We start from the raw sequence: 57,671 nt of genomic DNA on the forward strand, positions 1-57,671 counted from the left end.
TGAACTATATTTTTCACGCAACTGCTGACGAACAAACTCAGCAATCGTGTTAAAGACAAAAGTAAAAATAAACAACACAAAAGCAGCTAAGAACAAGATACGATAGTGAGTGCTTCCTACTTCCGATTCTGGCATTTCCACCGCAATATTCGCAGCAAGGGTTCGCATTCCTTGGAAAATACTCCAATCCATAATCGGTGTATTACCCGTCGCCATCAGTACTATCATGGTCTCTCCGACCGCACGACCTAAGCCCATCATCACCGCAGAGAAAATACCTGGGCTCGCCGTCAATAACACAACACGAACCAAAGTTTGCCATTGGGTCGCCCCTAAGGCTAACGAGCCATTCGATAAATGTTTAGGGACACTGAATACCGCATCTTCTGCTATCGAGAAAATAGTCGGAATAACCGCAAATCCCATTGCAATACCAACAACAAGTGCATTACGTTGGTCAAACGTCAAGCCCAGCTCATTGGTTAAAAATTTTCGTACATTGCCGCCAAAGAACCACAGCTCAATGGTTGGGCTCACTGAAAAAGACATAAAACCAACCAGCAAAACGATTGGAATTAATAACACCGCATGTGAACCCTCAGGGACAAAATGGCGTACTTTTTCTGGGAGTTTTGTCCATAAAAACGCGGTTAATAACATGCTTACAGGCAAAGCAATCAGCAGCACGATAATGGCCGGCAAATGCTCTTCAAAAATAGGTGCTAACCAGAGCCCCGCCAAGAAACCCAAAATAACCGTCGGTAACGCTTCCATAATTTCAACGGTTGGTTTAACAACCTTACGAAGATCTGGTGACATAAAGTAGGCAGTATAAATGGCTGCAGAAAGTGCGATAGGAACCGCAAACAACATCGCGTACATTGCCGCTTTTAAGGTACCAAACGAAATAGGCACTAAAGAAAACTTCGATTCAAAGTCATCGCTTGCAGACGTTGATTGCCAAATGTAAGCTGGCTCTGGATAACCTTCATACCAAACTTCTTGCCACAATGACGACCACGTTACTTCTGGGTGCTCATTGGTGATATCAATCACGCTAACCGTTTTCTCTGAGACTAATATTGCAGCATTAGAGCGTGGCGCCATCGAGTACTGATTAATCTTGCCTGACGCAATATTACCTTGCCATAAAGTGGCTTGACTTGTGGTGTAGTACACCCCTAAATCACCACTTTTATTGACCGTAAAAAAGCTACGACGAAAGTACTCAGGATAAACACCAACAATGTGCTTGTCTTGTGTTGCAAAAGTACGGATTTTTTTAAATTCACGCCCTTGTTCAGCGTTCACTTCAAACCACTGTGACACTTCACCGTTGTCATTAGCTAACATCAGTGAGTTTGCACCTGCTAGTAAAGAGGATGTCACTAAGTTTGCATTTTCAGCATTAGCTGCAAGCACCTGAATTAACTCTACATCTTCAGGATCTCGCGTATTGAAGATATAGATTTGATTGGCGGAACGCACAAACGCACGAGTATTATCAGGCGATAGCAATAACTCATCCACACGCCCTTCGATATCGAGTTCATTATAGGTAGGCACCCATTCAATTTCATCGGTCATAAAGTTTTCTTCAGCAGTAAAGCTAGTGAAAACAACACGGCGATCATCCGTTAAAGCCAATGCAGCGACACTTTCTTCTGTGCGACTAAATGCAAATAACTTAATACCTTGAGACTGCTCATCAACCAAAAATTGTGTATCACCTAATGGATAGCGAATTTCAGGAGTGATAACACGTTTATTACCCGGAAACGTAACATTAAATGCTGGCTTGAGGATGGCAATATGCCCATCGGAATAACCATAAGCATATAAACCTAAGTGTGGCGCCGCTTTCGCAAAGCTAATCGGTGTCGTATTTGCATCAACGGGTAGGCTGCTTAACTTTTTGCCTAACGACTCGCCTTTAGCCTGATAAAACGAGACTTCGCCCGACTCCATCAACACATAAGCGATTTCAGTTTGCTCTTCCATTCCCAAAGCAGCCACTTTACCTTGCTCTGTTAGGGTAAACTCACCACGCTTATGTATTTCTGCCGATTCAAAAATGGGCTGGACGACATACAATAAGTAAAAAAAGATCATCAATAAAGCAACCAGCACCATTACACCACCGGCTGAAATACTCAGTTGCGCGAGCTTGTCCTTTATCAGACGGCTTCGATCCGTATGAAAGCTGGATTTTGTCGGATTTGAAGTCATCAAAATATCCTTCAGCATTAAAATTGCTGTGCATTATATTTCGTCAAGATGACAGTAATGTTACACCGAATACAAAACATTGCGATTTAATGACAAATATATGACAAGAGATTTACCTGTTTAAAGTCCCTAAGGGTTGGACAAAGCACATGTTCGTGTTAATACTGTATTGGGTAAATAACAACAATCTTTCCAACTTTCTTACAGAGTATATTTTATGAAGCAGTTAGTATTAACCTTGATTGGCGAGGATAAACCTGGCTTAGTCGAACAACTCTCAGCCATTGTTTTGCAACACAACGGTAATTGGTTAGCCAGCAACTTGAGCCATTTATGCGGTCATTTTGCGGGCATTCTACAAATAGAAGTGCCTGAAACTCATTTAGAAGGACTGCAAAATGCGCTTGAGTCTTTCGCTTGTCTTGATATTAAAATTGAAGTCGGTGAGCACACTGAACTTAATGTGCCCCATCACCTGAACTTTGTGATTACGGCCAATGATCGCCCAGGTATTGTTCAGGAGTTATCGAGCATTATTCGCCATAAAGGGGCAAGTATTGTGCATTTCACATCCAAACAACAAAGCGCACCTAACTGGGGCGTGCCATTATTTAATGCGGTTGCTACGGTCGAATTACCCAAAGGCTTAGATAAAAATGAAGTCATTTTAGCGCTAGAGTCTTTGACTTCTGATGTAATGGTCGATGTCGAAAATGAAGCCTAAAACAAACGCACATCTCAAAACAAAAAAAGAGCCTCGGCTCTTTTTTTTGTTGCTGCTTAAGTTAAATATTTCTGCAGATACTTCTTAAATATGGGATCACTTTGCGCGAGCTCTTTTTGCTCAGCCAATATATTTTGTAAAATCGTTTCCGATGTCAAAGGGTTGGCCAACACCACTCTAAAAACCACTGTGGGTAATTGTTGATACTGCATAGGTGTCAAACGCGTACGAGACACAAACGAGCGACCAGCTTCGCGCTGGCGTTTTTGCATACTGGCCGTAAAGCGGTTCAAAGCAATATAAATTTCCATACGGGTTTCTTCGTCTGCAGAACGAAGGATCTGCTGAATTTTAGCAGGCACATACCGATAGGTGAGTAGGCAGAGCTCTGGCTCTGAAATCAACTCAAAATCTGGATCTTCATTAATCAGTTGCGCAAAGTACTGCGCTTTTTTAATGCCCTTATCTATGAGCATTTCATAGCCTTTACGACCAATTATACTCAAACACGCATGCACGAGCATCGCCATTCCTGGGCGACTCCCTTCAAGCGTGTGACTCCCTAAATCTTTTGAGCCTTTACGTAAAATATATTCAGCATGATGCTCGATAACATTAGATGCTTCTGGGTCCTTAAATAAAACGATCCCAGCCCCCATCGGCACATACATTTGCTTGTGGGCATCAATGGTAATCGAATCTGCACGTTCAACACCCGCTAACAAATGACGGTGATTGTTAGATAACAATGTTGCTCCGCCCCACGCTGCATCCACATGAAAATGACAACCTAATTGCTCACTCAAATCAGCCATTTCATTGAGTGGATCAATATTTCCGGTTTCAGTCGTTCCAGCAACTCCTACAATCGCCATCACTTTAATCCCTTGAGCTTCTAACTCTTGGGCTTTTGCTCGCATTGCCGCCATATCCACTTTATTATTGCTATCTGTCGCAATACCAATAAAGTTTTTACGGCCAATTCCTAAAACATCGGCCGCTTTACCAAGCGAGTAATGACCGCGTTCTGACACCAATACGGCCAAACCTTTATAACCATAATGCATCATTGCAGCCATCAAGCCATCGCTTGCAATTCCTTTGAAATCGCCATCTGGACGAAGTAAGCGATTACGCGCAATCCACAAAGCCGAAATATTTGCAACCGTACCGCCAGAACAAAACGCCCCTAATGCATTTTTAGCACTGTGCATCCACTTTTGATAAAACCCATCATTTTGCCCATACACTAAGTGATGCATCATGCCTAGCACTTGACGTTCAAGGGGAGTGAAGGCTTTTGAGGTTTCAATTTTCACTAAATTTTGGTTCAATCCCACCATCAACTTTGACAGAGGTAACACAAAATGTGGTAATGCTGATGTCATATGCCCAATAAAGCTTGGGGCAGCCGTATGCACAGAATGAGCGACTAATTGATCCATGATCTGCTGAGCATGATCAGAGACAAATGTTGGCTCTTCAGGGATATTAGCTAACTGAAAATCTTTCTCGATTTCATGTAATGGTTTTTCTATTGCCGCAATATTTTCATTCAGAAAGCCGGCTAAATTACTCGAAATCTCTTGCTCGATTCTCGCTAAGGTAGAACCTGGTGCTTCCGGTACGGTAAAAATGCGCATTAAACTTTCTTCTGAAGCGACGGCACAACGCTTTGCTTCCATCTTACTACCTAGTGTTCCAAATTATTAACATTTGGATAGCTAAACAAATTGCCGCTAACTGTAATAGATATGACACGAAATGTCTCCTTTTATAGCAAAATGGTGCAATCAAACATCACGTTTAAGTACTGGTTATTGATTTTTGACGGCTCTCTACACCTCACATTTCTTTAATAAACACTCACAGTCAACTCAATTAACCATAGTCGAACAGCGTTGCAAAAAAAGCAATTGGCTTTATTTGTTTTGCCAGTTATTCTAACTTTGTCCCTATCTACTGATAATCTTGGATTCAACCCAACAAGGAAAGTAATGACATCACGACATGCGCATTTAAGTTGGTTGGCGGCTGGCTTTCTTACTTTTATACTTAGTTTAAGTGGCTACGTTTATTACAGCTATCAATTAACTTATAAAGAGATAATGGCCTCTGTCGATGATAAGTTGCTCGATGCCGCTCTGAGCGTTCAGCATATTTTAGGTCCTAATTATCACGATAACATTAACGACCTCAATCACATCAGCCGAGAAGAATACTTATTAAAAAGTAAGCAACTCTCTGACTTTACAAAAAAACTCGACCTTGAATATGTTTATGCCATGATCCTTATTGATGGCAATGTCCATTTTAGCGCTTCTAGCTATACGGCCGACGATATTAAAAAGAATAAAATCACCTATTTTTTCGATCTCTACTCAGAAGCAACCGAACTAAATAAAGCAGCCTTTTATTCTACCGAGCCCCTTTTTGAATACTCTTCAGATCAATGGGGCCATTTTAAAACCATATTTGTACCGTTCACATCTGCAGATGGTCGGGTTTATCTCACCGGTGCAGACATAACAATTAAAGATTTACAAGCTCGACTCAATACCAGCGTCAGCCAAGCCATTATCACTAGTTGCTTCTTCTTTTTTATTGCTGTGCTCGTAGCTGTGGTCTATGTCCAACTCCTTAAACGTAGCTATGGAACGGACAGTGCGACAGGATTTGCTAATCATATCGCCCTAGAAAACACCTTACGAAAAAGTAAACAACTTCATTTATTGATGGCGGTCATATGGGTCAATGATTTAGAAGACATAAACAGTTTTTATGGCACTAAAATTGGCGACACTGTTATAAAGCGTTTGATGACAAGGCTCAAAGAACTTTCTGACGACCACTACAGCCTCTATCGTTTATCAACCAATAAAATTGTGGTTTTGACCCAAGATCTCACTAAAACCGATGCCCTTGAACACCTGATTAATCAATTTAATCACAATACGCCCATCATCAAAGAGCCCTTTATTTATGTGACATTGTGTAGCGGCATTGCCCAAGGCAATAAAGACTTATTACTTGAAAACGCTCATATTGCAGCAGCTCAAGCCAAGCAAAGTCGTCATAGCTTGGTACGCTACTCAGATTCACTGCACAAAATCAAAAGCCAATATCTTTATAATGTGAAAATGGCCAAAAACGTACGCGAAGCGTTTAATGAACAGTTACTAGTGCCCTTTTTTCAACCTATCGTCTGTTTAACCAATAATGAGATTGTTCAATATGAATGTCTGGCACGCATCAAAGTTGACGAAGATACTTACCTCAAACCCGAAGAGTTTCTTACTGTAATTAATCGCAGCCGTATGGACGGTCAATTAACCAGAACTATGTTTAGCCAATGTGCAGAACAATTTCGCCGCACATCGACACAGTGGAGCATAAACCTAACAGCCCAAGATATGCTCGATCCCAGTTTGGCACTCTTTTTAGAAGATGAACTCAAACGCTATCCCAACCCAAGCAATATCACCATTGAATTACTCGAAACAGAAGCCATCGCTAATTTTGCAGAAGTAAAAGCCTTTATCGATCAAGTCAGAGCTAAGGGAGTAAAAGTAATGATCGACGACTTTGGCACTGGTTACTCGAACATTTCTAATATATTAAAACTGAATGTTGATGGGATAAAACTCGATGGCACGTTAGTCAAGCAAATCGCCAACGATCCCGATGTGTATCTGTTTATTGAGCACATTGCGAGTTTTGCCAACCAAGTCAACCTGCAACTCATTGCTGAATCGGTAGAAAATAAGCTCATCCTCGACACCCTTTTAAAAGCTGGGGTGACGTTAATGCAAGGGTTCTATTTTTCTGAACCACAAGCCAACATAGAAAAAACAACCGAGTTCAAAAAGTGGCCAACAAAGCAGATCAGCTAAATAAAAAAGCCAGACTAGATCTCTGACTTTTTTCGGCGCTGCTCTATTGCTATGTTGGTAATTGAATATTTCGCACTTTATCAATTGTTAAGTGCAGCTCAACTTCAATTAATTTCTATCTGGTTATTCACCTAAAAGTTTTATTGCATATTCCAACGCTGAGTCTTTGCCCTCCTCATGCACAACAACAGCTTTGCCAACATGGTTCGAAGAAATCATTTCCTCTGCATACTGTCGGAGTAATTTTAATTGAACAAAAGTTAGCGGTTCTAACTTAGCTTGAAAGTTGGCAAACTGGGCATTATCCATGAGGCGATCTTAATCTCGAATCAACACAAAAATGGATCAACGCCCTTTTTTCATACTACACGTGGGGCAAATCAATAACCAAGCGATAGCTTTGCTGGCCACTGGCCCAATACTTACGCTCGAAAGGGGTAATTGATTGCTCAGCTTGATACACTTCAACATCTGTTGAATGGCCTGTCAACGCCAATGCCGCAGCAAACTCTTCAACATAAATTTTCCAATTACTGCGTAACTCTAATTTTCCACCAATAGCAACAATCGTTGGAAAAATAGCTCCACCGTGCCAGCGGCGCTGCAGGTGTTTACTTTTCGGCCAAGGATTTGGATACAACAAATAATGATGGGTCGGCTGCCATTTTGCTTGGAGCACCAACCGCCAGAAATCATTTAAATCAGCTTGCACCAACATGTATTGGCCGCTCTGAGTTTGCTTGTATTCTACCTCGTGCTTATCTAGGCGATGTGCCGATTTATCAATGCCAATAACCAAAGCTTCAGGGTGTAACTTCGCAATATTGGCCGTACTTTCTCCCACACCACAGCACGAATCTAAAATAATCGGCCCCGAAAAAGCCTGCACTTTTGCATTTACTTGATCAAATGCCGTTTGGGTATGTGCAGCGATTGGCTTTTGAAACTCAGCCTTTAAATGACGCAACACCACCTCTTCGAGCTTCTCATGCACTCCAGCTTGATTAGTGGTAATGCTTCGAGAGTTAGCCTTTTCTATCAATGTCTTAGCCCCACACCTTTTTTAATCAATGTTAACGCGGTAAAAAATAACACCACTATAAATCCGATCAACACACCCAATGCCACCGTTAAGTCGACATCACTCACGCCTAAAAAGCCATAGCGGAACGCATTAACCATATAAATGATTGGATTAATCTGCGAAACACCTTGCCAAAAATCAGGCAACAAGGTAATCGAATAAAACACCCCCCCCAAATAGGTTAACGGCGTTAAAATAAAAGTCGGGATAATACTAATGTCATCAAAACTATTGGCATACACCGCATTTATTAAGCCTCCCAGCGAGAACACTGCAGAGGTTAGTAACACAGTTAGTACGATGATGAATAGGTTATGAATTTGAATATCAACAAAAAACAGTGATACCACAGTCACAATCAAGCCCACCAGCATGCCTCGCGCCATCCCACCACCAATATAACCCAGCACAATAATGTAATTTGGTACAGGCGCTACAAGTAGCTCCTCAATGCTTTTTTGAAATTTAGTCGAATAGAAGCTCGACGCGACATTTGAATACGAGTTCGTGATCACCGACATCATTATCAAACCCGGTACGATGAACTCCATGTAACTAAAGCCGCCCATTTCACCAATTCGCGAGCCGATTAAGTTACCAAAAATAACAAAATACAAGGTCATCGTAATCGCTGGTGGCACTAACGTTTGCACCCAAATCCGCAAAAATCGGATACACTCTTTCATCCAAATCGCTTTAAGTGCGACAAAATAGTTAGGCATGATGCTTCCCTCCTGCAGTTTGCGCTAATAACCCAACAAATAACTCCTCTAAACGATTAGCTTTATTGCGCATACTCAGCACTTGATGCCCTTGTGCACTAAGTTGGCTAAACACATCATTCAGTCCTTGAGATTTAGCAACCTCGACCTCAATACTGTGTTCATCAAGTTGTTTCACTGTATAATTTTCTAGGGTAATTTCACTGATGTTTTCGGCTAAATCAAACACAAAGGTTTCTTTATCTAACTTACTCAGTAAATGTTTCATCGTGGTATTTTCAACTATGGTACCTTGGTCAATAATCGCGATGTTCTTACATAACATTTCGGCTTCTTCAAGGTAATGAGTGGTCAAAATAATGGTCACCCCTTGCTGATTGATCTCTTTTAAAAAAGCCCACATCGAACGACGTAGTTCGATATCGACCCCAGCAGTTGGTTCATCTAATATCAACAATTTTGGCTCATGCATTAATGCACGAGCAATCATTAAACGGCGCTTCATTCCGCCTGATAACGAGCGTGCTTGTAAGTCTTTTTTATCTAAAAGCCCTAGTTTGCCTAAGTATTTTTCTGCACGAATGTAGGCTTCTTTACGCGGTACGCCATAATAGCCCGCTTGATTAACTAAAATTTGTTGCAATGTTTCAAATTGACCAAAATTAAACTCTTGCGGTACCAAACCTAAACACGACTTCGCTTTTTCTAATTCAGTATCGATGCTGTAACCAAATACCGAGACATCACCAGCGGTTTTGTTTACCAAAGATGAAATCACACCAATTGTGGTCGATTTCCCGGCGCCATTGGGGCCGAGTAAGGCAAAAAAATCACCTTGCTCTACAGTTAAATCAATCCCTTTAACCGCTACTACTCCATTTTTGTAGGTTTTTTGCAATCCACTGATCGCTAATGCATGTGTCATTTTTATTCCCCATATCCCCAGCGTTGCATCAGCTGATGCTCAATACCGAGGTGATCTAATATTCGTGCTACCATAAAATCCACTAAATCTTCTATCGACTCGGGTTTATGATAAAAACCCGGCGCAGCTGGCATGATAGTCACGCCTATTTTCGCCAATTTCAGCATGTTTTCTAAGTGGATTTCACTAAATGGTGTTTCACGCGGCACTAATATCAACTGACCTTTTTCTTTAATGACGACATCTGCGGCGCGTTCAAGTAAGTTATCCGACGCACCCATCGCGATTGCTGACACTGTGCCAGCACTACACGGACACACCACCATTTTTTTGGGGGCTGCAGAGCCTGACGCCACCGGCGAAAACCAATTATCTTTACCAAAGACTTTCAGTTGCCCTACCTGAGCATTAAAGCGTTCACTTAATTGTGCGGTGGCTTTTTCTTCGCTACCTGAAAGTTTGATATTTGACTCAACATCAAGCACCACACGTGCTGCACTGCTGATAAGTACATACACACTGTGACCTTGCTTAATCAGCACTTCAAGTAACTTTAAGCCATAAGGGGCACCAGATGCACCACTAAAAGCTAAAGTAACAGGCGGTTTAAATTCACTCATGATTTCACTTATTTAAATTGATTCAAGACAGGTCAAATTTCTTTTCTAAAGCTGTAATAATTTTGTCATGGATGCCACCAAAACCACCATTACTCATCACTAATACTTGATCGCCTGAGGCGACACGTTCAAGCAATGCCGCCACAATCTCGTCCACGTTATCAAAACACAGCGCAGCCGCTAAATCGGCAGCTTGATGTAACGACCAGTCTAACTGTTTTGGTTCAAATAGATACGTTACGTCTGCAGCTGCTAAAGAGTTCAATAAAGTGTCTTTATGCACGCCCATTTTCATGGTGTTTGAGCGCGGCTCTAAAATCGCATGGATTTTTTTCGTCCCCACTTTAGCGCGTAAACCCGCTAAAGTGGTTTTAATAGCGGTTGGATGATGGGCAAAATCGTCATACACGTTAATGTTAGCGACACTTGCTTTGAGCTCCATGCGGCGTTTCGGGGAGATAAATTCAGCTAACGCATCAATGGATGATTCAACCGGGATCCCAACATGACGCGCGGCGGCGATCGCCATCATGGCATTTTTGACATTATGCTCACCCATCGCCTGCCACTTCACTTCCCCTAAGATTTCGCCAGCCAATTTAACATTAAAGGCACTGCAATCAGCTTGAGTTAATTCATAACTCCAGTCAGCACCTAGTTGCTCGCTCTCACTCCAGCAACCTTGAGAGATGACACGGTTTAGGGCGTCATCGTCTGAGGGATAAACAACCTTGCCATTTTGCGGCACTATGCGCATTAAATGATGAAATTGTCGCTCGATTGCCGCCAAATCAGCAAAGATATCCGCATGGTCAAACTCTAAATTGTTAAGGATCACCGTACGTGGCAAGTAGTGAACAAACTTACTGCGTTTATCAAAAAAAGCCGTATCGTATTCATCTGCTTCAATGACAAAAAATGGCGTGTCACCTAAACGAGCCGACACACCAAAGTTTTGCACAATCCCACCAATCAAAAATCCTGGTTTTAGTCCCGCATACTCTAAAATCCATGCCAACATGCTTGCTGTGGTCGTTTTACCGTGCGTACCGGCAACAGCCAACACCCAACTATCTTGTAATAGATGCTGTTTTAACCACTCTGGGCCCGAGGTATAAGGCAAGCCTTTTTCTAACACATATTCAACACACGGATTGCCACGGCTCATGGCATTACCTATCACGACAATATCAGGGCGAGGCTCTAACTGGCTTGGATCGTACCCTTGCGTTAAGGTAATGCCCAACTCTTCTAGCTGTGAACTCATCGGCGGATACACATTTAAATCAGATCCTGTCACGGTATGGCCTAATGATTTAGCTAATGCTGCAATGCCACCCATAAAGGTGCCACAAATCCCGAGAATATGAATATGCATGAATGTCTCTTTAAAAAGGTCAAAAAAATACCTGAACAAAGTCAGGTATTCTATGATGCCAAAATTAACTTAACTTAGCACGGTTAAATTGGCGAGCCCGGCGGCATAACTAATGGACTAAACCGTGCTGACCACGCGCCAGTCGACAAAAACAATTTTATCTCATCAGATAAATATTGCTCAAAAACGCCATGGCTACGCTGATATTTTTTAGCTATATATTTTAACTGAGAATAAAGCTCAGCCTGCACTTCAGGGGCGACGGCTGGGTTGATACTTTGCTCAGCCATAAGAACCGCAGTCAACATTTGCACTCGCTGTTGCACTTTCTCTGCCATCGCTTGCTCTTTATCTGCAAAAAAGATCTGCTCTGCGAGCGCAAAAATTAAATCTCGCACACCAAACTGACTGGCATCTCGCATTTTTTGCTGCTGTAAACGATTTAATCGATCACTGTGCAATAACAAAGCAAGGCTATGTTGGGCAGCCACTTCTGGCAACGCCATCGCATCGAGCGTTAACCCTGTGCGTCCTTTAATGCTTTCGCGTGTTTTACTTTCGCCATACGCTTTAGGGGTAATCAAAGCTAACACTGACTCAGGGATCACTAAATTTGAAGCCGTTACTGTGGAAAGTAATGCCTCAAAAGCGGCTTTTTGTTCCGCTGCAGAGACTATTTGATTTCCCATTACCGCATGCTCACTGCGCACTTCATACTGATAATCAACTCCCGCAATTAACTTAACCGCTGCTTCTACTTGATAACGGTGAAGTAAGTACAGCGGAACCAGTACTTCTTCTAATTGTGACAACGCGGTACCATTTTTAATATTTTTGATCCCAAACTGAGCCAAGGCTTTTTGACGTACAGCTAAAATACGCTTAAGTTCTGTCACCGGCTCTGCACCGTTATCCCATAAATGAGCAGTCGGATGAGCACCTCCTTTGGCACGTGCATCGCTATCAGAAATAAATTCTAAACCATGCTGCTTATTCTCTTTTAATACTTGAGCTAAAAACGCAGCTTCTTGATCAGGTGCGATATCAGCATAACCATACTTGATCACTTGTGTATCCCACAGTCCCATCCCTTTGGCGTAGGCTTGTTCGGTATTAAAACGGCCATCCTCATTAAAACTCACCAATGGATGCGGATAGTCCATGACAGATGCACGATCTTTAACCGACGCCGAAAAGTTATGTGCAATGCCTAAGGTATGGCCAACTTCATGAGCACTAAGTTGACGAATACGGTCTAATGCCATGTTTTGCAAAGTCAGATTAACTTCATCGCCACGAACAAACGGTGCAGCTAACGCCTCAGCAATCAAAATATCTTGGCGTACACGCAACGAGCCCAGTGTTACATGCCCTTTAATGATTTCACCAGTACGAGGGTCTATGACCGACGAACCATAAGACCAACCCCGTGTAGCACGATGAACCCATTGGATCACGTTATATCGAATGTCCATCGGATCGGCATGTTCAGGTAAGACTTTAACTTGAAAGGCATTTTTATAACCAGCTTGTGCAAATGCATCATTCCACCATAACGCGCCTTCTAATAAAGCGGTTTTTACTGGGTCAGGCACACCCGGATCTAAATAATACACAATCGGCTCAACTGGCTCACTAATCGCTGCTTGCGGGTCTTTTTTGCTTAATCGATGGCGTGGGATATAACGTACATACATCGACTCACTCAAAGGAGCCGCATAATCTTTATGCTCGATGCTCCAATAGCCCGATTGAGGATGAAATACACGCGGTTTGAAATTATCATCGGGTAATTCAATCAGAGAGTGATGCATATTTAATGAAATACTGTAAGGATCAGCACTAACTTGACGAACAAACTCGCCGGGCTTACTGCCGCTAAAGGTCAGCACGGCTTCTAACTCTGTGTTTTTGGCAAACGACTTAGAGCGAGGCATATAAATCGCACTTCGTGACAAATCGAGTGAGAAACTCCCCTGATTACGCGCCGCAAGCGTACGAGAGACTCCATGCACATCCGATAACAAATAAGGAGTATAATCAACTAAAAATCGCTTAGCTGTTTTCGCTTTGACTTCAAAACCAAACAAAATACTCGATGCAAACGCTTCTTTAACACTTTGTAATTCAGCTTTATTGTCGGTATTCGCTCGATAATAAGTATTGATTTGACGGAGCATCAGTTTATTACCCATTTTTTCAAATTTCACTAAACGGGTGTCACCTAGCTGGCCGCGATCTAAGCCAATATCATTCGAACCAAGTCCCATCGGTAAGCTTTGTTGCAGTAAAAATGCTTGATCGAGTTTTTCAACTTCAAGATACAGTTTGCCACTGCTGTCATCGACATAAAATGAAAAAAAACCCGGATATTGATTCATATCGCGAGTAAATTCATTAATTGACTTAAGTGAAGCGTGTGCTTGAGTTACAATACTCAATAACAGACTCAGAGTAAGAAAAAGAAAACCTCGGCTTTTCAACATAATTTTACCTTTGTTTGTCGTACTTGGTGGTCAGTATGTTGTGTGATGATACACAATATACAACTATAAGGTACATGTTTTTCGACTGTTAGGGTTTGATTGATATACCGTGAATTAACACACGCTTAGCGGTTTAATTCGCTGAACTTAGCTGTAATCAACTATGCTCATGATATTAATCAAATCGATTTGATACACTTACAACTTAGCGCTCAACCCAGTAATACACGCTCTCTCACTCTTGCTGTATTACATAGCTTAGGAATTAGGAAACTAAAATGCGTAGACTCCCGCCAGTGTTACTCGAAGATGGTTGCTCAAGAGAGCTGTTATCACTGATCCGTACCATTCTTGCTGCTTGTAAAGAAATTTCATTTCGTGTTGGACAAGGCGCTCTGTCTGGTGTGCTCGGCTCCACTTTAGATGAAAATATTCAAGGTGAAACACAAAAAAAACTCGATGTATTATCAAATCAATTATTGAAAGATATTTTACTCGAGACTGGCTACGTGAAAGCGATTGCTTCTGAAGAAGAAGACTACACGGTGGCGGGCAACCCAGATGCGAAGTTTATTGTGGCGTTTGACCCATTGGATGGCTCATCAAATATCGATATCAATTCATTAGTCGGCACGATTTTCTCTATCATGGAAGCACCTGAAGGTTCAGATGCCAGCGATCCGAGTATTTTTATGCAGCCTGGCGACAAACAAGTAGCCGCTGGTTACGTCTTATATGGTCCATCAACCATGCTGGCACTGACAGTGGGTAAAGGCACGCGTATTTTCACCCTTGATAAAACTCACGGTAGTTTCTTATTAACCCATGATTTCGCCGACATTCCAGCAGATACCAAAGAATTTGCGCTCAATATGTCTAACCAACGACATTGGCAACCAGCAATGAAAAATTATGTTGCCGACCTCCTTGCCGGAGAGGATGGACCTCGCCAAGAAAACTTTAACATGCGCTGGATAGCAGCCATGGTAGGCGATGTCCATCGTGTTCTCACTCGAGGCGGGTTATTTTCTTATCCGACAGATAGCAAAGATCCAAACAAACCTTATAAACTGCGTTTATTGTATGAAGCAAACCCAATGGCCATGTTAGTCGAACAAGCTGGCGGCCTTGCGTCAACTGGCACAGAACGCATAATGTCGATTCAACCAGATGCCATCCACCAGCGTGTTGCGGTCATTTTAGGTTCAAAGAATGAAGTTGAAACGTGTTTGTCTTACCACAAATAAGCCCGTAAAAAACAATTAAGCTGTAACAAAAAAATGGAGAACGTCGTTCTCCATTTTGTTTTAGCAAGTAACACGAGTCGTCATCTCGTCTTGGTTTTTTTAATCAGCTGCCTGAGTATCAGCCGAGCTTGGAGCTGGGTTATTCGATTTAGATAACCAAAGTGCCATTGATTTGGCTTGCTTTTCCCCATCTTGTTTTTCAAAGCGAATTAAAATATCGGCTCTACCATCATGATTAAAATCTTGAGTCTCGATTAAGTTACCATTGATTGGCAAAACAGAAGTGAACTTAGATTTTTTCTTTGCAAACAAACGCTTTAATTCACCTTTATGAATACGAAACTCATCATCATCACTTTGAATAAACAAATCTTTTAAACCATCGCCATCAAAGTCAGCCAATTCAAAGGCTGTGCGTCCCCCCCGACCAGTATCTGTATTAACTAGCACTTCAATCTCAGTCTCATAGTCTGGCTTTTCACTAAACTGGCGCTTTGCGTGCATACGGTGGACAAACATATCCGCATCAAGCGATCCGGAAACCAATGACATCATCGACCCCACACCCAGCTCCATTGAAAACATCGCGTAATCAAGTAGGCCATCATTGTTTAAGTCATTAAACTCAAGCTGGCTTTGCCCTTTTGGCTTAAGGGTAAGATCTGGCTGCTTAGCGAAACTCAATTGCTGTTTATTAAGTTGGCCAAAACGAATTTGGTACTGAGAATCACCGCCAAACATGCCGCCTTTCTCGGATATTTTGGTGACTAGATCAACCAGATTATCACCATCCAGATCAATTAAGTGCTCAAGACTGCTAAGAGCTGTTTGCTCATCATCATCTCGTCTGATCCGCTGATATTCTTGCTGACTTAACACACCTGCATTAAAAGGAACGGTTACAGATTCAGAAGAAAACCCCCCTTGGGCTAGTTGCGTATACGCGATAAGCTGATCCCCTTTGACAAAAGCTAAATCTAATCGCGCATCGCCATTCACATCAATACTAAAACTTTCTGGTTCGCTGACCGTAATACTGCGCTGTTTGATGTGTTGCTCAGGAGTAAATGCTATTTTTTGTTGTTTAAATTGCCCATCAGCCTGTTGTAAATAAATATTCACTTGCTCAAAATTTGCGGTGAGAATATCCACTAAGCCATCCCCATTTAAGTCTTTTGCAAACTCGCTAAAGCTGGCTGTGCTGTGTGAGTGTGGTGCATAAAATGAATCAATTTGAGTCAACACTTCTGTTTGACCGCTCGTAATATCAACACTCAAAAGCTGATCTGCCGTCATCACCAATAAACTTTCGGTTTGCCTATTAGCTAATAATCCAGCATTAAAAAACAAACTGTTCTCGGGCAGCTTAATACTGTTTGCCACATTACTGTGGTTTGAATCTAGAACCGAAAAAACATTAATAATGGCTTGTTGATCTTTAACGCTACTGATCAGTAAATGTTGGGGCTGTTTGTTGTGGTGTAAATAGAGCAACTTACCCGATAAATCATATTCACTGGTAAATTTCAATTGCTCAAATTCAAGCTCCCCTTGGTTTTTTGCACTGAGATGACCACAATATAGGGCACTGATTACACAGCTAGCAGCTAGTGCTAATTGACTCAATTTTTTCATTGGTAATTCCATTTTTATTATCGCCATTAGCCACAAGTAGCTTTGTACTCATCTTAATGACATTCTATTGGCTAAGTTTTCTCTGCTACAGCTTAAGTTATCAATGAAGATTGGCTGATAAAAAAAGTGCAACAAGGTATGAATGGAGTCAAAAAAGAGAAATTAGTTCAACCTTATTTGTGAAGCCTCTATGCGAATTCTCGGTGAAAAATGTTACGATCCTTCCAGAAAGAAACTGACCTATAACGTATCCTATGCCCAATGAATGCTCACAATGCCAAGCAACATTAACTTGCAGCGCTAATCAACACTGCTGGTGTATGAGCTTGCCTAACATCCTGCCACTGCAAAGTAATGGCAACTGTTTGTGCCAAGCATGTTTACTTACAAAAATTAACATGTTTCTTGCAGATCAATATCAAAGCCAACCTGTTAAAACATTACTCAAATTGGCTGAGCCTTATCGCTCAACGCCAGCAAACATCGCAGGCCTCGACTACACCATTGAACACGGCTCGTATATATTTAGTCGCTGGGCTCACTTAAAACGGGGCTATTGTTGTGGTAATGGTTGTAAACATTGCCCTTGGCAGTCAATGCAAACCTTGTAAAATGCCTGAACTGAGTAAATAGGCTAAGTACGTTTGACAATCTCTTTACAAAATTCACTGATATGCGAAATGGCGTTTTCTGAAAAACCTAACTCTTTATATAGCAGCGAATTAATCAACTTGAGCTGAGCCTTACAACTCTGTTTGAGTTGAGCAAGTTGATACGCCTGCTGCGCTAACAGGCTCAGTCGATCTTTGAGTGACAAAGACAATGTAGGTAATGGCAGCCTAGCCACGTACCCTGAGGTGATCATGTTCGAGCGGATCAGCACACCTCTAACACAGTATTTAACGACATCAGAATTCATATAAGCCAGTAACCACCACTGTTCTTGCTCATCACAGATGATATTTGGGTTCACGCCAAATAAGCCACCCGCAGGGAGTATACAGGCCGAAAACTCCACCCCCATTGATGAGCAAGTCAGTCCACTTTGAAACAAGTAGTTTTGATTTCGAACATTAAAATTGGCATCAACTTGGCTTTGCGCCAAAAAGTCATCCGTTAAAAACCCGTTAGGTGCACAATAAAACTTATTCGAACTTGGATTTTTATAAAACGGTATCGAAAAACCAGGCTCAGCGAGTTTACGAATAAAAAGGCGATCATTGCCTGTCGAAACACCGCTAATACAAGCAAATGATTGCGCTAACCGAGGGCCATCAAACAATTTTTTAATATCGCCTGGAACTCCGATCAAAAATTCACTGTTATCTGCATTACCCGATAAAATAATGTCGTCTAGCTGCGTCATATCAAACTGTGTTGTAGCCAACACATCCCGAAACGCCTCCTCGTTAAGCGGCCGATTTAATATTCGAATCGTGGGCTGCGAAGTCAAATGTCCTTTTTTCAACACTAAAATACAGGTGCGAACATTGGCCCCTTGCGCTAAAAATAAATCAGTTGGACATAACACTAAATCATGAATGCGACAGGTGGCGAGAATTTTTTCACGCAATTTTTTATGTACTTTAGCAGTTAAAAATGAGCTATCACAAATACAACAAATAACAGCGCCGTCGTGCGCTTTATCAATCATTGCCGCTAAAAACATCGAGTACATATTATGTACTCCCACATCGTTAAAGCGTTTTTTTAACAACTCTTTATGTTGTTTAATGTAATCCACTTCATGGCAATTATACGGAGGATTCGCCACGATAAAATCTGCATTAACTGTGCTAGCCTGATCAGCGAGTAAAAAATCACCCTGCACAAATTGAGCGGCATAGCGATGTTGATGGGCGATGACATCCACCCCATGTAATTCAAACGAGTGCTGCGTGCTCTTCGCTAAAAAAGGCGCGAATAATTCTTCTTGTCCTACACAAGGGTCAAGTACCTTGCTCCCATGAGGGTTAATGCTTAGACAACGCGAATAAAAATACTCAGCAACAAAGTCTGGAGTGGCATAGTAGCCCGTAGCACGACGATCGACGCCCATATTGGTCAGTACGTTTTTAGGTTTTCTAGCCACAATAGTTCCTAATCGGTATTCAAATGCGGCTAAGAAATAGTCGCTTACCGGCCATTACGCATGACCCTTTAACGTGCTCTCGCATATTGCTACTGCGCCAATTCAATCGGCCTGTGAAGATCAGCGCCCCATTCACTCCACGAACCATCATAAACAGCTAAATTTGTATAACCGATTTGTGCCGCAGCTAAAGCCAAAATGCATGCGGTGACACCTGAGCCACAGCTAAATTGTAAAGCATGAACTTCCTTCGGTACTCGTTGCGCAAATATTTCGTGAAGCTGCGCTTCTGATTTTAAATAACCTTGATGGACCAATGCATTAAACGGTAGGTTTTTTGAGTTAGGAATATGGCCTGCCCTCATGCCTGCGCGAGGCTCCCCTTGCTCGCCACTAAAACGCGAAGGTGCTCGAGCATCAAGCAACAGTGTCTTTGTATCATCAATTGATTGATAAACCGTATCCGCGTCAATCAAACGCTCTGGTTGGTAATAGGCAACAAAGTCACCTCGAGTTTCAGGGACTGAATAGTCGTGTTGCACCTCTCCCCCATCAAGCTGCCAAGCGGGTAGTCCGCCATCCAATACAAATACACGTTCAAAACCCATGACTTTGAACATCCACCACGCCCGTGCTGCGCTATAAAGGCCGATGTCATCATAAACCACCACGGTACTCGATTGATTGACCCCCATTTCTTGCATTAGCTCTGTAAAGTGCTCAGCAGTGGGCATCGTATTTGGCAAAGGGTTAGTTTTATCGACTATATGATGTGAAAAGTCAAAGCGCTGCGCCCCCTTAATCTTCACTGCCACTTGGTACGGTTCGCAGCTACCAATTGGCGCCATGCCTGCATCAAAAAGAACTAAATTCGAGTCTTTTAGGTGAGTCAATAACCACTGACGACTCACCAAGTTTTTATTCTGTGGCATACACTTTCCTTATCGGATCGGGCGAAGCGAGACAAAGTCTTGTGCGAATGGCCCATGTGCAAACTCATCTTGCCCAGTTAAGCGCTTTTCTATTGCCAAACAATGTGCATCGTCACATTCTTTGCCATTGCCAGCAATACAATAAACCGTCTGAAGATAATTAAAAAAAGCATTGCGCAAAGCTTGATCCGTTTGCCAATCAAAAACAGCAGCTAAGCGTGCGTGCAACTGATTTTTATTCTGTGCATGTAATACAAGCCCTTCAACATTAAAACATGCCTGCCCTAAAGTTATGACTTTTTTATTCAGTAATAACGCCTCTAAACCGACAGTAGAATTAATGGTAATGACCGCTTGTGCATCAAGCATAATCTCTCTGGTCACATTGTCGTTGGCGAACATCGCAATTGGATCTTGATGATATAAATGCGGGTAATGCTTATGCCACGTAGGGTGCTCTTTAAACACCACTTTGAGATCTGGATCACCTAATTGCTTCACTGCCTCGACCACCGTGTGGTAAAAAGTTTCCATATCTGGGATCCACGGTGAATAACAGGCAATCTGAGTATCATGTGGTACTTGAAAAGGCACAAAAATAAATCGCTCTGGCAAAGTTAATTCGCCATGTTGGCTGCGTTTGCGGTGAGCGGCTCGCTGCTCGATAGCTGGTGCTTTAAAGTCATCAGCATTTAAACTTGCTTGCGATAGATAAAAGGCAGGATCTTTCGGAATAGAAGCCGCCTGATTCACACCTTGCGGATCAAGAGTCGTTGTTCCTGGCAACAAGCCATTTTCAAAATAATAAATCGGAATAGACAACAACTTAGCGGCTAAGGCCACTGTCTGGTTTGGTAGCTTTTTACCATTCCAAATCACTAATAACTCTGGTTTTTCTTGCTCCATCAAGCACAAGTACTTAGCTAATCGACAGGTTTCTTGTAATCTTAACCACGCTCGGTAGCTATTGGCTAACCAGGTCAATTGCGCCAGTTTAGGCTGTTTTGCTTGTTTTCGGACAAGCTGCGTCTCGATCATATCATCTAAGCTGACACGAAAAGCCCGTGCCAAATAACGCCATGCGCCGATTTTTGGCCACCCCATGATATGGAGGGTTGAAACCAAGTTGATCCGTTTGAGGAGCTGCTGATAATAACGCGCATGTACATTGCGTCGAGTGACAAATAAAATAGCCATAAGAGACCTGTATTTCTCTTTAAATTAATGTGGAAAATCACAAGGATGTAGATGGCATGCAGGGTATCAGCTCGGGCAAAATCAAGCAATTGACTTTGTATTCCCTCATTTATGTGTTTCAATAAAGTAGTGATTTTTCAGAGACTAAAACCATGATAAAAAAACTCGCCCTAGGTAGCTTATTACTCGCATTTAGCCAGTTTACGCAAGCTGGTACTCTTATTTCTGGTCAATTTGGTAAAACCTTTAGCCAAGCTTTAACGACTGAAGAAGGACTCAAGCTCGACCTGCATGATAACAATCATTTTGGTATCAGTGTTGAGCGAACCATCACTGGGGCTCGATACGGATTATATTACGCCTCTTTAGATACGCATTTACAAAATCAAGCTGATAAACAACTTGATATGAGCCTCTATCTGTTCCAAAGCGCAGTAGAATTTCCAATCAGAGAAGATATTTCGGGCTATTTTGGTGCTCACATTGGCATAAACAACATTAAACCCAATTGGTCTGAGTCTGATAGCTTCTTTGCATTAGGCTTATATGGCGGAGTCGAATATCAATTTACATCGGCAGCACGTGTATCGTTTGAAACCCGTTGGGTTAATACTATTGTAGATAACAATAGCAGTGTTTCGTGTGATAGCACCACAGACGATGATCAATGCCTGTGGCATTTTGATGGCGATGTTCTGACACAATTTCAAACTAGCCTTGGCTTTAGCTATCGCTTTTGATAAGTGCTTTTTATGCCCCATATTGTCATTGAATTATCTGATAACTTAGCGCCTCACGCACAGTTTATTGTTGAACGTATTCAGCAATCCGCTGTTTCGTGTGGGCTGTTTGATTCATCGAGTGTCAAAACCAGAGCACACATTTATCAACACTATGCGCTCGGCAATCACAGCGATAGTTTTATTCATGTACAAGCAAAAATTCTATCGGGTCGAACAGAGCGACAAAAACAAGACTTGAGCGACTGCTTAATCGATTGCTTACAACACCACTGGCCTAATACAGGCTGCCTAAGTGTTGAAGTCATTGATATGGACAAAACTAGCTATCGTAAACATCAGCAGTAAAAAGTAGCCAAGCGTTACTGATTACTGCTATTTTTTTGTGATTCGTTTGATATCGACTTGAGGTGTTTCATAACCTGTAAAAAGCAGCCAGCTGCGCTCAGGCACATACGTCATGCCACGCGTACGACTAAACGTGCGTTCTGGTACTCGCAAGACATCGCGGTGCTGCTCGGTTGCAAAATCAAAAAAGCTCAATCGGTAGTCGGGGCCTTTAACATTAAAGTAATACACGCCATGCTCTGTGACTTGCCAGCCAGTGCTACTTGGGATCTTAACGTTGCTAAACAGTGATCGTAAATGACCGTTTACTGAGCGAACTTTTAAGCCCTGACGAGAAGAGGTGATATAAATAAAGCGACCATCAGCAGTCATCACACCATAACGCCCCCCATCTTCACTTAACTGGGTGACAGTTTGCGTCGCGATTTCAATTTGAAAAAGGTTGTTATCATTGGCGACAAATAGGGTTTGGTCATCCAACGACCAGCTAGGTTTATTATGATAAACAAACCCAGTGTTAATCTCTGTGACTTGCCTCGTGGCAACATCAATGATCATCAATGAGTTTTCGGTCAAGGATTTTACGACAAACGCAATGAACCGCCCATCATGTGACCATGTTGGCTCCCTGACGACTTTATTAAGTTGAGTTAACTGAGTGCGGTTTGTACCATCCAAACTCGATAACCATAACTCATCATTTCCTGACTCATTTGATACCACCACCAATTTATTGGCCTTAGTTGAGTAATCAGGATAACGAAAATTAAATTCTGATTGCAATAATGGGAACGGTGCTGAGCTAACCGTTGCCGCCAGCTCTACACGCATAATTGAGGTTCCCATTTGCCAATGGTGATAATAAATATCCCCCTTTGAACTCACACTTGGATAACTAAAACCTGTCACATTGAGGCGTTGAAACTGTTTATTGTTCAGGTCTAATTCGTAGCCAAAGCGCTGCCCATTTTCATGAGAGGCAAAAATTAATTGTTCCTTGTTAGGGTGCCACGCAATCCCTCTAATAGTATGCATCCACGTGAGCAATACTTGCTCCTCGCCAGTTGTTATTTCATGCAAAATTATTTGGTCTTGGCCTGACGCTAAATTACGCACAATAACGAGTTGCTCACCCGCAGGACTATACGCAAGGTATTCATCACGGTAGTCACAATCTGTTAAACATGTCACTTGTTGCGTTTCACCAGTGGCTAAATTAAAACGAAACACTGCTGCGCGATTTTGCTGTTGTGTTAAACCTATGTATGCCAACTGTGATTGATCAGCTGATAAACTCAATGAACCCGTACTCGAACTTGGACAGGCTGCCAAAGAGGTCTTTTGATCATCAGCGAGTCGATGCTGAATCACCTCACATCCTTTTCCATCGCCTTTACGGTAATAAAAAAGCAGCTGGTCATCTTTAGACCAAATCGCTCGCGACTCTAAAGAATCTGATTGGGTAATATTTTTTGGGCTTTTTGAAGGCTCAGTTAAATCATGGAGAAACAAATCGGTTTGTGAATCCATGTTACGCCAAGAAAACACGAGATAGCGTTCATCATGAGACAAGGCAGGGAACAGTTCGCGCCCCGGATACTGAGTGATTAATTCTGGTGCGGCAAAGCCAGAATCAGACTGTGATTCAAAATGATACCATGCAAACAACACGGCTACGCAAACCAACATCGCAGCAGAGAACCATTTAAAATGTTGCAGCCCGCTTTTTACAGCCACTCCATTTTCTATCACTAAGGTATAATTTGGCTCAAATAATAACCGATAACCCGTTTTGCGAATCGTTTCGATATATTCTTGTTGTTCGGCAGACTTTAATGACTTGCGTAAATGCCAAATGGCATTGGTGAGTGCCTTCTCCCCAACGTAGCTATTCCCATCCCACACTGCCTCAATAATTTCTTCTCGCGTTACCACGCTTGGGTATTTCGCAGCTAAAAAAACCAACACTTCAATAAATTTTGGCTGCAAAGTAATAATGTCATCGCCCGACATTAGCGTATTATCCAGTGGATTAACCTGATAAGAATTTAATTTAAACGGCGATTTATCTGACATTCAGCACTCGAAATACAACGAAAAAATACAATATTTAATGCTGTTAGCATACCGAATAATGACTACAAATAGCAAAGGTTCTGCGTTTAACCGAACAAATATAACGTAACAAAAAATAACTTAACAATCTGATAATATTAAAAAATATAAAAATAGAGATTAAATAGATATATAAACGGTTAACAATAGAGACACCTTAAGTTGTGCTTTATTCAACATTCCCATAAAAGTGAACGTGAATGAAACAAAAACAACAATCAGGAAACTTAGGGAACTCTCGTGATCAAAACAACATTACAAAAAAGCACCTTAGCTTGTGCAATCGCTAGCGTCTTTATCGGTCAAGCTTACGCAAATCAACAAGAACAACTTATTGAGCGCACCGCTGTAAAAACCACTCAATCAGCCAGTGAAGCTCAACCTGCACCAGAAAAAATTGTCGTGACTGGTTCACGCCTAAAACGCGATAGCTTTTCAGTCGCGACCCCGCTGGTCACCATGGACAAAGCAGAAATTCAAGATTCTGGTTTAGGATCGCTCGCGGAAATTTTAGTTGAAGGTTTTCCATCTATCAGTGAAGGCAGCAGTAATACAAACTCACAATCAAGTGTGCAAAATACTGGCCTTTCAACTATAGATTTACGTGACTTAGGCACAAACCGAACGTTAACCTTGGTTGATGGCCGCCGTGTTGTTTCAAATAGCTACAGCGGTAATTATGTCAGTTTAAGCACCATCCCAACGGGCATGGTTGATCGCGTTGAAATTATCTCTGGTGGTGCGTCTGCAACCTACGGCTCTGATGCCGTAGCCGGTGTCGTAAATATTATCACTCAATCAGATAAAGAAGGCACTGAAGTCAAAGCACGCGCAGGGGCGACCACTGAAGGCGGTGGTGAAGAGTTTACCATCGACTTTAATCACGGCCGGACATTCGCAGATTCGAAAGGTTACATGTACTTTAGTGCCACTTACGACCGTCAACTGGGCTTAAGCTTCTTCGACCGCGATCGAGCTGCTATCGAGACCGACTATCGCTACAACACCAGCGAAATGTGTAACCAAATGAACACGGAAAACGGCTACCAGTGCATCCGTGATATTTCGCAATCAGATTGGCGTAACCGCAGCGATGGTACACTAGGCGGTGTATTTTTAGAGCACAGCAGCAACGAGACGCAATTTTGGTATGATGAATCAGGTCTTCGTAATGATTGGGCTGGCAACGAAGAAAAGTATGGCGTGAATTACAAGCAATGGGATGCATTAAAAATTCCAGAAGATCGCTTTGCATCTGCACTTAAATTTGATTACGAATTTAGTAATGATACTCAAGGTTATTTCCAAGTACAGTTTGCACAAAATAACTCTGAAAATGTTAAATCTCCAGAAGATGAATATGAAAGCGCTTATGCGTTAGTCCTTGACCCTGAAACAGGTGCTCCAAGTCGAGTTCGCCCGGGTTATATTCCGATTGATAATCCGTATGTCCCGCAAGAAATTCTTGATGCGAGTCCGTATAAAAATCGGATTTATTGGGACCGTCGCTTTGGGGAAGTAGGTGAAATCATTAATGATAATAAGCGTACTACCATTCGAACTTGGGCTGGCCTACAAGGCACCACTTTTAACGATCAATGGGATTGGGACATATCTGTTGGCTACGGTAAGTTCCAACAAAAACAAAAAAGATACAACGAACTCAATACTTTTAATGTGGCCAATGCACTTAATGCGGAATACGCAGCCGATGGCAGTATTCAATGCGCTGATGCACAAGCTCGTGCTGAAGGCTGTGCGCCTCTAAACTTATTTGGTATTGGTTCGATCAGCCCAGAAGCGGCAGATTATATTCGCGCTAACCCAACCATCACCACTGATATCGAACAAATCAATCTACTTGGTTATGTCGCTGGCGATTTATATGAATTACCTGCAGGGATGATTACAGCCGCTTTTGGTGGTGAGTATCGCCGAGATTCGCAAAAAGTAGCCACCAGTAAAGAGCAACAATACGGCGGGATCACCTTTAATGTTGTACCATCATTTGAAGGAGCGGTAGAAGTTTATGAAGCCTTTGGTGAAGCAGCTATTCCATTAATCAAAGACGCACCTGGTGCTAAAAGCTTAACCGCTGAAGTTTCTGCACGCTTTGCTGATTATTCTTGGTCAAATACCGGTATTGTTGGCAGTTATAAATTAGGCTTCATCTATGAGCCGATTGAAGGATATGCGGTACGCGCCAACTACGCGCGCGCGCAACGAGCCCCCACAATCACTGAGTTAGTATCACCACCTCGTGGCGACTATGACAGCTTTGATGACCTATGTGATGGCGTGACAGCAACCTCCACCAATCCTGGCCACAACAATTGCCGTAAAGAACCGACCATTGCCGCAGTTATCGCTGCCGAAGGTGAGTTTCAAGATGGCAATAACAGCTATTCACCCAATGCGGGTAATGAAGATCTAAAAGAAGAAACGGCCGATACCTACACGCTTGGCGTCACAATGGCACCGTCGTTTATCGAGGGTCTGCAACTTGCTGTTGATTATTACGATATTCAAATTACCGATGCAATTGCGCAAATCGATAACGAAGACATCATTCGTCAATGTTATGACTCCTCAGCAGCGTGGGGACCAGACAACCGTTTTTGTAACGACATCACCCGTGATGCAGAGGGCAATATCATTGAAATCATGCAACGTTCATTCAACCTTGATGAGCTACGCACGCGAGGTTACGATATCGCTGCGGCCTATACCTTTGATTTAAATAAATATGGCAATCTGAAATTCAAAGCCGATATGACCCACGTAATCGAACACTCAAAAACCTTTGCTACAAACGATGGTATGCAAACAAATGAGTATTCAGGCCAGCTTGACTACGGCATTTTCACCAACCGCGCTTCAATGTCATTAGCATGGTCAAATGAAGGGATGCGTGTTCGTTGGAGTACAAAATTCCGTGGTTCAATGATTGACAGCCAAAGCCGAGCCGATGATTACCAAGCTGCAATTTTAGCCAATAACGAGCGCTGTAGCGCAGGTGAAGCAAGCTGCATTGCAAACCCTGAAGCCTTGGTATATCAAGATATACCATCGTATACCACCCATAATTTATCCGCTTCTTATACGTTTGATTTAAGTCAAAACAGCGACATGCGTGTTTACGGCGGGATCAATAACGTCTTTGATAACTTAGGACCGTTTGTATTGGGTGGACGAGGCAATTTTGCAAGCGTTTATGGCGGCGGTGTCGGCCGTTTCGTTTACATGGGTGCTGAAGTCCGATTCTAATTGTGTATTTAGAACATCCCGAGTCAAAGCCAGCCTAGCGCTGGCTTTTTTATTGCTTATTGAATTGTCCATGTCTGCATTTCGACTAATCGAGAGGCGGTACGCGCAAATTCAAAACGCAATTTGTCACCTTGATATAAGGCCAACATATCCACCGCAGCCGACATAACGACAAGCACACGCCGATCATAACACTCATCTATCAGCGCAATAAATCGCCTTGCTTGATCATCATCACATGCCATAACTTCTGGGGGTTTCTCCCTCGAGTAACCTTCTTCAATTCCCTGTGTAACACCTAACAACCTTTTTCCAACGCCAAGTACTGGGACATTGACAACATAAATCACCGCAAAACGCTGCGCTAATGTCATATAGTCACTGACACTGCGCGGCCCTGCGCATAATGCAAAAAAATCAAACAGTATATGCCGCGCGCTTTTAAGCTTATAAGCTATTTTTCGGTGATGAATTAGCAAGTGTCCATCTGAGGAAATCACCTCTGCAGCCATTTTTTGTTTAAACTGAGTGGTTAACCAATCAGGCTGACAACCGACATAATAATGGCAATACTGCATGCCTTTATCAAAGCGATGATCACGCTCCCCCATCAGAGAAATCAGCTGACAATGATGCTTCAGTAATGCAATCGTCGGTAAAAAACGCTGCCGTTGCAGACCGTTTTTATACAATTCATCTGGGGCACAATTTGACGTAGTCACCAAAACAAGCCCTTGAGAAAACAGCGCTTCAAATAACCTCGCTAATATCATCGCATCGCCAATATCACTGACAAAAAACTCATCAAAACACAATACCTGAGTTCGCTTACGCCACTGTTTGGCTATGTGTAGCAGTGGATTCGGCACTCCTTGGTAGCGGATCAAGTCACGATGCACATGTGCCATAAAGTGATGAAAATGCATTCTTGTTTTACGTGTCGCCATCAAATGCTGATAAAACAAATCCATCAACATCGATTTGCCTCGCCCAACCGGTCCATATAAATAAATCCCTTGCAGGGCTGGTGGGTTAAACTGCCACCAAGGCTTAGGCTGATTCAGTGTTACTAAAAGAGTCTCTAGAGCATTTATAGCTTCATCCTGAGCGGCATCATGTTTGAGTTTTCCTTGTGCAATTAAACTAAAATAGACGTGTTGCATTTAACTCACTTAGGCTATCGGCTATACTCGCCGCCATTGTAACTTAGCCGCTAGAGCAACCCTATGAAATTCCCGTGCCGTTTAGATAAATTTATTAGCCACTTAACCGAATTACCACGAACAAAAACCAAAGCCGGGATCAAACGTAAATATGCGCAAGTCAATGGTCAAATCGTTACTAGTTTTGATTTTCAGGTGAGTCCGACTGACGTTGTGCTTTGGCAAGGTGAGCAATTACAAGAACTTGGCGATCGCTACTTTATGCTCAATAAACCACAAGGTTATGTCTGCGCCACTACTGACGAGTTACATCAAACAGCTCTAGATTTACTTGATGAACCTGTCATGTCGCAACTACACATCGCTGGCCGTTTAGATATTGATACGACGGGTTTAGTCCTCATTACGAATGATGGAAACTGGTCACACAGAATTACTTCACCTAAACATAAAAAGTTTAAAACTTACTTAGTTGAAACCTTAACACCTATCAGCGATGAAGCGATTGAACAACTGGCGCAAGGGGTGCAACTTCATGGTGAAAAAGGCCCCACATTACCCGCTCAGGTAGAAAAGTTAGCTGACTATTCAGTACGGATTTCAATATGTGAAGGCAAGTATCATCAAGTGAAGCGTATGTTTGCCGCGGTTGATAACAAAGTGGTCGCACTACACCGAGAGCAGATTGCCGACATCGTGCTTGATCCTGCACTAGCTGAAGGCGAATACCGCCCTTTAACGACACAAGAAATTAACTCACTGTAATTATTATTCGGGACATTATTAATAAATATCAAGTTAAAATAGATGTTTATCTGGTTTTGTCCCTAGCTCTACTCTCATTAAACGCTATTATCTAATATCACAAGAAATAATATTAGGATGGCCAGATTTTGAATTCCTTTAGTTTAAAGTCAAAAATTAGCTTTTTTGTTGGAATGTTATTTATAGCTTTAGTGAGTATTGCACTGCTCGGGTTGCAAGCAATGCGTCATGCCAGTGAAACTGATAACATTGCGCGCATCAACCAGTTGATGAAAAGCACCACCAATATTGTCGCTCAATTTGAGCTCCTTGCCCAATCAGGCAAACTCACCGAAGAGCAAGCCAAATCCTATGCCACGCAGCTACTACGAGAAAATAAATATCACGACTCCGAGTATGTTTATGTTGTTGATAGCCATTTAGACTTTGTCGCCACTCCCCATGATCCACAATTACACGGGACTAGCTTTAATGATTTTAAAGATGCCAGTGGCGCAAGTATTGGCCGTATGGTTGAACGCCTTGTAGGGAACAAAACGAATCAAATTATTACCTATCATTGGAATTCAGAGCGCAATGGTGAAGTCGTTGATTTAACTTCGGTCGTACAAAAAACCAAAACATGGGGTTGGTATATCGGCACTGGCATTAGCGCCAAAGAAGTCGATGATAGATATTGGTCCACTGCAAAGTGGTTACTCACTTATGCACTGGTTATTTCAGTCATCATGTCAGGTGTGCTTGCTAAATTTGGTTTTGGTTTAATCAAAAACTTAGGTGCTGAAATCAATGATGTACTAGAAGTGGTCAAAAATGTCTCACGTGGCAACCTTAAAACTAACAATAAACATCATGATGCACCGATTGATAGCATAATTGGCGCCATGAATTATATGCAGCAAGGTTTACAAGGCGTTGTGCATGGTATTAAAGAAGTCTCGCTATCGTTAAATGATCAAAGTAAAGCGTCAGACAAACGCTCAACAGAGTTAGATCAACTCACTCAAGATATGAGCCATGAAACCCAAATTGTTGCCGCAACCATTACCCAGTTGTCAGCCTCAGCTGGCACCGTATCAAGTCATGCTGAACAAGCGGCTGAGTCAGTTAAAGAAGCCGAACGTCAAGGTCAAAATGCCTTTGCATTAACTGAAGAGTCAGCCAAAACAATTGCTTTGCTTGAACAACAAATAGAAAGTGCTGGCAATAACATTCAAATTTTGGATGATGAAGTCACCAATATTGAGAGCGTATTATCTGTTATTCAAGGTATAGCAGAGCAAACCAATCTACTGGCACTCAATGCCGCTATTGAAGCTGCAAGAGCTGGCGACCAAGGTCGTGGTTTTGCCGTCGTTGCCGATGAAGTCCGCCAACTGGCTCAGCGCACGCAAGCAAGCACAGAAGAAATCCAACAAATGATTTCTAAGCTCCAAAATGCCACCAAAGATGCCAAACATTCTGTTACACAGAGTATCGCCACCAGCGAAGAAACAGTAACAAAATCACAAAAAGTGTCGCAAGAACTCGAAAAGATCGCCCATTCACTTTCGGCGATTTCATCAATGAGTCATCAAATATCGGTTGCAGCAAAAGAGCAACTAGAAGCTGGCGAGGATTCTGCAAAACGCGTGGTGAATATTTCTGATACAGCAGCCAATACTGCTGAAGTTTCTCACCAAGCTCATAGCTCGAGTGATCAAATAAAGCGACTAATCACCCAATTGGAAAAAGAAATTAATAAATTTCAGCTATAAACTAAAAAAGGATGCCTGCGCATCCTTTTTTGTTACTACAAACACTTTATTTCACTTGAACTAAGTCAAATTCAAGTAACTGCGGAACAATTTGCTGCAACTGTGTTTCCGTTTCGTCTAAGATCTTTAAGTACCCGCAGTATTCGGTTGCTTTCATTTCTAACTGTTCAGCTTTTAACTGCAAAGAACGATCAATTTCTTTAGCGATGATATCCATTCGATCGCCCATACCTGAAATCCGTTCCTCTATGTTGCCTTCATTCGATTCGAATGCATCCCCTAGAGCCACTAAAATCGCACCTAACGACCCATGAACGGCAGAGTGAATTTTTCCACTGATCTCTTTTTCAAAAAAATCATCAAGCTTAGATAATGATTGTGGAGCGATATAAAAGAAATCATCGCCTTTCTTAAAGCGCTCCATCAGTGCTTGTTCAACATACTTTAACTGATCTTTAAGTACAGCAGGCTCTTTATCACTAAAACCAGTGACGACCTGCTCAATTGCCGTCAATCCTAAATTAACCCCATCGGTAGCAAGCGACACTATTTCAGGCACTGTGTCACGCAAACCTAAACTGTATTGGCGTAAAATTTGGCTATTGTGTTCATCGAGGACTTTCCAGCGCCCTTTAATAAATAACTGATTATCATTATTAATTTGCACTCGCGTTTGACCACGATCAACGATACGAATCACATCTTCGGTAATTATCAGCCCATGACCCAGCTGTACATCACATTGCTCTTGTGCTGTTAGTTCGAAACTATGAAAAAATAGCAATAATGCCGTTAATGAAATTAATGTTGATTTAACTAGCTGTGTTGTCATCTATCCCCCTAGAGCATCAAGAGTAACAAACTGCCTCGCGCTTTCAAAATAAATAAATGTGTGATGATTATTTAGCAAAACGAACCAATCTCACAAATACATCCGCTTCTTTTCGCTTCAAATTATTTTTGCCACTATAAAAAGCATACGCCCAAGCATGATCAGGCATGTCTTTTCCAGTGGTATTGCTCCAATAATTTTCAGAAACAGTCGCAGGAAACAACTCCAGATTAATCGATGGATCAACACAACTACGCTCGACTAATGTCGCCAACTCTTTTGAGCTCGGTAAGTGCCAATCTTGATAATCAGCAAAGCCTTCACTTTTTGCCATTAACAAGGCTTGCTGCCAAGTCATTTGCAGTGGCTCTCCCGAACAAGACGCCCCCTCACTTTGCCAAGTTTGCCCCAAACTACAGCGCATCCACATTAAGCCGGTGCGTAAATCTTCAGCTGTGCCATCAACATTGACTTTAAATGATTCTGTATCAGTCGTCGGAATTAAATCCGAGCTATAACACGTTTGTGCCATGACTGGCAGGCTCATCATCATAAATAATATACTTAGATATTTCATTTCTGGCTCCTAAGGCTGCCTAACTAAACGGATATACGCCGTTTTGTCTTTTGGATAAGCCAAATCGTTTCCGCTTTGAAAATCTAAAATCCAAGCGACGCTCAGGCTTTGCCCATCAACGCTGGTTTCGCGTGTCCAATACCGTAAATGGCCGAGCAAAGTGTACGAAGGGACATTAGGAAAGTACTGACTATCAAGTAACGGTCCACTACCACGTTGCGCCAAATCCATAATCCCCATTAATTCATTATATGTAGGAATACGCCAGTTATTTGCACCACAGAAATTAGTGGCGTTGACCTGATTGACATAGGTTTCAATTCCACAGTCAACCCCACTTGGGCAAGTCGAGTTCGCCGCGCCTGCCACGCCCTCAACACCTCCATTTCCGTCACCAGTAAAAAACCAAGTATAGTGATTTTGCCCTTCCCGTAATTGCGTGTTCGGTACGACTCCGACATTGGCCTGCTTGACCTCCCAGATTAGCCCTGTAACATTATCTCGCACACAGCTAAAATTTGTCGCTGCATCGGGTAACTCGTCGGCAAATTCATCAAGTTTAGTGAAATCAAAAGCAAGATTTCCTGCTCCGACTTTGTCAAGAAAATCCGAGACCACATCACGACCAATTTCAGCATCTTGGCCTGGGAAGTCCACATTACCGCAGCTCACCGCTTGTGTATTATTAAAACACTCTGCGATTCCAGAATCATTACTCAACCCCAATGGAATTGGTTGAATATTCACCTGAGTCTCACCACTGTCACTGCGCCCTTTATTATCAGTGACTACAACTGAGAACTTCAACTGCTCAGCGACATCAATATCAGGCACAATAAAGCGCGCTTGACATAAATTCTCATCGATTAGGCTCATCGCTAAACCTTGCGTTTGTTGCCAGAAACATGAAAAAGACTCCGTTAATACTTGAGATTGACTAGCATCTAAAGTCACCGTTGCAAATTCAAGCGCCGTTTGCGCTGCCCCCGCTTGTACAGCAATAACTTGCGTCGTTTTTCTTAATAACAGATCATAAAAATTAGTCTGACTGCCCCCTTCATCATCGGTAATAGTCAAACTAAATTGCACTTGGTTATCTTGCTCTAACAACGGATGCGTAAAAGTTAAAGTCGGAGAGTTAAAATCACTAATCGTTAATGATTGCCCAGCGGTTTGTTGCCAACGAAAAACTTCTAAAGAGCCATCTTCATCTGGGTCAACTGAGTTTTCACTACTAAGCACAATTGAATCATTAAATTTAGAAGGTAACTGGGCAGGCTCTGTTTGTGTGATTGATACGATAGGAAGCTGATTCACGGCAGTCACAGAGACCGTCATGGTATCAGTTAGCACCTGTTTATCGCTGGTTGTATATTGCAACTCGAAGACCAACTGGGTATTGAGCTTTATTGAAGGTGCCACTACAGTTTGTGTTGCACCCGTTGCAGGAAAGCCAGTTAAAATCGGGCCGCTAAGCTGTTTCCAAACAAACTCCCCGCCTTCAGGTGTCGCCAAACCACTTAGGCTTATGGAGGATTTTTCATTAACTGTTTGGTCTGCCCCTGCATTAATGCTAGCAACAGGAGAGGTCGGTTCTTCACTGCTTGAATCTGAGCCACCACATGCCACAAGACCCAAGAGAAAAAAAGGAAATATAATGTATCTTAGCTGCATAACTCACCCTGCCCTGTTGAATATACTGAGCTATGCAAAAAGCCTACCAATTAAAAGTTATAGGTAACTATCTTGATGGATTCGTACAAATAGCTTAGTACCAACTTTACTGTAGTCCACTTTATATTCTTTACCATCAAGAGCTTGAACAAAAATTAATGAGCGTTCTTCGCTAAATATTTCAGGGCTTGAAATATACATCACTTCTAAATAACGTTCTTTCGCATCGCGACGATTTTTTGGTAACTCTTCTTTAAAAGGCACTAAACCATTTTGGGTGACTTTAATTCTCGGGTGTTTTTCACCATTAACTAACACTAAATCAAATTTTTTCTCTTTATGAATAATGGTGTTTCGGCCACTTAAAATATAAGCTCTATCGCTACTCATGCTCGGTTCCTGCATACTTTTGTTGACATTTTAGCTCGGTGTTTCTGTACTCAGAATACTTTTTGGATCGCGCTGCCAACGGTTTAATAAGTAAACAAACTCTTCAGGAGCTCGATCCAACATATTGAGAGGTATGAGTAAATCATAGCCAATTAATTGTCGTAAGTTAATCATTCTATTGGCAAACATTGCAATTAATCCAGAATATTTTTCCCCACGGGTCGCGATAAATAACGGGTCTTCAATTAAAAATGATTCTAAATCATCAACCTCTTGGGCGTGGACCATCAATGCCTCGCGGACAAAATGACGCTGTTCAAGTAACAACTTGCCAGCTAAACGTGGTGCAAGTACGTTTAAAAAGTTACTGTTTTCGGACAACCTAATTGCCACGCAACTAAGCCTTTTACTCTCAAAACCTTGAGTCAGTGACGGTATGCCGCTGCTAACTATATCGTCTCGACTAACTTGCCATGACCCATACTTATGAATAAAGATGAGCGTTTCAGAGTAAAAAATCAAACTAAATCGCGGTTCAGCCAATTTAAAATACCCTATCAATATTCCGACTAAACACGCACTCACTAAAAAAATTTCGGCAAGTAAAATCCCCCCCGGCTTTAACTGAATCGTCAGCATCAGAATAAATAAACTGATCGCGCTGACCAATAGCGTTTCAAAACCATGTTTATTAGTCGTCGCACGAATACAAAGTAAAGGGCTGTTTTTATTCATTATTAATTATTAATTATTAATTATTAATTATTAATTAAATATAAAAGCTAAAATACATTAATGCCATCAGTGCTCCCCAAATCAAGATGGCACGAATTCGACGACAATAGGGACAAGATGTACGATTTTTCACACAGACCTCTTTTATCGATGAAACATAGCGAACTGAGTTTTTATTCTCTACATTGAGCATTGTACCGAGAGTTGTTCACTTTTTACGTTAAAACGCCCATTTTATGAGACATATGCTAGATCACTTTAAGATGAGATTACGTAAACTACTTACTCCCTGATAATAATGACACCATACTATGCGCAACCAACAATTAGGCAAAATTCTTTTTCCATTTTTAATCATCCTGTTAGCAGCTACTTGTGTGTATTTATATATACCTAACACCGCAACAGCAACCCAAACACGCACCGCGAAGCCGGTAACCGTCAAAGCAATGACAACTCAATTACATACTCAGAGTATAGATATTGAAGCATTAGGCACCAGTCGAGCCAACCAAGAGATAATCATTCGCAGTGCACAAAGTGATTATGTGGCACAAATATTTTTTGACGATGGCGACCAAGTAGAAAAGAATCAGGTATTAGTTGAGCTCAATCACGCAGAAGAAGCAGCTCGTGTCGAAGAGCTCATCATCAATCTCAAAGAAGAAAAACGCCAACTCGAGCGCTTGAATAAACTTGCCAAAACGCAATCAACTGCCAAATCGTTATTGGAAGAGCAACGCTCTCGTTACGAAGCAACGCAAGTTCAGTTAGCTGCAGCAAAAATTAGATTATCTGAAATGACTATAACCGCGCCTTTTTCAGGCCGATTAGGCCAACGAATGATTTCTGCAGGAGCTTATATCAATAGCAATACAGACATCGCAACTTTAGATGATATCAGTGTGATTAAAGTGGACTTCAACGTCCCAGAAAAATATTTAGCGCAACTCAGTGAGGGGATGAAAGTAAGCGCAACAAGCCCCGCTTACCCAGATATTCCATTCGTGGGTCAGCTAACAAATATCAGCTCACGAATAAACGCCACAACACGCAGCATTCCTGTCACCGCAAGTTTTAACAATGAAAACAAAAAATTACGTGCTGGCATGTTGTTGTATACCGCGTTACAACTATCTGAATTTGATGCCCTTATCATTCCTGAAAAAGCGATCATTCCCATAGAAGACCAACATTTTGTCTACGTTATTGAAGAAGGGAAGGCAGTCAAAACCGCCGTCATTATCGAACAACGTATCCATGGTAATGTGGCGATAAAAAGCGGTTTAACAGCAGGGCAACAAGTAATCACAGAAGGCATTATCAAAATTCGTCCTGGTAGCGAAGTAATTGTAAAAGGTGAAGCACAGTGAAAATCACCGATACTTCAGTGAAACGCCCTGTTTTTGCGATCGTCATCAACTTATTATTGCTGACTTTTGGGTTAGTGGCTTTTTCAATGCTGCCACTACGTGAATATCCCGACATTGATACACCCGTTGTGTCAATCAGTACCTCGTATCCAGGCGCATCGTCAGAAATAATCGAAACAAAAATCACTCAAATTATTGAAAATCAAATATCTGGGATTGAAGGGATTAAAAATATCACTTCTTCTAGCCGGAACGGCCGCTCAAATATCACCATTGAATTTAACATCAGCCGGGATATTGATGCAGCTGCAAACGATGTGCGCGAGCGCGTATCTCGAGCATTAAATAACTTACCAGACCAAGTTCGCCCTCCTGAAGTGACTAAATCAGACAGCGACGATAGTCCGATTGCTTGGTTTGTATTGAACAGCCAAACAATGAACTCTCTTGAGTTATCCGATTATGCCCAGCGCTACATCGTCGATCGCATCGCTGTAGTCGATGGCGTGGCAAATGTCCGGGTGGGCGGTGAGCGCCGTTATGCGATGAAAGTCTGGCTTAACCGCGACGAAATGGCCGCCCGTGGCGTGACCGCTTCAGATATCGAATCGGTTCTTCGCACTGAAAACGTTGAGTTACCAGCAGGCGAAATTGAGTCCCTAGACCGTGATTTTACCGTACGAACAGCTCGCAGCTATAAAACCCAGCAAGATTTCGAAAACTTGGTTATTAAACGAGGAAATGACGGTTATTTGGTTCGCTTAAGCGAAGTCGCCAACGTTAAGCTCGAAGCTCAAGACGAAGAAAACCTTTTTAGAGGAAATGGTAAAAATATGATTGGTTTGGGTATTGTCAAACAAGCCCAAGCTAACACCCTAACCGTGGTTGAAAATGCGCGCGCAGAACTCAATAAAATCAAGCAAAGCTTGCCTGAAGGCACCACCATTGAAGATAGCTACGATTCCTCAATTTTTATCAGCGAGTCAATTAATGAGGTTTACCGTACACTCATTATTGCGATGCTGTTGGTGGTATTCGTAATTTATATATTCCTTGGTAATATTCGTGCAACCTTAATCCCCGCTTTAACGGTCCCTGTGGCCCTAATTGGAAGTTTTATCTTTTTATATGCGATGGGCTATTCCATCAATTTACTGACCCTGCTCGCCTTAGTTTTAGCTATCGGCCTAGTCGTCGATGATGCGATTGTCATGCTCGAAAACATTCACCGTCGCATTGAATTAGGTGAGCCTCGTTTGCTCGCAGCGTACCGCGGTGCACGTGAAGTCGGGTTTGCCATTATTGCCACAACTGCGGTATTGATAGCGGTATTTGTACCCTTAGTCTTTATGGAAGGTCGTATTGGTAGCTTGTTTACCGAATTTGCAATGGCCGTCAGCGCTGCGGTGATTTTTTCTAGCATTACCGCCCTGACCTTATCTCCAGCGTTATGCTCAAAATTACTCAAGCCTTCAAATAAAGAATCTAAGTTTAACCAACTGGTTGAACGTGGCTTAAATGCGATGGAACAAAAATACCAAGAGGTCTTACGCGCTAACCTGAAAAAACGAAAAAGCATGGGGGCGGTATTAATACTCTCAGCGATTGCCAGTATTTTGTTAGTACAGCTGCTCCCATCTGAACTCACGCCAAAAGAAGATCGAGGGACTTTTTTCATCATGATGAATGGCCCAGAAGGCGCCAGTTATGAAAATAATGCCGCGAATATGGCGCTGATCGAGCAACAACTGCTGCCATATTCTGAATCGGGTGAATTGTCGCGCGTTTTAGTCCGTGTACCTGGTTGGGGCGGGCAAGGCGGGGTCGCCATTGTCGGCATGGACGATTGGGAAAGCCGCACTCGCTCAACGTGGCAAGTGATGGATGAAATCAGCGGCAAACTGCAAAGTGTGACGGACGTGCGGGCCTTTGCCATCATGCGTTCAGGCATTGGTGGTCGTGGTAACAGTCGCCCAATTGAGTTTGTGCTACAAGGCAATGATTATGAAGAGCTTGCTCACTGGCGCGATAAAATCATCGCCCGCGCACAAGACAATCCAGGTTTAGTGCGTATCGATAATGATTACAAAGAGACCTTCCCGCAATTTTTAGTCAATATTGATAAAAACAAAGCCGCTGATTTAGGTATTTCAGTTGCTGAAATTGGTCGCACATTAGAATCAATGCTAGGTCAACGCCGTGTCACCACCTTTATTGATCGAGGTGAAGAGTACGACGTTATCATTAAAGGTACTAAAGAGAATTTTAACGACCCTAAAGCCATTTCTGATATTTACCTTGCTTCGCGATCGGGTGAGTTTGTGCCACTAGACAGCTTAATCACCTTAACCGAAAGCGCCACGGCTGCGCGGTTAAATCGCTTCGATCGCATGCGAGCCATTACGATTAGTGCAAACTTAGCCGATGGTTATCCTCTCTCTGATGCCTTGGACTTTTTAAATAAAATCGCCCTTGAAGAAAATGAGAACGAAGGCGCAATTGCTTATAAAGGTGAATCGCAGCTTTTTTACGAAGGTGCATCAGCCATGACAGCTGTCTTTATCTTAGCAATGACAGTGACATTTTTAGTCCTCGCAGCACAGTTTGAAAGCTTTGTGCATCCATTTGTGATTATGCTCACAGTCCCGTTAGGGCTAGTAGGTGCATTACTCGGACTGCACTTTAGCGGGTCAAGTCTCAATATTTACAGCCAAATAGGGATTGTAATGCTCATTGGGCTCAGTGCTAAAAACGGCATTTTAATTGTTGAATTCACTAATCAATTACGCGATAAAGGTATTGAATTTCACCAAGCGATTATTCAAGCTTCGACTCAGCGACTGCGTCCAATAGTTATGACTTCTTTGACTACAGTTATGAGCTCAGTTCCCTTGGTGCTCGCATCGGGCCCTGGTGCAGAAAGCCGGATGGTCATTGGGATCGTAGTGTTTACAGGCGTGATCGCCGCAACAATTTTAACTTTATTTATTGTACCTTGCGCTTATTATGCGTTTGCTAAAAACACGCAATCGCCTGAGTTTTTATTACACAAATTAGGACAACAGGCGCAGCAACACCCTGTTGTATCATCAGAGGATGTGAAAAATGGATAACAAACAATTAGCTATCGCTACCTTTGGCGGGGGATGTTTTTGGTGTATTGACGCCGCTTTTCGACGAGTAAAAGGTGTCCAAAAGGTTGAGTCAGGGTATGCTGGAGGTGAAGTCGAACACCCTACCTATCAACAAATTTGCACTGGACTAACGGGCCACGCTGAAGTCGTACAAATAACGTTTGATGAAAACCTAGTCTCGTTTGAGACCTTGCTTGATATGTTTTTCACATTACATGATGGTACTCAACTCAACCGCCAAGGGAATGATATTGGCACTCAATATCGTAGTGTCGTATTTTATCACTCCATTGCTCAACAACAGGCTACAGAGCAAAAAGTTGCGGATTTAAATCGTCAACTCAATATTAATTTAGTGACTGAAATCAGTGCTGCGCCAACGTTTTATGGCGCAGAACAATACCATCAAGACTATTACACGACCAACCCCAACCAAGGCTACTGTAGTGTGATGATTGCCCCTAAACTCGCTAAATTTTCAGTACGGTTTTCAGCCTTACTCTCGGAATAAAACGTGCGTTTCTACTCTGCAAGTTGCGCTTCAATTTAACAATCAATCAATGCATCGGCGAGCGTTTGGTAGCGATATTTAAAACCAAGCGCTTCAATGGCCGAACCATCTATAACCCGCTCTACTAGCTCATCAGACTGAAAACTCGGCGGATTCGCGCCAAGTTGCTTACATGCCCCTGTATAAAATGTGTGTTTAGTTGGGTGATCGGGAGCCACTACATTATACATTGATTGCGCACTGTCCCAGTTTTCAAGTAAGTACATAATCGCAGCTGATGCATCAAACTGATGAACCATATTGACTCGCTCATTGGCACTTGAAGCAAGCTCTTTACCCGCAACAAACCGACCCGGATGGCGCTTTGGCCCTATTAACCCGGCTAACCTCACCACTTTAGCTTTCGCATTAGTCAATACCTTCGATTCGGCTTCGAGCAACCACTGTTGCTTTTGTGATTCAGTCGCTAAAGGCATATTTTCAGTCATCGTTTGCGAAGCACTTGGATACACCCCCGTTGATGAACACAATAAAAAACCTCGCATATTAAGCCTAGTGGCTAATTCAAGCGCGACCTCTAATACAGAAAAATAGTGTCGTTCTGAGTTTCTAAAACCAGGAGGAATACAACAAACCCACCACGCATTTTGCAGAGTCAAATTATGCTTAAGCAATCCCTCTGGGGTTAAATTAAAATAGTTCCCTCCTTTCTCAGTCGCTTTTTTAGGGTCGCGCACAGATGCTTCAACTTGGTACTTTTTACTGAGTAAATCAGCACGTAAATGGGTTCCCAACCACCCTAGACCCAAGATAACGACCGATTTCTCATCTTTTTTCATTAACATTCCATCTACACTCTAGCACTCATTTTTTAGATGTGATTATATTAGCCCTTCAACAGCTGTAGAGAATAAAAATGTTAAAAAATATATCACTGCGTAATAAAACCTTATTGCTTATTGGTGGCACTATTTCTATCTTGCTCATCATCGCATCTGTCTTTCTCATCAACCACATTGCGCACCTTTCTCGTACAGCAATCGAAAAAGAAGCCAGTAGTTACATCTCATCAGAAAAGCTTTCGATAGAATCTTTTTTCGCCCAATATGGCCGAGTCGTAGATACCTTTGTTAAAAATCCACACTTAGTCAATTGGTTTAGTAATTGGCAAACTCGTGAAGGGGATTTATCACAATCACCAGGCTATGATGAAATGAATGCGGATATTGTCCGCATCAGTCAAAATGACGACTACATTTTATCCGCATTTTTTGCATCCGCGCAGACGGGTGAGTATTTCAAGGAAAATGAGCGTACCACGGTTTACAATGGCCAACCATATTACGCGTACAAGCGCGGTTGGTGGCAAGAGGCCACCGATATTGACCAGCTTTATGTCGGCCCACTGTCTGTTGATTTAACCACTGGTAATGTCTCTGCAGTGGTTCAGCAAACCGTTTATAACCCAGATCGAAAGTTAATCGGTGTGGCAGGTGTGGATCTACAGCTCAATAAAATCAGCCAAATGATTGAGGACATTAACTTCCAAAACCAAGGATTTGGTTTCTTGCTCGATAACCAACAAAAGGTTGTGCACTTATCTAAAAAAACCGCACATAAACTTTGCATCACCGATGAATGCAGCCGAGGTAAAGAAGGCTTAGACGCATTAGAAGCACAGTTTTCCGATACTCAAGGGTTCAGTGAGCTCAATCAGTTAATGCACCAAACTCAATCGGGTGCCAGCACTGTCCAGTTTAAAGGGCAGCACTACCATGTTGCCTATCAACGTTTGCAACTCGACCAACCTGTACTTGATTGGTATGTCGGGGTGCTCATTCCGATGAGCTTAATTGAAGCGCCAGTCAACGACGCCGTATGGACCACCAGCCTGACGGTGGCAGGCATTTTAATCATCATCATGTCTATGATCGTCATTGCTAGCCAAATGATTACGAAACCCATGCTAGAATTAACCCACATAATGCAAGACATCGCCTCCGGTGAAGGGGATCTCACAAAACAAATTAATATTGATAGTAAAGATGAAGTCGGCCAGCTGGCTACACACATGAATACTTTTATTAACAAGCTTCGTAAACTACTACTCACGACTGCTGAGCAGGCTATTCAAGTTGGCGAAGCCGCCGCGCATTTAAGCAGAGTGTCAAACGCCACAAACAGTGAAATTCAGCAAGAAAAGCAGCAAGTTGATAGTGTCAGTGCTGCAGTCACCGAAATGGCCGCGACCGTGATGGAAATCTCACAAAATGCCCAACAAACGAATAAAGCTGCTGAGTCGGTGCAAAAGCTCACCTCCAAAGGAACTGATATCTCTAATTCAGCTCAGCTTACCATGACGTCGCTGTCGGCGCATATTTCCGAAGCCTCTGCAGTGGTCGCTGGTTTAGAGCAAGAATCAGGAAACATAGGTGCTGTCATTGATGTCATCAACTCTATCGCAGAGCAAACCAATTTACTCGCACTTAATGCCGCAATTGAGGCTGCAAGAGCGGGCGAGCAAGGACGTGGATTTGCTGTCGTAGCTGATGAAGTGAGAACGCTGGCAAGCCGTACCCAAGAGTCAACTGAAAATATCCGCAACATGATTACCCGTTTACAGCAAATAGCCCAACAAGCATCGACTATGATGCAACAAGGGAAAGAGCAAGCCGAAGGCTCAGTAACACAAACACAAAATGTTCTTGATGCCCTTAAAGAAATTGCCGATTCAGTCCTATTAGTTGAAGATCAAAGTCATCAAATAGCGACCGCCACTGAACAACAGACCATGGTGGCTGAAGATATCAATACAAGCCTCCATTCAATTAATCAACTTGTAAACAACACGGCGGCCCATGCCTCAGAGCTCGCGGATGAAGCCAGAGACTTAAATACGCTATCAGGCAATTTAACCAATAGCGTCAGTCAATTTAGGCTTTAAGCCAATAAAACAGGAGCCGACAAGCTCCTTTTTTATCATCAACGGATCAGCACGTTTGTTAATTGAATTACGGAGCTTATTAGACTTCCTATACATTGACACTCGCTAGAGGGTGCACGGACTGAGCTTAATCTTACAGATAATAAAAAGGCCAATCATTAGATTGGCCTTTTTATTATCTGTAAACTGAAAAGTCGTTATTTCCAGCTTCTCATCTTATGCCCTTTTAGCGCATAGAAAATGATAAATAAGTAACTTGGGATCATCAAGCTGTATGCCCCTTGCGCACCTAAACCGGCCATATTACCTAATCCTATTAATAATGGACCCAATGCACCACCTGCGATCCCCATAATGAGTAAACCCGAAGCAGTCCCCGTTAATCGACCTAATCCTTGTAGCGCTAATGGCCAAATTGCAGGCCACACCATCGCATTTGCAAAACCCAATAACGCAATACATACGAGTGGATCGGGTAATTGAGGACCACCAAATGGGACCAGTAGTATATTTGAAATTACAAATGATTCATTACTTCCCATCACAACTGCCAATACCGTTACAATGCCAGCAACCCCTGACATCGTCAGTGCATTTTGCTGCGACATATAACGAGGAATTAACGCAATACCGATCGCGTAACCGATCAACATGCAGGCCATAGTATACGAAGTCATCATAGAATAATCCGCAACACCAATCGCCAACGCATAAGAACCAATTGTATCGGCCGCAATAACTTCAACTGCGACATATAAAGCAATACCAATTACACCTAACACTAAATGAGGGTGGCTCAAGGTTTCTTTAATTTCACCTTTACCATTGCTTGCATCGTCTTCAAAGACTAAATCAGGTAACGGTGAAAACTTCGCAAATAAAGCAAACACAAAAATTAAGCTCGCTATGCCAATGTATGGCAAAATTAAGCTATCTGCCATAGCATCTTTTTGCTGCTGAGATAAGACTTCACCATCTGCTACAACACCACTAACAACAACTGCAGCGAACATGATAGGCACTATTACACCCGCAAATTTATTGAGTAACCCCATGATACACACGCGTACCGCGGCTGATTTTTCTGAGCCCATTTTCACTACATAAGGATTGACCGCAGTTTGCAAAATCGTTTGCCCCACCCCTATCATCAACTGTGCAAATAAGAAAATTTCAATCATTTGCATTTTAGCTGCGGGTATATACATCAAAGCTGACGCCGCCATAACCGTACAACCTATAGCCATGCCGTTTTTATAACCGACACGTTTAATCAGCATTGCCGAAGGAATGCCCGCAATCGTCACCGCAATATAAAATGAGGAAATGATAAAAGAGGCTTGTAAAGGAGACAGCTCAAGCATCTGTTGCAAAAACGGTGTAATCGCACCATTGAGCCAGGTAATACAGCCCAAAATAAAGAACATTGAACCGGCCAAAATCATTGGCAATAAAATGCTCTGTTGTTTGTTTTCTTCTAGTTCCACGGTTGCTTCCATCGGCTTTATCTTCTTATTGTTGTTAAGTTTAATCGAGTTTTTTATCTCAATACAGGCCATACGTTCTATGCAAATATTCTTCTATCTCATCCGTAATGGCAACGTTAAAATAACAAAATTAACTATACACCAACAAAAATGACAGCGCTATCATAAAATAAGAGTGCTCGCTTTGTGCAATAACGGTCAGCAAGAAAATACGGTTAAGACAGGAAGGAATTAGATATAAAAATGCCAGTCTAAAGACTGGCATCACACGGGATCATCTCAATGCATTGAGAATTTTTTTATTTCCAACTCTTCATTTTATGACCTTTAAGGGCATAGAATAAAATAAACAAGTAACACGGTAGCATCACAATATAACCACCTTGCTGTGCCAATGCGGCTGCGCCAGCTTGACCCACTTGATCAGCTGGAACTGAACTTGCTAAACCAACAAATAGCGGACCAAATGCACCACCCGCGATACCCATCACTAACAATGCTGAGCCCGTGGCGGTTAATTTACCTAAACCTGATAACGCTAATGGCCAAATTGCAGGCCAAACAATTGCATTCGCCAAACCTAACACCGCAATAAGTAAAAGGGGATCAGGTAACTGCGCACCACCAAATGGCACTAAAAAGGTATTGGCAATGGTATACGACTGATTATCACCGAACACGATAGCGAGTGTTAAAATCACGCCTAGTACAGCAGATGACGACAGTGCCGTTTGCTGTGAAATAACCCGAGGAATGAGGAAAATCCCCAAGATATAACCCAATACCATACACGCCATGGTGTAAGAGGTCATCACGGCATAATTTTGCACACCCAGCGACAACGCAAAGGCACCAATTGTATCTCCAGCGATAACTTCAACAGCCACATAGAAGAATAATGCAATCACACCGAGTGTTAAGCTTGGTACACGAAGCGCGGCTTTGATTAAGCCCGTTTCGTTTACATCGCCACTGTCTTCTTCCGATTGAAGCTCTGGAAGAGGCGATTTAGTCACAGCAAATGCAAGCACACCAATGAAAATACCCAAGCCAATGTAAGGTGAAATCAGGCTGTTAGCCATGTCGTCGATTTGTGATTGGGATAACTCAGTGCCAACCAGGCCTGAGAAACCACTTAAAATAAGCGCGCTGAATACGATAGGCGCAACCACCCCAGCACCTTTATTTAAGATGCCACAAATACTGACACGTACAGCGGCTGACTCTTCTGGCCCGCACTTAACAATGTAAGGATTAACAGCGGTTTGCAGTAACGTTTGACCTGCTCCCATCACTAGTTGTGCCACTAAGAATAGAGCAAACATTTGAGTTTTAGCGGCAGGAATAAATAGGAAACACGCGAACATCATGGTCGCTAAGCCTAAGGCCATCCCTTTTTTATACCCTACTTTGCGAATAATCGCAGATGAAGGAAGAGCAGTAAACGTCACTGCAATATAAAATGAAAAAAGGATCAACGAGGCTTGAAATGGGCTTAATTGCAGCACTTGTTTAAGGTATGGCATTAACGAGCCATTCATCCAAGTAACAAAACCAAGTATAAAAAATAATCCAGCAACAATTACCATTGGCAACGCGTTACTTTTTGAGCTTGTTTGAGTATCCACTGTAGCTTCCATAACTTCTTCTTTGATTAACTATTGAGTTTAATACAGCTTGCTCAAAGTTGGGGAAACTCTAAACATCACTGCTTATATTACGCCACTTGCCCAAAGGCAGGTAAAACACTAACTAGAGCTAGGTATATACAAAATGACAGCGCTATCATAAAACTTTACGTGAAATAACGACATTTTACTAGCTTAAGATGAATAATTATTCGCCAAAAAAAAGAGGCTAACAGCCTCTTTTTATGTCATAAAATTATAAACACTTAATTTATATACGTTATTCTACTAACAACATCCTCATTTAAGCGGGTTCTTAATGCTATTTTTTGCTGGGGATCAACACTGATCGGAGCTGTATAAGCCGCCCAAGAAGCCCCATTATCTAAGCTGTATTCAATGGGTAAGTAATCAAACGCTGCATTTGCCTTGAGTTTGCCTTGCTCAATGATACCACCAGGTACAGGTAAATAAGGCTTCACCCCTCCTTTTGCCATTTTAGCTAGCTCTTTGACCGATAAAGCAGCCGCAAACTCAGCAAAATCTTGGCTACGAGCCATCTTATTAGGCGATTTACTTTCCCAATCAGCTTTATACCAAGCACGTTCAGCTACAGATAACAAACGTGGGAAAATCATCGCCAACACTTGATCTTCGGTGCGAATTGTTTCAGACCAAACTTGCCCTTGGATCCCTAAAACGTTTTCAGGTTTTTCCAATTCAGGCATCGGGCGCCCCACTAACGCTTCTAAATTATCAATTTTCTCACCTGTTCGGGTGAAATCAGCATTGGCATACACATAATCTGGCATGTATCCAAATGCTTTTTCTGTATTCGTCGCTCGAGTCGCCCAGTAGTAACCTCGCTCTTCCGGGTGCGCTTCATAAGGGTGGTCAAAATACAAATGCGTGCCATGAGACATCACAACCTGATAACCCTCATTAGCTAAACGATAAGCGCGATCAGCTACACCCCATTCCCAGATATTATCCCAAACATTGGCTGTAAAGACCGGGTTTGGCATTTCAGCGCGATTAAACGGGTTGGTTTTGTCATACATTAACCCATCTTCCCAAGCGCCCGGCGCAATGCCACGTTTATGCAACATCTTTGCAATACGCTGAGTAAAATACGGTTTCAAGTCAGCGACACCTGCGACCCCGTTAGTCGGATCATCAAAAACAGCCTGACACGCTGGTGAACCAGTCCACGAACCCGCCCCCACTTCATCGCCACCAAAATGAAGATTGGTTAATCGTACACCCGCTTCGCGATACATCTGCTGAAGTTCATAAGTCACTTTGTCGAAAAATTGATAACTCGAGTCCATACAGACATTCACTGAATTATCTTTATACAGCTGGACTGTTTCATAAACAGATGTATCGGCTGGATCGCTTAATAAGTATGCTGTTGCCGCCGATGATTGCAGCACGCCACCCTCAGCATCTTCAGCCGCAGCTTTAATTGCACCTGCTCGTAAAGCTTTCTCCTGCTTTATCAACTTACGATAACGCGCCTCCATCGCTTTGATTGAAGCTCTGGCATGCCCAGGCCCTTCAATTTCAGGAATAATATTCACATGGCGCGCAGCTGCAAACTTTAGCAATTCAACAAATTCCGCACGGGTTAAAAAGCCATTGCCAGAGCCCGATTTATGAGGACCCGTCCCCAGCTGAGTCAATAAACACTCATTTTCTGCTAAATCAAAACAACGGTATCCACCAATTTCGGTTAGCTCAGGCAGGCCAGGAATTTCTAAACGCCAACCTTCATCTTCAGAGAAGTGCCAATGGAGTTTATTTAATTTGTAGCGCGCCATTTGTTCAACAAGTTTGAACATGGCCTCTTTGCCATGATAATTACGAGCATTATCGTAATGCATCCCCCGCCAATCATAACGAGGGCTATCTTGAATTTCTACGCGTGGTAACGTCAGTGCTTCACTCGCATCTGCCGGAATAAGTGCTAACAAACTTTGCATACCGTAAAACGCACCGGCGTTATCGCTCCCCACGATTGTGATACTGTTTTTATCCACCTCAAGACGGTAACTTTCACTTTTACCTTTATTTACGCTGCTATCCACTTTGACTTTAATCACAGCAGTATCACCAACAGCAATATGATCAGGCTGGGCTTTGAGCGTGAGCTGATGATTTTTTGTTAAGTCTTCGACAAACACCGCAACTTCAGAGGTCAATCGACCTGCAAAACGGATTTCCCAAGTGTTATTAACGGTCACTTCACCACGATTAAAATCCACATTTTGTGGCATTGGGATAATGCGCTTCAGTGCGGCCTGCTGTGAAACTGTATATTTTTTATTGGCTAAATTGGCCTGATATCGATTGGCTGCATCGGCAATGATCGACAGATCTTTTGGCTCATTAAATTTCTTGAGTTGATTTTCTCGTACAAAAGGCGCGACAAACGCTTTCATATCTTCAGTATCAGTATTGGCAAAAACTGCTGGAGTATTTTCACCAGACACCATAAATGCACGTGGCATAAAATCAGTGTATGAAACGATATAGGCCCCTGCTTCATAGTTGAAACTCAGGCGCTCACCTGTTGCTAAACCAGCAAATTTTTTCGTGGCAATAATGCGATGCAAATCACCATTCACGTGCTCGACTTTTAAACCAGGATTATCTACGGAAGTAATTTTACGAATCGAGTGAAGATAAATTTGCCAATCTCCTTCACCTTTAGCCAACGCGACATTTGAATTATTTGCTAAGCTAATTTGCCCAATAAAACCACCGTCTTTGTTATGAAAATTATCAACGACAGAAAATTGAAATTGGGTATTTTGGGTAAAATCTTGTAACGCTTGCTGACTTAATTGACCTTGAGCCATCAAGGGCGATGAGATAAATAAGCTCGCTATAATGCTTTTTTTAAAGCGCATTAGGGCCTCCAGTAAGTAAATTGTGAACCAGACTACTGTCACAATATAGATGATATTTAATCCTTAATATTGAAGTCACTATAAACAAATCAAAATGACAGCGCTATCTTTTGGCAGTAAATAAAAACTGATTTTTTTCTGAAACATGGCTAAACCTAATTTCTAACCAATTATTTAATAAGTATTTATTAAATAATCTCTAAAATAATTTTTCTAGGTTAAATTCCAGACATAAAAAAACCAGCCTTAATATGGCTGGTTTTTACTATCTTGGTTTAATTAACCAATGTGTTTACGTGCATTTCTGAACATGCGCATCCAAGGGCTATCTTCACGCCACTCATCTGGGTGCCATGAATTAGCGACAGTGCGGAAAACTCGCTCAGGATGCGGCATCATCACTGTCGCGCGACCATCTAAACTCGTTATGCCGGTAATCCCCTCTGGCGATCCATTTGGATTATTCGGATACTGCGTGGTTGGGTTACCGTAGTTATCAACAAACTTCACAGCCACAGTTCCAGTCGATATAGCCGATTGCAACGCGCTTGCATTAGCAAATTCCGCATGACCTTCGCCATGTGAAACAGCAATTGGCATACGTGATCCTGCCATACCTGAGAAGAATACTGACGGACTTTCTTGCACTTCAACTAAGCTAAAGCGTGCTTCAAAACGCTCTGATTTATTGGTAACAAAACGTGGCCAGTGCTCAGTGCCAGGAATTAACTCTTTTAGCGTTGATAACATCTGACAACCGTTACATACACCTAGGCTGAAAGTATCTTGGCGCTCAAAGAAAGTTTGGAATTGTTCACGGGCCATCTCATTAAATAAGATAGATTTAGCCCAGCCTTCACCGGCGCCTAACACATCACCGTAAGAGAAACCGCCACATGCAACTAAGCCTTTAAACTCCTCAAGAGATAAACGACCTTCTAAGATATCACTCATGTGAACATCAACCGCAGCAAATCCTGCACGATTAAACGCCGCCGCCATTTCAACATGCGAGTTGACGCCTTGCTCACGTAGAATAGCCATTCTTGGCGCTGCACCTTTTAAGATATATGGCGCAGCCACATCTTCATTTAAATCAAAGCTTAACTTAGTATTTAAACCCGGATCCTTCGCATCAAATTTAGCATCAAACTCTTGCTGTGCCCCGGCAGGGTTATCACGCAAGCTTTGCATTTGATAAGTGGTTTCAGCCCATATCGTACGAAGTTCAACACGGCTATTTTCTAATACCTGATTGCCATTACGAGCAAACGAGACTGTATCTGTGTTATTTAATGTACCAATATCATGAGTCACTGCCGCTAAACCATGCGCAGCAAAAGTCTCAAGCACAAATGCTTTATCACTATTGCGCACTTGAATAACCCCACCGAGCTCTTCATTAAAGAGTACTTCAAGATCAGAACCCGTAAGACCATCAAGGTTGACACTCACACCCACACGACCCGCAAACGCCATTTCAGCCACGGTCGTGAATAAACCGCCATCTGAGCGATCGTGATATGCTAACAACTTGCCATCAGCAACTAATGCTTGCATTGCATTGTAATAACCCTTTAATAATTCAGGACTATCAACGTCAGGTGTTTGATCGCCCAATTGCTTATAAACTTGGGCAAGGCTCGAAGCACCTAAGCGGTTTTGACCTACACCTAAGTCAATTAGCAGTAAGCTTGAATCACCTTTATCTGTACGCAATTCAGGAGTCACTGTTTTACGCACATCGTCAACACGACCAAATGCGGTAATAATCAATGAAAGAGGAGCTGTCACAGCTTTAGTTTCCCCGTTTTCATCCCACTGAGTTTTCATCGACATCGAGTCTTTGCCCACTGGAATGGTCAAACCTAGCGCAGGACACAATTCTTCACCAACCGCTTTAACGGCTTCATAAAGACCCGCATCTTCACCTGGGTGCCCTGCAGCAGCCATCCAGTTTGCAGACAACTTAATATTTTCTAAACCACCAATATTTGTACCAGCAATATTAGTTAATGATTCCGCCACAGCTAAACGCGCTGATGCGCCATAGTTAAGTAAAGCAGCAGGCGTGCGCTCGCCCAGAGACATCGCTTCACCGTGGTACGTATCAAACGCTGCAGCTGTAACCGCACAATCTGCAACCGGTACCTGCCATGGACCAACCATTTGGTCACGCGCCACTAAGCCAGTAACAGTACGATCACCAATAGTGATTAAGAAGGTTTTCTCTGCAATAGCTGGTAGGCGAAGTAAACGCTTAGCCGCTTCATCTAAATTGATGTTACTCACATTTAATGCATCGCCTTTTGCTTGCAAAGACGTCACTTCTCGATGCATTTTTGGTGCTTTACCTAGTAAAACCTCTAGTGGTAAATCAACGGGGTTATTCTCAAAATGGCTATCTGAAACCGTTAAGTGTAACTCTTCAGTTGCTTCACCAATGACCGCATATTGCGCACGCTCACGCTTACAGATTTCTTCAAAACGAGCAAAATCTTCGGCAGCAACCGCCATAACATAACGTTCTTGTGATTCGTTACACCAAATCTCATGTGGCGCCATGCCTGGTTCATCGTTAGGCACATTACGTAATTCGAATTTACCACCACGACCCCCATCGCTCACTAGCTCTGGGAATGCATTTGAAATACCGCCAGCGCCCACATCGTGAATAAATGCAATTGGATTGGCATCACCAAGCTGCCAACACTTGTCGATCACTTCCTGACAGCGACGTTCCATTTCTGGATTTTCACGCTGCACGGAAGCAAAGTCTAAATCTTCATTTGATTGACCAGAGGTCATTGAAGAGGCTGCACCACCACCTAAACCGATGTTCATCGCTGGACCACCCAGTACAATCAACTTAGCGCCGATTGGGATTTCACCTTTTTGAACATGGTCTGTACGAATATTGCCTAAACCACCGGCAAGCATAATCGGTTTGTGATAACCACGAACCTCAACACCATTATGGCTGTTGACTTGCTCTTCATAGGTACGGAAATAACCTAATAAATTTGGACGACCAAATTCATTGTTAAATGCCGCGCCACCGAGCGGGCCTTCTACCATAATATCTAACGCATTTACGATGCGCGCTGGCTTACCGAAATCCGTTTCCCACGGCTGTTCATACCCAGGGATACGTAAGTTCGAGACGGTAAAACCGACTAAACCTGCTTTTGGTTTAGAACCGCGACCAGTGGCGCCTTCATCACGGATCTCACCACCAGACCCAGTCGATGCCCCCGAAAAAGGTGCAATTGCAGTTGGGTGGTTATGAGTTTCAACCTTCATTAAAATTTCGATGTTTTCAGGGTGATACGCGTATTCACCTGTAACATTTGGGAAGAAACGACCAGCAAATGAGCCTTTCATCACAGCTGCGTTATCTTTATAGGCTGACAACACATTCTCTGGATGTGTTTCATAAGTATTTTTAATCATTTTAAACAGCGATTTAGGCTGTTCGATTCCATCGATAGTCCAATCAGCGTTGAAAATTTTATGGCGACAATGTTCCGAGTTCGCTTGTGCAAACATAAACAACTCAATGTCATTCGGGTTACGGCCTAGTTTTTGGAAGTTCTCAACTAGATAATCAATTTCGTCATCCGCCAAAGCAAAACCTTGTTCGATATTGGCTGCAGCTAAGGCTTCACGACCACCGCCTAAAATATCAACCGATGACATCGGACGAGGCTCATCAATTTTAAACAATTGTGCTGCATCATCTAACTCAGCATGTGTCGCCTCAGTCATGCGATCGTGAAGCAGCTTAGCCACTTCTTGATGTTGCTCAGCAGATAAGTTGCCTTCAACATAATATGCAACACCGCGTTCAATACGGTGTACTTGGCTTAAACCACAGTTTTTTGCGATATCAGTTGCTTTTGATGCCCACGGAGAAATAGTACCAGGACGCGGCGTCACTAAAATAAGTGTACCTGCCGGCTCATGCTCAATCACAGTTGGGCCGTAGGTAAGCAGTTTTTTTAACTTATCCAGTTCAGCATCGCTGAGTTGCGCGGTTAAGTTAGCAAAATGCATAAATTCAGCGTAAACATTCGTTACAGCTAAATTAGCATCAGCACAACGTTTTAAGATTTTTTGAACTCTAAAATCAGACAGTGCGGGTGCACCACGTAAGATCAACATAGGTATTTTCATCCGGGGTTAGGGATTGAACGATATATCAATAAAGGCGACATTATAGTGGAAATAAAACTTGGTTTTAACTGCAAATTCAAAAATTCGCCAAATTAACCATCAAAAGCAGCGAAAATGAAGACAGCTCAGACCAGCGAAATTCACACCTTACAGTTGAATGTTAAGTGACCTACTAACAATCTTCTGTTATAAAATAAAAACATACCGAGTATTTTGGGTCATTATGCGCATCATTGTTTTGCTATTGAGTTTGGTTGTATTAATTTCTTGTTCTAAACAAGACGCGCCAACGCAACTGCAAAAAATCAATCAACAAGACAAAATCCGCATCGGCATACTCGTCGGTCAAAGTACTTATTATTTGAGTGGCGATGGTGAAGAAGGCTTTGAATATGAGTTGGCCGCTGCATTTGCTGACTTTTTAGGGGTCGAACTTGAGGTCGTGCCTTTTTTTAGTCTCAGTGACTTATTTCCACGTTTAAATAACAACAACATCGATATTATCGCCTCTGGTTTAACCATCAATAAAAACAGGCTAGAGTCATTTCGTTTTGCACCTGAGTACCGCTCTATCAGTCAAAAACTAGTTTTTAAGCAAGGCAATATAAGACCAAGAAATTTCGCACAAATAAATGGTAACCTCACCGTTTTAGCAAAAAGCAGTCATGTTGATAGCTTACGAAAAGCAAAATTGCGCTTTGATCAATTGTCGTGGGTTGAAACCGATGAAATGGATGAAGCCGAAATACTACAACAAGTCATTGATGGGGAAGTAGATTACACCATCGCAGATTCAAACACCTTGGCATTATTTCGCCGCTATCACCCTGAACTCAGCATCGGCTTTTCAGTGACACGCAGCGATCCTGTCGCCTGGATGCTAAAAAAAGATATTGATGACTCTTTGTACGCTCTTCTGGTTGAGTTTTTTGGTGAAGCACAACAAACAGGCCTGCTTCATGAACTTGAAGAAAAATATTTTGGTCATGTACGCCAATTTAATTACATCAACACCCTCTCTTTTATCAACGCAGTAAAAACCACGCTGCCCAAATATCAGCCTTGGTTTGAACAATACGCATTGGAACTGGACTGGCGCCTACTTGCAGCGCTGAGCTATCAGGAGTCAATGTGGGATCCCAGAGCAAAATCACCCACAGGGGTGCGTGGCATCATGATGCTCACTCGACCAACAGCCAAACAAGTTGGAGTCACGAATCGCTTAGAACCTGAGCAGAATATAAAAGGCGGTGCGATATATTTAAGCCGCCTTTTATCACGGATCCCCGATAGAATTCCCAGCCCAGATAATCTTTGGTTTGCTTTGGCTGCGTATAATGTAGGCTGGGGACATGTCAATGATGCTCGGATACTCACTCAAAAAGATGGGGCCGATGCCGATAAGTGGGCCGACGTGAAAAAACGTTTGCCGCTATTAATTAAAAAACGATACTATCGAACCACTAAGTATGGCTATGCTCGCGGAGATGTAGCAGTAACCTATGTTGACAATATCCGTCGCTATTATGATACTTTAGTGTGGTTAGATGAAAATGCAGCAACCGAACCAGAGCCGCAAACTGAAAACCCCGATGAGCAGCTGTTGCAAAACGACACCATACGAGCGAAATAAGCTCAGAGTAATTTTAACCGATATACACCTTACATGTTATAAAGTGATATTTGTTTCTCCCCTCTCACTTTTGGAGAATTAATTTGAAAAGAAGAACACCTAGAATCAAAAAAAAAGCAATCAATTCTTGCTCAACACGAAGAAGAATCATGCTTAAAAATTTGCATCGAAAAATTAGCATGCGTCGTCGTTTATTTGCACTGATGAACCTTGAGCCCATTAATACAGATCCAATAACAGAAGCCTAACTCGGCTTCTGATCCTGTCTTTTTTGCGCTTGCCGCAGCGCTTTAATTTCTTTTCTCCTACGTTTAAAAAATGCTGATAGTTTATCACCGCATTCTTTAGCGAGTACGCCAGCTTCAACTTCTATCTGATGATTAAAGTGCGGATGCTGGACTAAATTTAGAACAGAATGAACAGCGCCAGTTTTCGCATCTTCCGCCCCATAAACTAAACGTTTGATTCGGCTATGAACCAACAAACCCGCACACATTGAGCAAGGCTCCAACGTGACATAAAGCGTGCAATTAAGCATACGGTAGTTTTTTAAATGCTGGCCAGCGCTACGAATAGCGATCATTTCAGCATGTGCGGATGGATCATGAGTACAAATAGATCGATTCCAACCCTGCGCAATAATTTTATTATCTTGTACGACAAGGGCACCAACCGGGATCTCTCCTTCAGCTTCTGCTTTATCTGCAAGTATTAATGCCTGCGCCATCCAATATTCATCTGAATACTTAATCATAACAACCTCATTTTCTAGCTACGCCGAATTATACAGCAAGCAAAAGCCTAAAAATAATCTAGTATTAGCAACTAACATGCATAATCTCGATAAATTTTCTTAAGCCATAGCCGCGAGGGGCTTATTTACGCTATAATTCGCCGCTTTTTGTTTTAGCTAATCAATGTAGATAAACCATGAAATTTCCAGGTCGCCGTAGGCACAAACATTATTTTCCGGTGGAGGCAAAAGATCCTCTTACCAACCAACTTCAGCAAGATAATAAACTGAAGAACAACTATATCGTTGGTATTGATCAAATCGTGGTTGATATCGAAGCAAAAGTTGAAAACACCTTCCTTGCTCAATTTGGCCTACAACGTGGAATGTCGCAGGTTATAGACGACAAAACAACGCACGCTCTGTACGATCATCTTAAGCAAAATAACATGGTTGATTACGAATTTGCAGGCGGAACCATAGGTAATACGATGCACAATTATTCCGTGCTCGCCGATGACCGCTCAGTCTTATTAGGCGTCATGAGTGAAAATATTAAAATCGGTAGTTATGCTTATCGATTTTTAAGCAATACGTCTAGTCGCGTTGATCTTGAATACCTCCAACCCGTTGATGGGCCAATTGGCCGATGCTTTACCTTAATTGATGAAACTGGCGAGCGTACATTTGCCATCAGTGCAGGTTTAATGAATAAGCTTCGTCCAGAGTCAATATCCGAACAACTGATTACACAGTCCTCCGCTTTAGTCATCAGCGCCTATTTAATGCGAACTCAAGTCGATGACACCATGACGCAAGCAACGTTAAAAGCCGTAGAATATGCCAACAAAGCGAATATTCCTGTAGTGCTTACTCTGGGAACAAAGTTTTTAATTGAACAAGACCCGACATGGTGGCAAGAGTTTGTTAAAAACCATGTAGATATTTTAGCCATGAACGAAGAAGAAGGTTTAGCAATTACCGGCTTTGAAGATCCTCTACTGGCAACAGAAAAAGCACTCGACTGGGTTGATTTGGTCATTTGTACCGCGGGTGAAAAAGGCATGTTCTTAGGTGGTTATATCGATGATAAATGGAAGCGCCTTACTACACACACCTTAATGCCTGGTGCGATCCCTGACTTTAATAAATATGAGTACTCAAGGGGTATGCGATTTAAAGATTGTGAGCAACCTCTAAAAATCTATTCTCATACTGCACCTTATATGGGTGGGCCTGACAGTATAAAAAATACGAATGGAGCTGGTGATGCCGCACTTGCAGCTGTATTACACGATTTGAGCGCGAACGTTTACCATCAAATAAATGTACCAAACTCAAGTAAACATCAGCTCAATGCCCTGACCTACTCTTCCCTTTCACAGATCAGTAAGTATGCAAATCGCGTTAGCTATGAAGTTCTCGTGCAGCACTCGCCAAGGTTAACTAAAGGGTTACCAGAACGAGAAGACAGCTTGCAACAAGCATACTGGGAACAGTAACCGAGAACAAAACATTAAGAACCTGATTAAGTATCAGGTTTTTTTATGCCATCAAAGTTGTCGTCCCGCTTTCAACATCAAAATCCAGTACCGCACAACTCTCAAAAC

41 protein-coding genes (1 of these 41 running past the window's edge) are annotated in these 57,671 nt (G+C 42.4%); 15 read left to right on the forward strand and 26 right to left on the reverse strand.

Annotated elements, in window-relative coordinates; translation table 11 throughout:
* On the reverse strand, positions 1 to 2,229 hold the 5' portion of the coding sequence (locus tag AC3KVK_RS13715; protein WP_490312725.1) for an ABC transporter permease subunit. It extends 6 nt beyond the left edge of the window; the window shows 2,229 of its 2,235 coding nt (coding positions 1-2,229); it begins with the start codon at positions 2,227 to 2,229; its stop codon lies beyond the left edge, outside the window.
* Positions 2,230 to 2,446: 217 nt separating this feature from the next.
* On the opposite strand from AC3KVK_RS13715, the gene AC3KVK_RS13720 reads away from it, so the two are divergent.
* Positions 2,447 to 2,953, forward strand: coding sequence for a glycine cleavage system transcriptional repressor (locus AC3KVK_RS13720; RefSeq protein WP_490312724.1), 507 nt, complete (start codon positions 2,447 to 2,449; stop codon positions 2,951 to 2,953).
* Positions 2,954 to 3,009: 56 nt separating this feature from the next.
* Here AC3KVK_RS13720 and panP read toward each other — a convergent pair whose 3' ends face one another.
* Positions 3,010 to 4,638, reverse strand: a complete 1,629-nt coding sequence (gene panP / locus AC3KVK_RS13725) for a pyridoxal-dependent aspartate 1-decarboxylase PanP (protein WP_490312723.1) — start codon at positions 4,636 to 4,638, stop codon at positions 3,010 to 3,012.
* Between the two features lie 312 nt (positions 4,639 to 4,950).
* Between panP and AC3KVK_RS13730 the strand changes: the two genes are divergently transcribed.
* The gene (locus tag AC3KVK_RS13730; RefSeq protein WP_490312722.1) at positions 4,951 to 6,846 is read left to right on the forward strand and encodes an EAL domain-containing protein; all 1,896 of its coding nucleotides are present in this window, start codon (positions 4,951 to 4,953) and stop codon (positions 6,844 to 6,846) included.
* A 123-nt stretch (positions 6,847 to 6,969) separates the two neighbouring features.
* Here AC3KVK_RS13730 and AC3KVK_RS13735 read toward each other — a convergent pair whose 3' ends face one another.
* From AC3KVK_RS13735 to AC3KVK_RS13765, 7 genes are all read right to left on the reverse strand, one after another.
* Complete coding sequence (locus AC3KVK_RS13735) at positions 6,970 to 7,155, reverse strand: hypothetical protein (protein ID WP_490312721.1); 186 nt, start codon at positions 7,153 to 7,155, stop codon at positions 6,970 to 6,972.
* 55 nt (positions 7,156 to 7,210) lie between these two features.
* Positions 7,211 to 7,885, reverse strand: coding sequence for a tRNA (guanine(46)-N(7))-methyltransferase TrmB (trmB, locus tag AC3KVK_RS13740; protein ID WP_490312782.1), 675 nt, complete (start codon positions 7,883 to 7,885; stop codon positions 7,211 to 7,213).
* Positions 7,885 to 8,652 carry an ABC transporter permease gene (locus tag AC3KVK_RS13745; protein WP_490312720.1) on the reverse strand — a complete coding sequence of 256 codons (768 nt, stop codon included), beginning with the start codon at positions 8,650 to 8,652 and terminating at the stop codon, positions 7,885 to 7,887. The genes trmB and AC3KVK_RS13745 overlap by 1 nt, the downstream gene beginning before the upstream one ends.
* Positions 8,645 to 9,577 (reverse strand): ABC transporter ATP-binding protein, encoded by a 933-nt coding sequence (locus AC3KVK_RS13750; protein ID WP_490312719.1) that lies wholly within the window; start codon positions 9,575 to 9,577, stop codon positions 8,645 to 8,647. Before AC3KVK_RS13750 ends, AC3KVK_RS13745 begins: the two co-directional genes overlap by 8 nt.
* A gap of 2 nt (positions 9,578 to 9,579) precedes the next feature.
* Positions 9,580 to 10,197 (reverse strand): flavin prenyltransferase UbiX, encoded by a 618-nt coding sequence (locus AC3KVK_RS13755; RefSeq protein WP_490312718.1) that lies wholly within the window; start codon positions 10,195 to 10,197, stop codon positions 9,580 to 9,582.
* Between the two features lie 22 nt (positions 10,198 to 10,219).
* Positions 10,220 to 11,575, reverse strand: coding sequence for a UDP-N-acetylmuramate:L-alanyl-gamma-D-glutamyl-meso-diaminopimelate ligase (mpl, locus tag AC3KVK_RS13760; RefSeq protein WP_490312717.1), 1,356 nt, complete (start codon positions 11,573 to 11,575; stop codon positions 10,220 to 10,222).
* Positions 11,576 to 11,658: 83 nt separating this feature from the next.
* Complete coding sequence (locus tag AC3KVK_RS13765; protein WP_490312716.1) at positions 11,659 to 14,061, reverse strand: zinc-dependent metalloprotease; 2,403 nt, start codon at positions 14,059 to 14,061, stop codon at positions 11,659 to 11,661.
* Positions 14,062 to 14,339: 278 nt separating this feature from the next.
* Here AC3KVK_RS13765 and AC3KVK_RS13770 point away from each other — a divergent pair, with 278 nt between their 5' ends.
* Positions 14,340 to 15,308, forward strand: coding sequence for a class 1 fructose-bisphosphatase (locus AC3KVK_RS13770; protein WP_490312715.1), 969 nt, complete (start codon positions 14,340 to 14,342; stop codon positions 15,306 to 15,308).
* Positions 15,309 to 15,407: 99 nt separating this feature from the next.
* Here AC3KVK_RS13770 and AC3KVK_RS13775 read toward each other — a convergent pair whose 3' ends face one another.
* Positions 15,408 to 16,943: an FG-GAP repeat domain-containing protein gene (locus AC3KVK_RS13775; protein ID WP_490312714.1), complete on the reverse strand. Its 1,536-nt coding sequence runs from the start codon at positions 16,941 to 16,943 to the stop codon at positions 15,408 to 15,410.
* Positions 16,944 to 17,263: 320 nt separating this feature from the next.
* Here AC3KVK_RS13775 and AC3KVK_RS13780 point away from each other — a divergent pair, with 320 nt between their 5' ends.
* Entirely contained in the window at positions 17,264 to 17,554 is a 291-nt protein-coding gene (locus AC3KVK_RS13780) for a C1orf53 family protein (RefSeq protein WP_490312713.1), read from the forward strand.
* A gap of 23 nt (positions 17,555 to 17,577) precedes the next feature.
* Here AC3KVK_RS13780 and AC3KVK_RS13785 read toward each other — a convergent pair whose 3' ends face one another.
* The 3 genes from AC3KVK_RS13785 to AC3KVK_RS13795 form a co-directional block, all read right to left on the reverse strand.
* A complete protein-coding gene (locus AC3KVK_RS13785; RefSeq protein ID WP_490312712.1) occupies positions 17,578 to 19,035 on the reverse strand; it encodes an HsdM family class I SAM-dependent methyltransferase in 1,458 nt (485 codons plus the stop codon).
* Between the two features lie 89 nt (positions 19,036 to 19,124).
* Positions 19,125 to 19,967, reverse strand: coding sequence for a sulfurtransferase (locus AC3KVK_RS13790; RefSeq protein ID WP_490312711.1), 843 nt, complete (start codon positions 19,965 to 19,967; stop codon positions 19,125 to 19,127).
* A 9-nt stretch (positions 19,968 to 19,976) separates the two neighbouring features.
* A complete protein-coding gene (locus tag AC3KVK_RS13795) occupies positions 19,977 to 21,164 on the reverse strand; it encodes a capsular polysaccharide export protein, LipB/KpsS family (RefSeq protein ID WP_490312710.1) in 1,188 nt (395 codons plus the stop codon).
* A gap of 152 nt (positions 21,165 to 21,316) precedes the next feature.
* Here AC3KVK_RS13795 and AC3KVK_RS13800 point away from each other — a divergent pair, with 152 nt between their 5' ends.
* Positions 21,317 to 21,904, forward strand: coding sequence for a hypothetical protein (locus tag AC3KVK_RS13800; RefSeq protein ID WP_490312709.1), 588 nt, complete (start codon positions 21,317 to 21,319; stop codon positions 21,902 to 21,904).
* A gap of 12 nt (positions 21,905 to 21,916) precedes the next feature.
* The gene (locus tag AC3KVK_RS13805; RefSeq protein ID WP_490312708.1) at positions 21,917 to 22,252 is read left to right on the forward strand and encodes a 5-carboxymethyl-2-hydroxymuconate Delta-isomerase; all 336 of its coding nucleotides are present in this window, start codon (positions 21,917 to 21,919) and stop codon (positions 22,250 to 22,252) included.
* A gap of 27 nt (positions 22,253 to 22,279) precedes the next feature.
* On the opposite strand, the gene AC3KVK_RS13810 is transcribed toward AC3KVK_RS13805, so the two are convergent.
* On the reverse strand, positions 22,280 to 24,328 hold the full coding sequence (locus AC3KVK_RS13810) for a winged helix-turn-helix domain-containing protein (RefSeq protein ID WP_490312707.1): 2,049 nt from the start codon (positions 24,326 to 24,328) through the stop codon (positions 22,280 to 22,282).
* Positions 24,329 to 24,607: 279 nt separating this feature from the next.
* Between AC3KVK_RS13810 and AC3KVK_RS13815 the strand changes: the two genes are divergently transcribed.
* On the forward strand, positions 24,608 to 27,634 hold the full coding sequence (locus AC3KVK_RS13815) for a TonB-dependent receptor domain-containing protein (RefSeq protein WP_490312706.1): 3,027 nt from the start codon (positions 24,608 to 24,610) through the stop codon (positions 27,632 to 27,634).
* A gap of 56 nt (positions 27,635 to 27,690) precedes the next feature.
* Here AC3KVK_RS13815 and zapE read toward each other — a convergent pair whose 3' ends face one another.
* Positions 27,691 to 28,797 carry a cell division protein ZapE gene (gene zapE / locus AC3KVK_RS13820; RefSeq protein ID WP_490312705.1) on the reverse strand — a complete coding sequence of 369 codons (1,107 nt, stop codon included), beginning with the start codon at positions 28,795 to 28,797 and terminating at the stop codon, positions 27,691 to 27,693.
* A 63-nt stretch (positions 28,798 to 28,860) separates the two neighbouring features.
* Here zapE and rsuA point away from each other — a divergent pair, with 63 nt between their 5' ends.
* Both rsuA and AC3KVK_RS13830 read left to right on the forward strand, forming a co-directional pair.
* Positions 28,861 to 29,562 (forward strand): 16S rRNA pseudouridine(516) synthase RsuA, encoded by a 702-nt coding sequence (gene rsuA, locus AC3KVK_RS13825; protein WP_490312704.1) that lies wholly within the window; start codon positions 28,861 to 28,863, stop codon positions 29,560 to 29,562.
* A 125-nt stretch (positions 29,563 to 29,687) separates the two neighbouring features.
* Positions 29,688 to 31,319, forward strand: a complete 1,632-nt coding sequence (locus AC3KVK_RS13830; RefSeq protein WP_490312781.1) for a methyl-accepting chemotaxis protein — start codon at positions 29,688 to 29,690, stop codon at positions 31,317 to 31,319.
* A 46-nt stretch (positions 31,320 to 31,365) separates the two neighbouring features.
* On the opposite strand, the gene AC3KVK_RS13835 is transcribed toward AC3KVK_RS13830, so the two are convergent.
* The 5 genes from AC3KVK_RS13835 to AC3KVK_RS13855 all read right to left on the reverse strand — a co-directional run bounded on the left by AC3KVK_RS13835 (position 31,366) and on the right by AC3KVK_RS13855 (position 35,527).
* Entirely contained in the window at positions 31,366 to 32,151 is a 786-nt protein-coding gene (locus AC3KVK_RS13835) for a YggN family protein (RefSeq protein WP_490312703.1), read from the reverse strand.
* 67 nt (positions 32,152 to 32,218) lie between these two features.
* On the reverse strand, positions 32,219 to 32,728 hold the full coding sequence (locus AC3KVK_RS13840; RefSeq protein ID WP_490312702.1) for an Lcl C-terminal domain-containing protein: 510 nt from the start codon (positions 32,726 to 32,728) through the stop codon (positions 32,219 to 32,221).
* A gap of 9 nt (positions 32,729 to 32,737) precedes the next feature.
* Positions 32,738 to 34,402 (reverse strand): Lcl C-terminal domain-containing protein, encoded by a 1,665-nt coding sequence (locus AC3KVK_RS13845; RefSeq protein WP_490312701.1) that lies wholly within the window; start codon positions 34,400 to 34,402, stop codon positions 32,738 to 32,740.
* Between the two features lie 57 nt (positions 34,403 to 34,459).
* Entirely contained in the window at positions 34,460 to 34,792 is a 333-nt protein-coding gene (locus AC3KVK_RS13850) for a hypothetical protein (protein ID WP_490312700.1), read from the reverse strand.
* A gap of 30 nt (positions 34,793 to 34,822) precedes the next feature.
* Positions 34,823 to 35,527 carry a DUF2982 domain-containing protein gene (locus tag AC3KVK_RS13855; RefSeq protein WP_490312699.1) on the reverse strand — a complete coding sequence of 235 codons (705 nt, stop codon included), beginning with the start codon at positions 35,525 to 35,527 and terminating at the stop codon, positions 34,823 to 34,825.
* 311 nt (positions 35,528 to 35,838) lie between these two features.
* On the opposite strand from AC3KVK_RS13855, the gene AC3KVK_RS13860 reads away from it, so the two are divergent.
* From AC3KVK_RS13860 to msrA, 3 genes are read left to right on the forward strand one after another with little or no spacing between them, the layout of a single operon-like run.
* Positions 35,839 to 36,900, forward strand: a complete 1,062-nt coding sequence (locus AC3KVK_RS13860; RefSeq protein ID WP_490312698.1) for an efflux RND transporter periplasmic adaptor subunit — start codon at positions 35,839 to 35,841, stop codon at positions 36,898 to 36,900.
* Positions 36,897 to 40,013: an efflux RND transporter permease subunit gene (locus AC3KVK_RS13865; RefSeq protein WP_490312697.1), complete on the forward strand. Its 3,117-nt coding sequence runs from the start codon at positions 36,897 to 36,899 to the stop codon at positions 40,011 to 40,013. The genes AC3KVK_RS13860 and AC3KVK_RS13865 overlap by 4 nt, the downstream gene beginning before the upstream one ends.
* Complete coding sequence (msrA, locus tag AC3KVK_RS13870) at positions 40,006 to 40,545, forward strand: peptide-methionine (S)-S-oxide reductase MsrA (RefSeq protein WP_490312696.1); 540 nt, start codon at positions 40,006 to 40,008, stop codon at positions 40,543 to 40,545. The genes AC3KVK_RS13865 and msrA overlap by 8 nt, the downstream gene beginning before the upstream one ends.
* Before the next feature lie 35 nt (positions 40,546 to 40,580).
* Here the strand turns inward: msrA and AC3KVK_RS13875 are convergent, their stop codons facing one another.
* Positions 40,581 to 41,384, reverse strand: a complete 804-nt coding sequence (locus tag AC3KVK_RS13875) for a Rossmann-fold NAD(P)-binding domain-containing protein (RefSeq protein WP_490312695.1) — start codon at positions 41,382 to 41,384, stop codon at positions 40,581 to 40,583.
* Between the two features lie 77 nt (positions 41,385 to 41,461).
* On the opposite strand from AC3KVK_RS13875, the gene AC3KVK_RS13880 reads away from it, so the two are divergent.
* The gene (locus AC3KVK_RS13880; RefSeq protein WP_490312694.1) at positions 41,462 to 43,489 is read left to right on the forward strand and encodes a methyl-accepting chemotaxis protein; all 2,028 of its coding nucleotides are present in this window, start codon (positions 41,462 to 41,464) and stop codon (positions 43,487 to 43,489) included.
* A gap of 197 nt (positions 43,490 to 43,686) precedes the next feature.
* Here AC3KVK_RS13880 and nagP (AC3KVK_RS13885) read toward each other — a convergent pair whose 3' ends face one another.
* From nagP (AC3KVK_RS13885) to purL, 4 genes are all read right to left on the reverse strand, one after another.
* Entirely contained in the window at positions 43,687 to 44,988 is a 1,302-nt protein-coding gene (nagP, locus tag AC3KVK_RS13885; protein WP_490312693.1) for an N-acetylglucosamine MFS transporter NagP, read from the reverse strand.
* A gap of 287 nt (positions 44,989 to 45,275) precedes the next feature.
* Complete coding sequence (gene nagP, locus AC3KVK_RS13890; protein ID WP_490312692.1) at positions 45,276 to 46,616, reverse strand: N-acetylglucosamine MFS transporter NagP; 1,341 nt, start codon at positions 46,614 to 46,616, stop codon at positions 45,276 to 45,278.
* A gap of 254 nt (positions 46,617 to 46,870) precedes the next feature.
* Complete coding sequence (locus tag AC3KVK_RS13895; RefSeq protein WP_490312691.1) at positions 46,871 to 49,519, reverse strand: family 20 glycosylhydrolase; 2,649 nt, start codon at positions 49,517 to 49,519, stop codon at positions 46,871 to 46,873.
* Between the two features lie 279 nt (positions 49,520 to 49,798).
* Positions 49,799 to 53,683 carry a phosphoribosylformylglycinamidine synthase gene (gene purL, locus AC3KVK_RS13900; RefSeq protein WP_490312690.1) on the reverse strand — a complete coding sequence of 1,295 codons (3,885 nt, stop codon included), beginning with the start codon at positions 53,681 to 53,683 and terminating at the stop codon, positions 49,799 to 49,801.
* 169 nt (positions 53,684 to 53,852) lie between these two features.
* On the opposite strand from purL, the gene mltF reads away from it, so the two are divergent.
* Positions 53,853 to 55,328, forward strand: a complete 1,476-nt coding sequence (mltF, locus tag AC3KVK_RS13905; protein WP_490312689.1) for a membrane-bound lytic murein transglycosylase MltF — start codon at positions 53,853 to 53,855, stop codon at positions 55,326 to 55,328.
* 244 nt (positions 55,329 to 55,572) lie between these two features.
* Here the strand turns inward: mltF and tadA are convergent, their stop codons facing one another.
* Positions 55,573 to 56,082, reverse strand: coding sequence for a tRNA adenosine(34) deaminase TadA (tadA, locus tag AC3KVK_RS13910; protein WP_490312688.1), 510 nt, complete (start codon positions 56,080 to 56,082; stop codon positions 55,573 to 55,575).
* A 176-nt stretch (positions 56,083 to 56,258) separates the two neighbouring features.
* On the opposite strand from tadA, the gene AC3KVK_RS13915 reads away from it, so the two are divergent.
* Complete coding sequence (locus AC3KVK_RS13915) at positions 56,259 to 57,563, forward strand: inosine/guanosine kinase (RefSeq protein WP_490312687.1); 1,305 nt, start codon at positions 56,259 to 56,261, stop codon at positions 57,561 to 57,563.
* Positions 57,564 to 57,671 lie beyond the last annotated feature (108 nt).

The organism is Pseudoalteromonas sp. J2K-J979 (genome assembly GCF_058169715.2).

What these genes read in the sequence shown, in the direction of transcription:
- tadA (WP_490312688.1), bottom strand. Translation starts at nt 56,082, where the DNA reads ATGATTAAGTATTCAGATGAATATTGGATGGCGCAGGCATTAATACTT.
- mpl (WP_490312717.1), bottom strand. Translation starts at nt 11,575, where the DNA reads ATGCATATTCATATTCTCGGGATTTGTGGCACCTTTATGGGTGGCATT.
- AC3KVK_RS13745 (WP_490312720.1), bottom strand. Translation starts at nt 8,652, where the DNA reads ATGCCTAACTATTTTGTCGCACTTAAAGCGATTTGGATGAAAGAGTGT.
- AC3KVK_RS13790 (WP_490312711.1), bottom strand. Translation starts at nt 19,967, where the DNA reads ATGCCACAGAATAAAAACTTGGTGAGTCGTCAGTGGTTATTGACTCAC.
- AC3KVK_RS13775 (WP_490312714.1), bottom strand. Translation starts at nt 16,943, where the DNA reads ATGAAAAAATTGAGTCAATTAGCACTAGCTGCTAGCTGTGTAATCAGT.
- panP (WP_490312723.1), bottom strand. Translation starts at nt 4,638, where the DNA reads ATGGAAGCAAAGCGTTGTGCCGTCGCTTCAGAAGAAAGTTTAATGCGC.
- AC3KVK_RS13855 (WP_490312699.1), bottom strand. Translation starts at nt 35,527, where the DNA reads ATGAATAAAAACAGCCCTTTACTTTGTATTCGTGCGACGACTAATAAA.
- AC3KVK_RS13840 (WP_490312702.1), bottom strand. Translation starts at nt 32,728, where the DNA reads ATGAAATATCTAAGTATATTATTTATGATGATGAGCCTGCCAGTCATG.
- AC3KVK_RS13800 (WP_490312709.1), top strand. Translation starts at nt 21,317, where the DNA reads ATGATAAAAAAACTCGCCCTAGGTAGCTTATTACTCGCATTTAGCCAG.
- AC3KVK_RS13915 (WP_490312687.1), top strand. Translation starts at nt 56,259, where the DNA reads ATGAAATTTCCAGGTCGCCGTAGGCACAAACATTATTTTCCGGTGGAG.
- msrA (WP_490312696.1), top strand. Translation starts at nt 40,006, where the DNA reads ATGGATAACAAACAATTAGCTATCGCTACCTTTGGCGGGGGATGTTTT.
- AC3KVK_RS13720 (WP_490312724.1), top strand. Translation starts at nt 2,447, where the DNA reads ATGAAGCAGTTAGTATTAACCTTGATTGGCGAGGATAAACCTGGCTTA.
- AC3KVK_RS13770 (WP_490312715.1), top strand. Translation starts at nt 14,340, where the DNA reads ATGCGTAGACTCCCGCCAGTGTTACTCGAAGATGGTTGCTCAAGAGAG.
- AC3KVK_RS13780 (WP_490312713.1), top strand. Translation starts at nt 17,264, where the DNA reads ATGAGCTTGCCTAACATCCTGCCACTGCAAAGTAATGGCAACTGTTTG.
- AC3KVK_RS13850 (WP_490312700.1), bottom strand. Translation starts at nt 34,792, where the DNA reads ATGAGTAGCGATAGAGCTTATATTTTAAGTGGCCGAAACACCATTATT.
- AC3KVK_RS13810 (WP_490312707.1), bottom strand. Translation starts at nt 24,328, where the DNA reads ATGTCAGATAAATCGCCGTTTAAATTAAATTCTTATCAGGTTAATCCA.
- AC3KVK_RS13795 (WP_490312710.1), bottom strand. Translation starts at nt 21,164, where the DNA reads ATGGCTATTTTATTTGTCACTCGACGCAATGTACATGCGCGTTATTAT.
- nagP (WP_490312692.1), bottom strand. Translation starts at nt 46,616, where the DNA reads ATGGAAGCTACAGTGGATACTCAAACAAGCTCAAAAAGTAACGCGTTG.
- AC3KVK_RS13755 (WP_490312718.1), bottom strand. Translation starts at nt 10,197, where the DNA reads ATGAGTGAATTTAAACCGCCTGTTACTTTAGCTTTTAGTGGTGCATCT.
- rsuA (WP_490312704.1), top strand. Translation starts at nt 28,861, where the DNA reads ATGAAATTCCCGTGCCGTTTAGATAAATTTATTAGCCACTTAACCGAA.
- zapE (WP_490312705.1), bottom strand. Translation starts at nt 28,797, where the DNA reads ATGCAACACGTCTATTTTAGTTTAATTGCACAAGGAAAACTCAAACAT.
- AC3KVK_RS13735 (WP_490312721.1), bottom strand. Translation starts at nt 7,155, where the DNA reads ATGGATAATGCCCAGTTTGCCAACTTTCAAGCTAAGTTAGAACCGCTA.
- AC3KVK_RS13880 (WP_490312694.1), top strand. Translation starts at nt 41,462, where the DNA reads ATGTTAAAAAATATATCACTGCGTAATAAAACCTTATTGCTTATTGGT.
- AC3KVK_RS13845 (WP_490312701.1), bottom strand. Translation starts at nt 34,402, where the DNA reads ATGCAGCTAAGATACATTATATTTCCTTTTTTTCTCTTGGGTCTTGTG.
- AC3KVK_RS13730 (WP_490312722.1), top strand. Translation starts at nt 4,951, where the DNA reads ATGACATCACGACATGCGCATTTAAGTTGGTTGGCGGCTGGCTTTCTT.
- AC3KVK_RS13805 (WP_490312708.1), top strand. Translation starts at nt 21,917, where the DNA reads ATGCCCCATATTGTCATTGAATTATCTGATAACTTAGCGCCTCACGCA.
- purL (WP_490312690.1), bottom strand. Translation starts at nt 53,683, where the DNA reads ATGTTGATCTTACGTGGTGCACCCGCACTGTCTGATTTTAGAGTTCAA.
- AC3KVK_RS13875 (WP_490312695.1), bottom strand. Translation starts at nt 41,384, where the DNA reads ATGAAAAAAGATGAGAAATCGGTCGTTATCTTGGGTCTAGGGTGGTTG.
- AC3KVK_RS13895 (WP_490312691.1), bottom strand. Translation starts at nt 49,519, where the DNA reads ATGCGCTTTAAAAAAAGCATTATAGCGAGCTTATTTATCTCATCGCCC.
- AC3KVK_RS13860 (WP_490312698.1), top strand. Translation starts at nt 35,839, where the DNA reads ATGCGCAACCAACAATTAGGCAAAATTCTTTTTCCATTTTTAATCATC.
- AC3KVK_RS13750 (WP_490312719.1), bottom strand. Translation starts at nt 9,577, where the DNA reads ATGACACATGCATTAGCGATCAGTGGATTGCAAAAAACCTACAAAAAT.
- nagP (WP_490312693.1), bottom strand. Translation starts at nt 44,988, where the DNA reads ATGGAAGCAACCGTGGAACTAGAAGAAAACAAACAACAGAGCATTTTA.
- mltF (WP_490312689.1), top strand. Translation starts at nt 53,853, where the DNA reads ATGTTAAGTGACCTACTAACAATCTTCTGTTATAAAATAAAAACATAC.
- AC3KVK_RS13765 (WP_490312716.1), bottom strand. Translation starts at nt 14,061, where the DNA reads ATGTTGAAAAGCCGAGGTTTTCTTTTTCTTACTCTGAGTCTGTTATTG.
- AC3KVK_RS13835 (WP_490312703.1), bottom strand. Translation starts at nt 32,151, where the DNA reads ATGACAACACAGCTAGTTAAATCAACATTAATTTCATTAACGGCATTA.